A 56,654-nucleotide genomic window follows, 5' to 3' on the forward strand; every position below is an offset into this window, starting at 1 on the left:
TGCCGGCGCCGCGGGAGGTTGCGGCGGAGGCCGCGACGGCTGCGCCTGAGCGCGAGAAGGTTGCCGCGTAACCTTCACGGCACGCACTCGAGGGCCCCCTCCGGGGGCCCTCTTCGCGTTTCCGGGTGCCCCGGTGGGTGGGTCGGGGTCGGGGTGGGGCGGACGGGCCCTTCCGGGGCTGAGCTCTTCGCGGCCCCTGGTATCACGGTGCTGGTTGCCCCGTACTTGGCTCCAGCGGCGAAGAGCTCCTTACGCCCCTACCAGGGCCCGTCCACCCCACCCCGCCCCCTCACGCCGTTTGTGGGCAGGCGTTCCGCAGGGCGGAACGGGTGGGCACAAACCCACCCACCGCCCCGCACCCACCCCACCCCGCCCGCCCCTACCCGGGGCAACCCGCGCCGGGTGATCGGGCGGGTGGGTGGGGTAGAACCCGCGCCGCAGGCGCGGAAAGCCGCCACGGCGGGCAGCCGCAAAGCGAAAGGGTGCGGCCCCAGCCTTGTCGGCTGGGGCCGCACCCTTTCGAGGAGAGGGGCGGCGGGGGGGGTTAGCCCATCTCCTCCAGCGCCTTGCCCTTGGTCTCCTTCACGAACTTCATCACGAAGGGGATCGAGAGCACGGCGAAGACCGCGTAGATCACGTACGCACCCGAGAGGTTCCAGTCCGCCAGGCTCGGGAAGCTGGCCGTGATGGCCCAGTTCGCGACCCACTGGGCCGACGCGGCGACACCGAGCGCCGCGGCGCGGATGCGGTTGGGGAACATCTCGCCCAGGAAGACCCAGACCACGACGCCCCACGAGAGCGCGAAGAAGAGGACGAACGCGTGGGCCGCGACGAGCGCCACCGTGCCCTGCGTGGTGGGCAGGGTGCCGTCGGCCGTCTTGGAGGCGAAGGCCCAGGCCTCCAGGGCCAGGGAGAGCGCCATGCCGACGGAGCCGACGAGCGCGAGCGGCTTACGGCCGATCCGGTCGACGAGGATCATCGCGATCACGGTGCCGACGATGTTGATGATCGACGTGGTGAAGCTGTAGAAGAACGAGCTCTCCGGGTTGACGCCCACGGACTGCCACAGCGTCGAGGAGTAGTAGAACGCGACGTTGATGCCGACGAACTGCTGGAAGACGGAGAGGCCGATGCCGACCCAGACGATGGGCAGCAGGCCGAAGCGACCACCGATGAGGTCCTTGAAGGTGGACTTCTCCTCGCTGTGCATCGCGTGCTCGATCTCGGCGACGCGCTTGTCGACGTCGATGGCGTGGCCCTCGACCTCGGCCAGGATCTCCTTGGCCTTGTCGGTCTTGCCGACGGAGATCAGGAAGCGGGGGGACTCGGGGATGGCGAAGGAGAGCAGGCCGTAGAGGACGGCCGGGACGACCATGACGCCGAGCATGAGCTGCCAGGCCTCGATGCCCAGGACCTTGCCGCGCTGCTCACCGTTGGCGGCGTTGAGGATGCCCCAGTTGACCAGCTGCGAGACGGCGATGCCGACGACGATCGCGGCCTGCTGGAAGGCGCCGAGACGGCCTCGGTAGGCCGGCGGGGAGACCTCGGCGATGTAGGCCGGGCCGATGACGGAGGCCATGCCGATGGCCATGCCGCCCAGGACGCGCCAGAAGGCGAGGTCGTAGAGCGAGAAGGGCACGGCCGAGCCGACGGCGCTGATGGTGAACAGCGTCGCGGAGATCTGCATGACCCGGATGCGGCCGATGCGGTCGGCGAGCTTGCCGGCGACGGCCGCGCCGACGGCGCAGCCGATCAGCGCGATGGCGATGACCTGGGCCAGGGCGGCGGAACCGATGTCGTACTTCCCGCGGATGCCCTCGACCGCGCCGTTGATCACGGAGCTGTCGTAGCCGAAGAGGAAGCCACCCATGGCCGCGGCCGCGGTGATGAAGATGACGTGGCCGAGGTGGTCCGGCTGGGCCTTGCGGCCCTCGGACCCCTGCGCCATCGCAGTGCTGGTCAAGGTTTTCTCCTGGGCCCGGCCACGTTGCCGGGAGTGGGGGGCGGCCTTTCCCGTGGGACAGATCCAGTGGGACACAAGATCAAGGGGGTCACCACGTGAAGGCGCGAGCGTCGTGGGAGACCCTATGTCTTCAATTTTCTAAGTCAATAGGTTGTGATGAAGAAGTTTCCCGGGCGTTTCCCCACCGTTGGCTTCAATACTTGAATCGATCTTGCCTAGTTGAGCCGTTGGCTGATCACCTTCGACACTCCGTCGCCCTGCATCGACACTCCGTAGAGGGCGTCGGCGACTTCCATGGTCCGTTTCTGGTGAGTGATCACAATCAGCTGGGAGCTCTCCTGGAGTTCCCTCATGATCCCGATCAGCCGCTGGAGATTGGTGTCGTCCAGCGCCGCCTCGACCTCGTCCATGACGTAGAACGGGCTCGGCCGGGCCTTGAAGATGGCGACGAGGAGGGCGACCGCGGTCAGGGAGCGCTCGCCGCCCGACAGCAGGGACAGCCGCTTCACCTTCTTGCCGGGCGGCCGGGCCTCCACGTCCACGCCCGTCGCCAGCATGTCGTCCGGGTCGGTGAGCACCAGCCGGCCCTCGCCGCCGGGGAAGAGCCGGGAGAAGACGCCCTCGAACTGCCGGGCCGTGTCGTGGTACGCCGCTGTGAAGACCTCCTCCACGCGCTTGTCGACGTCCTTGACGACCTGGAGGAGGTCGGCCCGGGTCTTTTTGAGGTCTTCGAGTTGTTCCGAGAGGAACTGGTGGCGCTCCTCCAGCGCCGCGAACTCCTCCAGGGCCAGCGGGTTGACCTTGCCGAGCTGCTGGTAGGCGCGTTCGGCGGCCTTGAGACGCTTCTCCTGGGCGGCCCGGTCGTAGGGCACGGGCCGGTTGCGCGGGTGCTCCGGGTCGTCCGGGAGCTGCTCGCCCTCGGCCGGGGGCGAGGGCGGTACGGGCTGGTCGGGCCCGTACTCGGCGATCAGGACGGCCGGCTCCACGCCCAGCTCCTCGAGCGCCTTCGCCTCCAGCTGCTCGATGCGCAGCCGCTTCTCCGCGCCGAGGACCTCGCCCCGGTGGACGGAGTCGGTGAGCTTGTCCAGCTCCGTCTTGAGGGCCCGGGAGCGGTCGCGCCCGGCGGTCAGCTCCGCCTCGCGTTCAGCCTTCGCGCGCTCGGCCCGGCCGCGTTCCTCGTCCGCGCGCAGCAGCGAGACCTCCACGTGGGCCAGGAGCTGGCGGGCGCCGGACGCGACGGCCCCGGCGACCCGCGCCTCGTGCGCCAGCCGGGCCTGCCGCCGCTCGGCGCGGGCGCGCGCCTCGCGTTCGGCGCGGGCCGCGCGGTCGAGCCCGTCGGCCCGGCCGGCGAGCGCCTTGACCCGCTCCTCGTGGGTACGGACCGCGAGGCGCGCCTCCATCTCGGTCTGCCGCGCGTTGGCCCCGTCGGCGGCGAGGCGGTCGCGGACGGAGGTGTCGGGTTCGTCCGCGCCGTGCTCGTCGTCGAGCTCCTCGGCCGCCGCGAGCCGGGCGGCGAGCTCCTCGGCCTCCTCGGTGGCCCGCAGGAGCGCCTCCTCGGCGCGCGCGACCGCCGCAGCGGTGCGCTCGGCCTCACCGGCCGCCGCCCTGGCCTGCCCGGCGAGGCGGCCGAGGCCCTGGGCGGTCCGCGACTTCTCCCGGTCGGCGTCGCCGCGGCGGGCCGCCAGCTCCTCGACGAGGGCGGCCGCCGCCGCGCGGCGCTCCTCGGCGGTGTGCCGGGCCTCGGCGAGCGCGGCGCAGCGGGCGGTCAGCCCGGTCAGTTCGGCGGTCGCCTCGTCCACGGCCGCCTGGGTCTCCAGGAGGCTGGGGGCGCCGCCGGAGCCGCCCTGGGCGAGGTGGGCGCCGAGCAGATCGCCGTCGGCGGTGACGGCGGTGCGCTCGGGGTGGCTGCGGACGAGGGCCTCGGCGTCCTCGAGCGTGTCGACGACGACGTAGCCGCGCAGCAGCCGGCGGACGGCGGGCATCAGGTCGTCGGGGCCGCGTACCAGGCCGGCGGCCGGAAGGGCGCCGGCGGGGGCGGCCGCCGCGTCCTCGGGGTGAGGTGACGTTCCTTCTGCGGGCCCCGCGAGCAGGAGGGTGGCCCGGCCGGCGTCCTCCTTCTTCAGCAGGCGCAGCGCCTCGGCCGCGGCGGCGGGGCCGGTGACGGCGATCGCGTCGGCCGCCGTGCCCAGCGCGGCGGCGACGGGGAGCTCGTACCCGGGGGTGACGGTCAGGAGTGCGGCGGCCGGGCCGAGGAGTCCGGTCAGTCGTTCCCGCGCGCTCAGCAGCGCTCCGGTGCCGTCCTTGCGACGGAGGCCGAGGGCGAGCGCGTCACGGCGGGCGGTGACGGCGGCGCGGCGGCGGTCGGCCTCGGCGGCCTCCTCGCGGGCGGCGTCGAGGGCGGCCTCGGCGGCGGCCAGAGCGGCCCTCGCCGCGTCGTGGCGGGCGGCGAGTTCGGCGTCGTCGGCCGCGGTGCCGTCGGCCTCGGCCTGGTGGCGCTCGTACTCCTCCTGTGCGGCGGCCGCGCGCTCGGCGGCCTCGTCGCGGGCGGCCGCGAGGCGGCCGATCTCGGCCTCGGCGGAGGCGGCGCGGCCGTGGGCGGCGGTGACCCGGCCCTGGAGCCGGGCGAGGTGTTCGCGGCGGTCGGCGATGGCGCGGGCGGCGTCCTTGAGGCGGCGTTCCTCCTCGGCGAGGCGGCGTTCGAGCTCGGCGCGGTGTCCGGCGGTGGCCTCCAGGGCGTGGCCGGCGGCCTCCAGGGCGGCTTCGAGCTCGGCTTCCTGTTCGCGGACGCGGGCGGCCTCGCGTTCCAGGTCCTCGGGGTCGCGGCCGCGGCGCTCCTCGGCGGGGGCGGTGGTGGCGCTGGTGACGCGGGCGTCGGCGAGGCTGACGGTGCCGCGGACGCGTTCGGCGAGCCGGGAGAGTTCGTGCCAGTTCTGCTGGGCGCGGGTGAGGCGCGGGGCGAGCTCGCGGACGTGCTCCTCGAGGGCGGCCTCGCGGAGGGCGGCGGCCCGCAGTTCGGCCTCGGCGGCGTCCTTGCGGGCCTTGAGGGCGGCCTCGTCGGCGATCTCGGCGCGCAGGGCCTCGCGGAGGGCGACCAGGTCGTCGGCAAGCAGCCGGAGCCGGGCGTCGCGCAGGTCGGCCTGGATGACGGCGGCGCGGCGGGCGACGGCGGCCTGCCGGCCGAGGGGTTTGAGCTGGCGGCGCAGTTCGTCGGTGAGGTCCTGGACGCGGGCGAGGTTGGCCTTCATCGCGTCGAGCTTCCGCAGCGCCTTCTCCTTGCGCTTGCGGTGCTTGAGGACGCCGGCGGCCTCCTCGATGAAGGCGCGGCGGCCCTGGGGGTCGGCGTGGAGGACGGAGTCGAGCTGGCCCTGGCCGACGATGACGTGCATCTCGCGGCCGATGCCGGAGTCGGAGAGGAGTTCCTGGATGTCGAGCAGCCGGCAGGTGTCGCCGTTGATCTGGTACTCGCTGCCGCCGTTGCGGAACATGATCCGCGTGATGGTGACTTCCGCGTAGTCGATCGGCAGGGCACCGTCGGAGTTGTCGATGGTGAGGGAGACCTCGGCGCGGCCCAGCGGAGGGCGGCCGGTCGTCCCGGCGAAGATGACGTCCTCCATCTTGCCGCCGCGCAGCGACTTGGCGCCCTGCTCGCCCATGACCCAGGAGAGCGCGTCCACGACATTGGACTTCCCCGAGCCGTTGGGGCCGACGACACAGGTGATCCCGGGCTCGAAGCGCAGCGTGGTGGCGGAGGCGAAGGATTTGAAGCCGCGCAGGGTAAGGCTCTTGAGGTGCACGCGGTAGGACTCTACCGGCCGTGCGCCGCCCGGCGCGGCCGCGCGCCGGGCGCTGGCGCGCCGCTCTGAACAATGGGTTTCGCCCGGGAATCTTCAGGGCACACCATGCGTGAGACGACCGCGGAGAGGATCAGGGGGACGGGAGGACGGCGAGCAAGATCGCCGCACACGACGAAGGGACGCCGAAGCGTCCCTTGTGAGTGCGAACTCTCCAGCGGCTGACGGTGCGGTCCGACCGAGCGCCCCCGGGGCAGGGCACGGGTCAGGCGAGCGCGGGCTCCGCCTTCGATACGTCGATGCTGTCGAGCAGCGAGTCACCACGGTGAGCGGCGGCAGTCAGCGCGTCGTTCTCGGCCTGCATCCGAATGAGCTCGGATTCAAGGTCCTGGACACGCTGCTGGAGCCGTCGCATCTCGGAGAGGACTCGGGGGTCGGAGCCGCCGACGTAACCGAGAAGCGCCTTTGCCATGATGGATGGTCCTCCACACTGAGTGACCGACCGAAGCGGTGTGGGTCGTGAGGGAATCGCACCCGCGGTGTCTGCCATCACTACTGCGGTGTTCCAATGCCAAACAGCTAAGGTGCGCGGGGCTTCCAGAGTCTCACCAAAAGGTTTGACGGTCAACACGATCACACCCCGTATCCGCAGGCGTCCCAGGGGTGCGCGGGGGTTTATCCACACCGCATTCCGCGCCCGGGGCCCGAGGGGGCGTAGAGATCATCCGTTGACAGGCAGCCTTGCACGATGCGGCCCGGTTGGCAACCATCAGGCGATTTCCTGCCCCCACATATGCCATTGGCATATGTGGGGGACACTCCTGCGACGCGATTTCCGGGAAATCGAGCCGATATCCGATTTTCCGGCAGTCGGATCAGCGGATCTCGAAACCGTCGTATCCGCCCTTGGGCGGGCCCCAGATCTCGGTGACACCGTCCACCCGCCCGGGCGTGTCGCCGTCCCGCAGCCAGTCGAGCAGCTGTTCGCAGCCCTGGCGGGGGCCCTCGGCGACGACCTGCACCCGGCCGTCGGAGAGATTGGAGGCGAAGCCCTCCAGGTCACCGATCTGCAAGGCGTTGGCCCGAGTGAACCAACGAAAGCCCACACCCTGCACATGTCCACGGACCCATGCCGTGAGACGAACATTCTCGTTCATGTCTGCACGTTAACCGGCCAATTAGATAAGCAGCACTTCGGCCCGCCATCCCGTGCCGTACAGTCGCGGCCGAATAAGGCTACCCCGTACGAGTGATGCACCTTGGCGCCGAACACGTAAGGAAGGCAGTGGATGGGTCGCCATCGACGCTCTGCCCGTGCGACCGCTGACGAGGCGGTGGCGAATGCCCGGCCAGGCCGGGCTCCCCTGACGAGCGAGACGCCTGGAGTGTTCGGGACCGAGGATCCGGCCGAGGCGGTCACCCAGCCCATTCCCATCGTCCGCCCCAACCCCACCGGTGCCGGCCGGCATCGCAGCCCCCACCGCACCAAACGCAAGGCGGGCCGACCGCTCAAGACCGGCGCGGCGGCGGCCGGCCCGGGCGGCGGCAAGCCCCCCAAGCCCGCGCCACCCGCCCGGCGGGCCGGGCTGCTCGGCGCGTCGGCGGCCGTGGCGATGGGCGCGGTCGCGGTGGTCTCCGGCCTGCTGCCCAGCGGGGCCTTCCCGCCCGCCGATTCCCACTCCCCCGGCTCCGGCGGCAGCGGACACGTGCTGGCGGACGCCCCGCCGGAGGCACCGGCGCCCCCGCCCCGGCGCGACGGACCGGCCGCCGCCCCGGCGGACCGGGCGGACGGGCGCGACGGGCCGGCCCGGGCCCAGGGAGCCCGGCCGGAGCGCGACACGGCGGCACCACCACCGGCGGCGCCGACCGCACCGGCGGCGTCCGGGCCGGCCCCGGCGGAGGCCCGGAGCGCCCCGGTGGAGCCGGTGAGCGCGCCCGGGCGAGGGAACCCCCCGGCGAACCGGGGCGCCGAGCGCCCCCCGGCCGCTTTCGGCACCCCGCCCGACGCCCACCCCGCAGGCCGGGCGCGCGCCGCCGTCCCCGGCGCGCGCCCGGCACCGCCCGCCCCCGGCACACCTCGGCGCCCCTCGGTGCACGAGCCCGCCGACCACACCGACCACGACCCCGACGACGACCTGGGCGCACTGCCCGGAACGCTCGCGGACACACGGTCGTCCGCCGCGCACCTGATGCTGTCCCTGGTCAACGCCGAGCGGGCGAAGGCCGGCTGCCGCCCGCTGCGGCCCAGCGGCAACCTCAACCGGCTGGCCCAGTCCTTCAGCGACGACATGGCCCGGCGGGGCTTCTTCGACCACACCGACCCGGACGGCCGGACCCCCTGGGACCGGGCCGCCCGGCGCGGCATCAAGAACCTCGGCGGGGAGAACATCGCGCGCGGCCACCCCGACGCCCACACCGTGATGGAGGCCTGGATGCGCAGCAGCGGCCACCGGGCGAACATCCTCAACTGCGACTACCGGAGCATCGGTGTAGGGGTGCACCACGGGGGCAACGGCCCCTACTGGACACAGGACTTCGGCTACTGACGTCCCCGAGGTCACCGATGCCACCGATGTCACCGACCGGGCCGTGACGCACCGCTGCCCCGGCCGTACGGCGGTACGGCCGGGGCAGCGGCGTCCGGTGGCCGCGCGGGATCGGGCGGCGGCGCGCGATCGGGCGGCGCGATCAGACGGCGGATCAGGCGGAGGCGCGGCCCGCGACGTAGATCCGGGTCTGCTCGGCGACGCGGCGGCCCAGCAGCTCGGCGGTGGCTATGTCCGCCTTGTGGACGCCCTCGGGGCCCTGGTCGTTGTCGGTCTGGGCACCGGCGCCGAGGAAGAAGCCGAGGCGGTTGATGTCGTTCTCGGAGGCGGTCGAGCTGTTCCAGCCCGGCATCGCGCCCAGGCCGACCCAGTGCATGCCGTGCTGGGCGGCGAGGACGGTGAAGAACTGCAGGGTGTGGAGCTTGTCGCCGCTCTTGGAGGCGGAGTTGGTGAAGCCCGCCGCGATCTTGTCCTGCCAGGCGCGGGTGAACCAGCGCTTGGACGACGCCTCGGCGAAGACGTGGAAGGCGCCCGAGGCGGTGCCCATGTAGGTGGGCGAGCCGAAGACGATGGCGTCGGAGGCGTCGAGGAGCTCCCACTGCGCGTCGGTGATCTCGGCGACGTTGATCAGGTGGACGGTCGCCCCGGCCCCGGTGGCACCGGCGCGGACGGCCTCGGCGAGGACGGCGGTGTGGCCGAAGCCGGAGTGGTAGGCGATGGCGACGACGGGCGTGGTCACGATGGGGCTCCCTGGAAAAGCTGGTTGCGCTGACTGGGTGACCAAAGGAAAGCACTAACTTTTGGTTAGCGCAACCCCTTGGTTAGCGCTGTGCGGGAGTATGGTGTTCTCATGACGACGATCGACGGCACGGACGAGCAACTGCCCTTCGACGTCTTCGCGCGCAACTGCCCTTCGCGCGAAACCCTGGGGCACGTCACCGGCCGCTGGGGCGCGCTGACCCTCGGCGCCCTGCGCGAGGACACGCTGCGCTTCAACGAGCTGCGGCGGCGGGTGGAGGGCGTCAGCGAGAAGATGCTGTCGCAGACGCTCCACGCGCTGGAGCGTGACGGTCTCGTGCACCGGGAGGCGCAGCCGACCAACCCACCACGGGTCGATTACCGACTGACGCCGCTGGGCCGCGACGTGACCGGGCGGTTGATGGGGCTCATCGAGCTCCTTGAGGAGCGCATGCCGGAGGTGCTGGCGGCGCGGCAGCGTTACGACGGCGAGCGCTGAGCCTTTTACTGCGGGCCGGTGGGGGCTGGTCGCGCAGTTCCCCGCGCCCCTTCGGGCGCTACCGAGGCGGGCGCTGGCAGTGGGGGCAGAAGTAGCTGGAGCGGTTCATCCAGGGGCGGCGGCGGATGGGCGTGCCGCAGCGGCGGCACGGCTCGTCCTCCCGTCCGTACGCGTCCAGCGAGCGGTCGAAGTAGCCCGACTCGCCGTTCACATTGACGTAGAGGCTGTCGAAGCTGGTGCCGCCGACCGCGAGGGCCTCGGCCATGACCTCGCGGATGTGGGTGAGCAGCTCGGTCGTGCGCGGGCGGGTGAGGCTCGCGGTCGGGCGCTCGTAGTGGAGCCGGGTGCGCCACAGCGCCTCGTCGGCGTAGATGTTGCCGACGCCGCTGATCAGCGACTGGTCGAGCAGGGCGCGCTTGATCGTGGTCCGGCGGCCGCGCAGCGCGGTGTGGAAGGCGGCGTCGTCGAAGGCCGGGTCGAGGGGGTCGCGGGCGATGTGCGCGATCACGTCGGGCAGCCCGTCGGGATCGCCCTCCACCGTGTCGTGGAGCGAGAGCCCGCCGAAGGTGCGCTGGTCGACGAAGCGCAGTTCGGTCGCGGTGGCGTCGGCGAAGCGGACGCGGACGCGCAGGTGCTTCTCGTCCGGGGAGCCCTGCGGCTGGACGAGCAACTGGCCGCTCATGCCCAGGTGGGCGAGGACGGCCTGGGTGGGCGCGCCCGTCCCGGTGAGGGGTTCCAGGGGCAGCCAGAGGTACTTTCCGCGCCGACGCGCGGCGCCCAGCTGGTGGCCGGTCAGCCGGTCGGCGAAGTCGGCCGGCCCCGCCGGGTGGCGGCGGACGGCCCGGGGGTGGAGGACCTCCACGGCGGCGACGACGCGGCCGGAGACCCAGCGCTCCAGACCCCGCCGGACGACCTCGACCTCGGGCAGCTCGGGCACGGCGCTCCTTGACGACAGCGAAAGGGAAAAGGAAACGGTCCGGGCCGCGGTGCTCTCGCACCGCGGCCCGGACCGTCGTTCTCAGCTGGAGGACTTCTCCCCCGGCAGCGCGCCGGACTCGGCGGCGGCCTTCTCGGCCGCCACACGGGCTTCCGCCGCGCTGTTGATGGCGCGCCAGGCGGACTCCGCCGCCTGCTGCTCCGCTTCCTTCTTGCTGCGGCCGGTGCCGGTGCCGTACGCGACACCACCGACGCGGGCAGCAGCCGTGAAGGTCTTCTCGTGGTCCGGACCGGTCTCGGTGACCAGGTACTCCGGAACGCCGAGACCCTCGGTGGCGGTCAGCTCCTGGAGGCTGGTCTTCCAGTCCAGGCCGGCGCCGAGGTTCGAGGACTTCTCGATCAGCGGGTCGAAGAGCCGGTGCACCAGCTCCGCGGCCGCGTCGAGGCCCTGGTCGAGGTAGACCGCACCGATGACGGCCTCCAGGGTGTCCGCGAGGATGGACGCCTTGTCCCGGCCGCCGGTGCCCTCTTCGCCCCGGCCGAGCCGGATGAAGGAGCCCAGGTCCAGGCCCCGGCCGACTTCGGCCAGCGCCCGTGAGTTGACCACCGCGGCGCGCAGCTTGGCGAGCTGGCCCTCGGGGAGGTCCGGGTGGATGCGGTACAGCGTGTCGGTGACCACCAGGCCCAGGACGGAGTCCCCGAGGAACTCCAGCCGTTCGTTGGTGGGCAGCCCGCCGTTCTCGTAGGCGTAGGACCGGTGCGTCAGCGCACGCACCAGAAGGGCGGACTCGAGTGTGTACCCGAGCCGCCCTTCCAGAAGCGTGTGGGACGAGGCCGTGTCCGCCGACGCCTTCTTCGGCGCAGTGGCGTCTGACATGAAGCCTGTCACCCGCCGATCAGACCGCGAGGACCTGGCGCTTGTTGTAGGTGCCGCAGCTGGGGCACGCGATGTGCTGCTGCTTCGGCTCGTGGCAGCGCTCGCACGCCACCAGGGGGGTGACCGCAGCCTTCCACTGCGACCGGCGGTGGCGCGTGTTGCTGCGCGACATCTTCCGCTTCGGAACAGCCACGGCTACTTCTCCTGTGTGTCATCCCCGCCGGAGCGGGGTGCGTTGTCCTTCTCGCCGGCCGTTTCGGATCCGGCGAGTCCCTTCAGTGCCGCCCAACGGATGTCGACGGACTCGTGGTGGTGGTCCGGGTCGTCCGCCAGCCGCTCTCCGCATTCGGAGCAGAGGCCGGGGCAGTCGTCCTGGCACACCGGCTGCAGCGGCAGTGAGAGCACCACCGCGTCCCGCAGCACGGGTTCGAGGTCGAACAAGTCGTCCTCGAGGTGGAGGATGTCCTCCTCATCGTCCTCGGCGTCGTCGTCCGTGGCCACGATGCGGCCCCGGGCGTCGGCGTCGGGGTAGGAGTACATCTCCTGGAAGTCCGCTTCAAACTCTCGCTCGAGCGGCTCCAGACACCTTACGCACTCCCCGGTGAGCGGCGCACGGGCGGTGCCTGTGACAAGCACCCCTTCCATGACCGACTCGAGCCGGAGGTCGAGCTCCACCGTCGCGCCCTCGGCCACACCGATGACCTCGATACCGAGATCGCGGGGGGCGGGGACGGAGCGGGAGACCCTCTTCAGCGCACCGGGACGCCGGCCCAGCTCGCGCGTATCGAACACGAGAGGGTTACGGGGGTCAAGGCGGGCGTTCAGGGCTTCCTGCTTTCTACGCTGCGGTGACGGCGGCCCCGGGTGCACGGGGCACGGCGGGCAGCCTGGATCGCGGACGTACACGCGACCGAAGAGCCAGGATACTGGACGGTCGCCGCTGGGCCCAATCCGCGTCCCGGACAGGTCCGCCCGAACCGGATCAGCGGCCCTGTTCGTACTCGCGGAGCCGGTTCAGGTCGATCATCGAGGTGTCGAAGAAGCTGGTCTCGTCGAGGGCGCCCGCGGCCCGGGGCGGGTGCCCGTCGGCCGGGTAGCCGGCCGCGGTCCCGTAGCCCTGGCCGAGGTCCGTCCCGTGGCCGACGTCCGTCCCGTGGCCGCCCGTCGCCTGGGCCGGGGGCTGCCAGGCGTAGGGGTCGGGCTGCTGGTAGCCGCCGGGGACGGCGTACGGGTCCGCCTGCGGCGGGTACTGCGCGGCCTGCTGCCCGTAGCCGTACGGGTCCTGCGCCTCGTAGCCCCCGGCGGGGACGGTGTACTCGCTCCAGACGGGCTGCTGCGGAACCTGTGGTGCCTCGGGTGGCCGGTGGGGCTCACGGGGCGCCCGGGGGGCGCCCAGGGACTCCTGCGGGCCGCCGGCGAGCTCGGCGAGGAAGTCGGCGTCGCTGGTGGGGCGCCCGGGGGCGATGCCCTCGTGGGCGGCCAGGTGGGCGCCCAGCTCGTCGACGGGGCGGGACCCGAGCAGCTTCTCCCGGCCCCGGCCCACCGCCTCCAGGGCCTTGGCCAGGACGGCCGAGACGGCACCCAGCTTGACGTCCACATAGGCGTCGGCGCCCTGCCGCTGCATCCGGGGGTCGGTGCTGCGCTCCGGGGCGTCGTGGGCCAGGCCCTCGGGGTCGTGGCCGTCGCCGGCGAGGCCGAGGAGCTTCTCGCGGCCCCGGTCGACGGAGCCGATGGTCTTGGTGAGGACGACCTCGAAGTTGGCGAGGGTGCTGTCGACGTAGTCGTCCGCGCCGGCCCGGATCTCCTCGGCCTCCCGGCGGGCCTCCGCGAGGATGCGGTCGGCCTCCTCGCGGGACTGGCGGGCGACCTCGGTGCCGGAGATCAGTGAGCCGCGCTCGGCTCGGGCCGAGGCGAGAATCGCCTCGGCCTCCTCGCGCGCCCGGGCCACGAGCTGTTCCCGGTCCCCGATGACCTCGCGCGCCTGGGCCAGCGAGCCCGGCAGGGCGGCGCGCAGCTCCTCGAGGAGGGCGAGCAGCTCGGCCCGGTTGACCACGCAGGAGGCCGACATGGGCAGGGCGCGGGCGCCGGTGACGGTCCTGACGATCTCGTCGAGTTTCTTCTGGACGTCCACCGTGACGCTCGCCGCCTTCTCGCATTCCGGGGTGGCCTGGTGGCCGATGGGAACGAACGGGGACGACTGTACGGCCGGCGGCCCCCGGCCGACAGCTACTGACGATCAGTCAGAGTCGGACCGCCGGGCGAGGCGCTCCTTGAGGGCCTCCAGCACCAGCGGCGGCACCAGGTGGGAGACGTCGCCGCCCCACGCCGCGACCTCCTTGACCAGGCTGGAGGAGAGGAAGCTGTAGGTGGGGTTGGTGGGGACGAAGAGGGTCTCGACGCCCGAGAGGCCATTGTTCATCTGGGCCATCTGGAGCTCGTAGTCGAAGTCGCTGACCGCCCGCAGGCCCTTGACGATGGCCGGGATGTCGCGCTCCTTGCAGAAGTCGACGAGCAGGCCGTGATGGGACTCCACCTGGACGTTGCCGTACTCGGCGGTGACCTGGCGGAGGAGTTCTATCCGCTCGTCGACGGTGAACAGGCCCTTCTTGGACTTGTTGACCATCACGGCGACGTGCACGACGTCGTACAGCTTCGAAGCGCGGGCGATGATGTCGAGGTGCCCATTGGTGACGGGGTCGAACGACCCCGGACAGACGGCGCGGCGCAACGGTGTTTCCTCGCTCTCCGGTCCATTCATGACGTGCCTGATCCCGTGGTGTCGGCAGTGCACGGCGAAGCGGCGTGACCGTACCAAAGCGTCCCCTCGCCGTAGCGACGGGCCCTCAGTGCGTCGAAACCCTCCGGCCAGCGGAATTCCCCGCCCCTGGTGCTGCGCTCCACAGTGACGAGCGCGTCCTCGGCCAGCCAGCCCCTGCTGCGGAGTGTGAGGAGGATCTCGCGGAGATCGTCGTCGGTGACCACGTAGGGCGGGTCGAGGAAGACCACGTCGTACGGCTCGGCGGGCGGCGCCCCGGCCACGACCTGCTCGGCCTTGCCCCCGCGCACCTCGGCGCCCGGCAGGCCGACCGCGCGGACGTTGTCCTTGATGACCCGCAGCGCGCGGGCGTCCGCCTCGACCAGGAGGGTGTGCGCGGCCCCGCGCGAGAGCGCCTCCAGGCCGACGGCGCCGGAGCCGCCGTAGAGGTCCAGCACGCGCGTGCCGTCGAGGGTGCCCAGGAAGGACACCCAGGTGGAGAAGAGGCCCTCGCGCGCCCGGTCGGAGGTGGGGCGGGTGCCGGTGCCGGGCGGTACGGCCAGGCGGCGTCCGCCGGCGCGGCCGGCGATCACGCGGGTCATGGTCTCGGAGTCCTTCGGCGGTGGGTGACACGGTGCGGCGGTGGCCGCACCGACAGCGTATGGCGTCTACGCCACGGCGTCCGCCCGGCCCTCGCCCGGCCCGGATATCAGCCCTCGTCCGGGCCCGGGGCGTCAGCCCTTGTCCAGATAGGTCTCCCGGTCCTTGTCCAGCAGGGCGTCGAGCGCGGTGCGCAGCTCGGGGAGCCGGGCGAGCTCGGGGTCGGCGGCGACGACCGCGGCGGCCTCCTCGCGGGCGGCCGCGATGATCTCCTCGTCGTCGATGACGGTGAGCACCCGCAGGGAGGAGCGGACGCCGGACTGGGCCTGGCCGAGGACGTCGCCCTCGCGGCGCTGCTCCAGGTCGATGCGGGAGAGCTCGAAGCCGTCGAGGGTGGCGGCGACCGCGCCGAGCCGGGCGCGGGCGGGGCTGGCCTCGGGCATCTCGCTGACCAGCAGGCAGAGCCCGGGGGCCGAGCCACGGCCGACGCGGCCGCGCAGCTGGTGGAGCTGGGAGACGCCGAACCGGTCGGCGTCCATGATCACCATGGCGGTGGAGTTGGGCACGTTCACGCCGACCTCGATGACGGTGGTGGCGACCAGGACGTCGACCTCGCCCGCCGCGAAGCGGCGCATCACCTCGTCCTTGGCGTCGGGCTGCATCCGCCCGTGCAGCACCTCCACGCGCAGCCCGGCCAGGGGGCCCCGGGAGAGCTCCTCGGCGACGTCGAGCACGGCCAGCGGAGGGCGGCGCTCCGCCGCGTCCTCGGCGGACTCCGCGGACTCGGCGGACCCGGCGGACTTCTTCTTGGGGGCGTCCTCCTCGTCGCCGATGCGGGGGCAGACGACGTACGCCTGGTGGCCGCCCGCCACCTCCTCGCGGACCCGCTCCCAGGCGCGGGCCAGGAAGTGCGGCTTGTCCTTGGCGGGCACCACATGGGTGGCGATGGGCGAGCGCCCGGCGGGCAGCTGGTCCAGGACGGACGTCTCCAGGTCGCCGAAGACGGTCATGGCGACGGTGCGCGGGATGGGGGTGGCGGTCATCACCAGCAGGTGCGGCGGTTGCTTGCCCTTGGAGCGCAGGGCGTCGCGCTGTTCGACGCCGAAGCGGTGCTGCTCGTCGACGACGACCAGGCCCAGGTCGTGGAACTGGACCTTGTCCTCGATCAGGGCGTGGGTGCCGACGACGACGCCCGCCTCGCCGATGATCAGGTCGAGCAGCGCCTGGCGGCGCGCGGCCGTGCCCATGGAGCCGGTCAGCAGCACGACCTTGGTGCCCTTCTCGGCGCCGCCGAGCATCCCGCCCTCGGCGAGCTCGCCCATCATCTCGGTGATCGACCGGTGGTGCTGCTGGGCGAGGACCTCGGTGGGGGCGAGCATGGCGGCCTGGCCGCCCGCGTCCACGACGGCGAGCATCGCGCGCAGGGCGACCATCGTCTTGCCCGAACCCACCTCGCCCTGGAGGAGCCGGTGCATGGGGTGCTCGGTGGCCAGGTCGTCGAAGATCTCGGCGGAGACCTTCCGCTGGCCGTCGGTGAGGGTGAAGGGCAGCTTGGCGTCGAAGGCGTCCAGGAGGCCGCCGGGCGCGGGCTTGCGGGCCACGGCGGGCAGCTGGGAGTCGGCGTGCCGGCGGCGGGCGAGGGCGACCTGGAGGACGAACGCCTCGTCCCACTTCAGCCGGGAGCGGGCGTCCTCGACATCCGCCTTGGCCCGGGGCCGGTGGATCTTGCGGAGGGCCTCCGGCAGCGGGACCAGGCCCCGGCCCTCGCGCAGCGCGGGCGGCAGCGGGTCGACGACGGCCTCCCAGCCGGTGGCCTCCATCGAGGCGAGCACGACGTCGACCGCGTTGGAGATCTTCCAGGACTCCATCTTGGAGCAGGCCGGGTAGAGCGGGATCAGCTGGTCGGCCCAGGCCTTGGCGGCGGAGGCGTCGCTGTCGCCGCCGAGCATCTCGTACGCGGGGTGGGAGAGCTGGCGGATGTTGCGGAACGTGCCGACCTTGCCGGCGAACATGCCGCGCCGGCCGGGGACCAGCTCCTTCTGGTGGTGGTAGATCGACCGGCCGAAGAAGACCAGCTGGAGCCGGCCGCCGCCGTCGGTGACGGTCACCTCCAGCCGCTGGCCCCGGCCCTGGTTGAACTTGTGCACCCGGGCGTCCAGGACCTGCGCGACCACCGTGACGTGCTCGTCGAGCGGCAGGTCGGCGAGCCGGGTGAGCTCGCCGCGCTCGGCGTAGCGGCGCGGGTAGTGGTGCAGCAGGTCGCCGACCGTGTGCAGATCGAGGTGCTCGGCCATCACCTTCGCGGTGGTGCCGCCGAGCGTCTTCTTCAGGGGTTCGTCCAAGGCGGGCACGGGTCCATTGCACACCACGCCGCTGACAACGCGGCCCGGGCGGCGCCGTCGGCACGGTTCATTCGACGCCGATGATCAGCCGGGCGGCGTGCTGGCCGCCCCGGTAGACCACGGTGTCCACGGCCAGGTGGCCGCCGCGCACATGCCGCTGGAGGCGGTCGGCGACGGCCTCGGGCACGTCCGCGCCGAGCACGAGCGTGACCATCTCGCCGCCCGCCGCGAGCATCCGGTCCAGCACGGTCTCGGCGGTGGCGGCGAGCTCCGCGCCGATGACGGCCACGTCGCCGTCGATGAGGCCGAGGACGTCCCCGGCCTGGCAGACGCCCGCCATGGTCCACGACTGCCGCTCGGCGACGACGAGCTCCGCGTGCCGGGTGGCCCCGGCGGCGGAGGTCATGGCCACGACGTCCTCGTCGAAGCGGCGGCCGGGCTCGTGGACGGCGAGGGCGGCGATGCCCTGGACCGGGGAGCGGGTGGGGATCAGGGCGACCCGGACGCCCTCGGCGCGGGCCTGCTCGGCGGCCGCGGCGGCGGTGTGCCGCAGGTCCGCGTCGTTGGGCAGCAGCACCACCTCGCGCGCGTTGGCCCGCCGGACCGCCTGCACCAGCTCGCCGCTCGCGGGCGGCTCCCCCGGCCGCACGGTCACGACGGTCGCGCCGGCCTCGGCGCACAGCGCCGCCAGGCCCTCGCCCGGCACGACCGCGACGACGGCCCGCTGGACGGGCTCGTGGACGCGGGTGCGCTCGGTGGCGGCGGCGCCGAAGTGGGTGATGCGGACGCGGTACGGGCGTCCGGCGTCGATGCCCGCCTCGACGGCGGCACCGGCGTCGTCCACGTGCACGTGGACGTTCCACAGGCCGTCCCCGCCGACGACGACGAGGGACTCGCCCAGCGCGTCGAGGCGGGCCCGCAGCCGGGCGACGGCCGCGTCGTCCGCCTCCAGCAGGTAGATCACCTCGAAGGCGGGCCCGTCGCCCGCCGGGACGTCCGGGCCGCCGGCCTCGGCCGGGCAGCCCCCGGCGAGCCAGTCGTGGGCGGCATGGGCGGGCGCGGCGGTGGACCGCGCCGCGCCGGGGCCGCCCGTCAGGGCGGCCACGAGCGCGCCCAGCACCTCCACGAGGCCCTTGCCGCCCGCGTCGACGACGCCCGCCCGCCCGAGGACCTCCAGCTGGCAGGGGGTGGCCGCCAGGGCCGTCAGGGCGCCCTCGTACGCGGCGCGGGCGACGGCCGGGCCGTCGCCCGGGGTGACCTCGGCGGCCTCGGCGGCGGCCGTGGCCACGGACAGCACGGTGCCCTCGACGGGGCGGGCGACGCCCTCGTACGCCGACTCGACGGCGCGGCGGAGGGCGCGGCGCAGGAGGGTCGCGTCGTCGCCGGCCTCCTGGCCGCCACCGGTCGCGGCCAGGACCTCGGCCATGCCGCGCAGGAGCTGCGCCAGGATCGTCCCGGAGTTGCCGCGCGCGCCTATGAGAGCGCCGTGCGCCATGGCGCGGACGGCCTCGGCCAGGCCGGGCCGGGAGCCGGGGCCGGTGGTGGCGTGGGCGTCGAAGACGGCGTCGACGGCGCGGGCGGCGGACTCGACGGTCAGGTAGAGGTTGGTGCCGGTGTCACCGTCCGCGACGGGATAGACGTTGATCGCGTCGATCTCCTCGCGGGCTCCGCCGAGCGCGTCGAGCGCCAGGGCGCACCAGGCGCGTACCGCGTCGGCGTCGAGCGGGTGCGGCACGTGTGTCCTCCTCGGACGGCGGGGGCGGGGGGCGGGTGAAGTGCTTGGGCAGACTAGTCCCGGGCACGGGCCCGGGGGGCGAGCCGGGCGGGTTCGGGGCCGGTCATGGTAGTTTCGTTGTCCAGGAGCGGTCGTTGTATGCTGCTCCGGTTGCCTGATGAGAATCAGGCCATCCCCCTGGCAAGCCAGTCACCTACGACCCGGCACGCCGGGATTTCCCGTAAGTGCATCTGAAGTCTTTGGAGTGACCCGTGGCTGCCAACTGCGACGTCTGCGGCAAGGGGCCGGGCTTCGGCAACAACATTTCGCACTCGCACCGCCGTACGTCCCGTCGCTGGAACCCGAACATCCAGCGTGTGCGTGCCGTGGTCGGTCGGACGCCGAAGCGCCTCAACGTCTGCACCTCGTGCATCAAGGCCGGCAAGGTCTCGCGCTAACTAGCTAGTAGCGCGGCAGCCTCGCCGTCCTTGAAAGCCGGTCCTCCCCGTTTCGGGGTGGGCCGGCTTTTCGTTGTGCCCCGGCCCCGCCCTTTCTCCGTTTCCGAAGGGGCTGCCGCCCCTTCGAGACCCCGCTCCTGGGGGCTGCGCCCCCCTTGACCCCCGGCCGCGCATCAGCGCGGTCCCGGGGGTGCGAGGGGGCGCGGCCCCGCTCGGAAACGGTGAAGGGGCGGGTCAGGGGCTCGTCCACCCGTGGTCCACGGGGCCGATGCCCGCGCCCAGTGGAAAGCCCGCCGCGATCGCCCCCGTGACGTAGTCCTTGGCCGCCCGCACGGCCTCCGGAACGGAGAGCCCCTTGCCGAGACCGGCGGCGATCGCACTCGCCAGCGTGCACCCCGTTCCGTGGGTGTGGCGGTTGTCGTGGCGCGGGGCGCGCAGCCAGTGTTCTTCCGACCCGTCCGTCAGGAGATCCACCGCGTCGCCCTCCAGGTGGCCGCCCTTGATGAGGGCCCAGCGCGGGCCGTGGGAGAGGATCGCGTCCGCCGCCCGCCGCATACCCGTCTCGGAGGCGACCTGGACGCCCGTCAGCCAGGCGACCTCGTCCAGGTTGGGGGTGGCGACCGTCGCGACCGGCAGGAGCTTCGTGCGGACCGCGTCGCGCGCGGAGGCGGCCAGCAGGGCGTCGCCGTGCTTGGAGATGCCGACGGGGTCGACGACGACGGGGGCACTCACCTCGGCGAGGAGGGCGGCCACGGTCTCCACGAGCTCCGCGGAGGCCAGCATGCCGGTCTTCACGGCCTCCACCCCGATGTCGTCCACGACGCTGCGGAACTGGGCCCGTACCGCCTCGGCGGGCAGCGGCCAGGCGCCCTGGACGCCGAGGGAGTTCTGCGCGGTCACCGCTGTGACCACGCTCATACCGTGGGTCCCCAGGGCGAGCATCGTCTTCAGGTCGGCCTGGATGCCCGCACCGCCGCCGGAGTCGGATCCGGCGACGGTCAGCACGCGGGGCGGGGGTGTGCGCATGCGCGCAATCTACTCCCCGGCGGTCACTCGCCCGACTCCAGGCCGTCGTCGCCGAAGTGGTCCCAGCCGCCCGCCTTGTCCCAGGGCGCGCCGTCGACGGTGACCTGCGGGAGGGCGGAGGGGTTGACGACCTCGCCGATGATCTTCCAGCGGGCGGGGAGCTTCACGTCCGGCGGGAAGGTCGCCACGATGGCGTGGTCTTCTCCGCCGGTCAGCACCCACTGGAGCGGGTCGACGCCGACGGCCTGGCCGATGTCCAGCATCTGCGTGGGCACGTCGATGGCGGCGGTGCGCAGGTCGATGCGGACCTTGCTGGCCTCGGCGATGTGGCCGAGGTCGGCGATGAGGCCGTCGCTGACGTCCGTCATGGCGGTGGCGCCGAGCGCGGCCGCGGCGGGCCCCGCGTGGTACGGGGGCTCGGGGCGGCGGTGGGCCTCGACGAAGGCGCGCGGGGAGCGGAAGCCGCGGGAGAGCACGGCGAGCCCGGCGGCGGACCAGCCCAGCCAGCCGGTGACGGCCACGACGTCGCCCGCGCGGGCTCCGGAGCGGGTGACCGGCTCGTGGTTGCGCAGGTCGCCCAGGGCCGTGATGGCGACGGTGATGGTGTCGCCGCGCACCACGTCCCCGCCGACCACGGCCGCGCCGGCGACCTGGCACTCGTCGCGGATGCCGTCCATCAGCTCGGTCGGCCAGGTGGCGGGGAGCTCGGCGGGCACGACGAGGCCCAGCAGCACGGCGGTGGGCACCGCGCCCATGGCGGCGATGTCGGCGAGGTTCTGCGCGGTGGCCTTGCGCCCGACGTCATAGGCGGTGGACCAGTCGCGGCGGAAGTGCCGTCCCTCCAGGAGTACGTCCGTACTCGCGACGACCCGGCGGTCGGGCGCCGCGACCACCGCGGCGTCGTCACCCGGTCCGAGCCGGACCGCCGGGGTGGTGGTGAGCCGGGAGGTCAGCTCTCTGATGAGGCCGAACTCCCCCAGCTCGCCCACGGTGCCTTTCACTGAGCTCCTCCTCGGAGTGTCGGTTGCCCTGATCGTGACGTGTTCCGCGCCGCGCAGGCCGCGCGGGTCTCCCCGCACCGTGCGGCGACGCGGTACCGTGGCGTCTCTTCTCCCCACATGATCCTCGAAGCCGCCCTGGAGGTTCCGTGGTACAGGCGTACATCCTGATCCAGACCGAGGTCGGCAAGGCGTCGACCGTGGCCGAAGTCATCGGAAAGATCTCGGGAGTGATCCAGGCCGAAGACGTGACCGGGCCGTACGACGTGATCGTGCGCGCCCAGGCGGACACCGTGGACGAGCTCGGTCGCATGGTGGTCGCGAAAGTACAGAAGGTGGAGGGCATCACCCGCACCCTGACCTGCCCGGTGGTCCATATCTAGCTCCCCCGTATGCTCGGCCGGTGAAGTCTTCGCTCCGCCGGCCCCTCGGCCTGCCCGCCGCCGCCCTGCTCCTCGCGGCCGCGGGCTGTTCCGCGCCGGACCCGTCAGCGAGTCCGGCGGTTCCCACGCCGGACGCGCGGCAGGCCGGGCACTGCCGGGCGTTGCACGGTGCCTTGCCGGACGTCCTGGACGGGCGGAAGCGGCGTACCGCGGAGCCCGGTGACGACTTCACGGCCCTGTGGGGCGATCCCGCGATCTCGCTGCGCTGCGGGGTGACCCGTCCCAAGATCCTTACGCCTGGTTCCGAACACTACAACCCCAACGCCGACTCGGCGGAGCTCGACGGGGTGGAGTGGCTGCCGGAGCGGCAGCCGGACGGCAGCGTCCGCTGCACCACCGTGCACCGTGAGGCGTGGATCGAGGTGACGCTGCCCGCCCGGGTGGTGGGCGGCGCCGGCGACATCAGCGCGCTGACCGATCTCGCCGGCGCCATCACGAAGACGGTCCCCGTGGGGATCCTTCCCTGACGGGCGGCCCCCCTGGGAGCCGCTAGCGCAGGCCCGTGGAGCGGCGCAGGGCGGCCTGGACGAGCCGGTCGACCAGCTCCGGGTACTCGACGCCGGTCTCCTGCCACATCCGCGGGTACATGGAGATGGGCGTGAAGCCGGGCATGGTGTTGATCTCGTTGATCACGAACTCGCCGTCCTCGGTGAGGAAGAAGTCCGCGCGGACCAGGCCCTCGCAGGACGCCGCGTCGAAGGCCTCGACGGCCAGCTCCTGGACCCGGCGGGTCTCCTCCTCGCTCAGCGGGGCGGGGACGATGCCGGAGGCGGAGTCGATGTACTTGGCCTCGAAGTCGTAGAAGTCGTGCGCGGAGACCGGGGGGATCTCGGCGGGCACGCTGGCGCGCGGGCCGTCCTCGAACTCGAGGACGCCGCACTCGATCTCCCGGCCGCGCAGCAACGATTCGACCAGGATCTTCGGGTCGTGGCGGCGGGCCTCGGCGATGGCCTCGTCGAGACCGGAGAGGTCGTCGACCTTGGTGATGCCCATCGAGGAGCCGGCGCGCGCGGGCTTCACGAAGAGCGGCCAGCCGTGTTCGCCGGCGAAGTCCACGATCTTCTTCCGGGCGCCCGCCTGGTCGTTCTCCCACTCGCGCGGGCGGATGACCACGTAGGGGCCGACGGGCAGGCCGAAGGAGGTGAAGACGCGCTTCATGTACTCCTTGTCCTGGCCGACGGCGGAGGCGAGGACGCCCGCGCCCACGTAGGGGATCCCGGCGAGCTCCAGCATGCCCTGGAGGGTGCCGTCCTCGCCGTAGGGGCCGTGGAGCACGGGGAAGACGACGTCGACCTCGCCCAGCGCCTTGGGGACGGCACCGGACTCGGTGTAGACGACCTCGCGGCTGGCCGGGGTGACGGGCAGCAGGACGCCGCCGTCGGCGGAGTCGGTGAGCTGCTCGACGCTCGGCAGCGACCGGTCGGCGATGGTCATCCGCTCGGGGTCGTCGGCGGTCAGCACCCAACGGCCGTCGGTGGTAATGCCGATCGGCAGCACGTCGTACTTGGCGCGGTCGATGGCGCGCAGCACCGCGCCTGCGGTCACCACGGAAATGGCGTGTTCGGAACTGCGGCCGCCGAAGACGACCGCGACACGCGGCTTCCGCTCAGGGCTCTGGGGGGAGGTCTCGCTGCTCATATCGCGTCGAGAGTACCTGGTGACCACGGGTGCTTCAGTGCCGCTCGGCCTTGGCGCTGCGCGACATCAGCTCCTTGAGCGCCACCATGGGCGGCTTGCCCTCGTGGACGATGCCGACGACCGTCTCCGTGATCGGCATGTCGACATGGTGACGCCGGGCCAGATCGAGCACGGACTCGCAGGACTTGACGCCCTCCGCCGTCTGCTTGGTGACCGCGACGGTCTCCTCCAGGGTCATGCCCCGGCCGAGGCAGGCGCCGAAGGTGCGGTTGCGGGAGAGCGGCGAGGCGCAGGTGGCGACGAGGTCGCCCATGCCGGCCAGGCCCGCGAAGGTGTGGGCGTCGGCGCCCATGGCCAGGCCCAGCCGGGTGGTCTCGGCGAGGCCCCGGGTGATCAGGGACGCCTTGGCGTTGTCGCCCAGCCCCATGCCGTCGGCGATGCCCACGGCCAGCGCGATGACGTTCTTCACCGCGCCGCCCAGCTCGCAGCCGACCACGTCGGTGTTGGTGTAGGGGCGGAAGTACGCGGTGTGGCAGGCGGCCTGGAGCCGCCGGGCGACGGACTCGTCGGGGCAGGCGACGACGGCGGCGGCGGGCTGCCGGGCGGCGATCTCCTTGGCGAGGTTGGGGCCGGTGAGCACGGCGACCCGGTCCGGGGAGACCTTGGCGACCTCCTCGACGACCTCGCTCATCCGCTTCGCGGTGCCGAGCTCGATGCCCTTCATCAGGGAGACCAGCACGGTGCCGTCGGCCAGCAGGGGCGTCCACTCGGCGAGGTTGCCGCGCAGGGTCTGGGAGGGCACGGCGAGCACGGTGAACGCGGCGTCGCGGGCGGCCTCGGCGGGGTCGGTGGTGGCCCGGACGGCGGCGGGGAGCTCGATGCCGGGGAGGTAGTCGGGGTTGGTGCGGCCGGTGTTGATGGCGTCCACGAGGGCGGCGCGGCGGCCCCACATGGTGACCTCGCAGCCCGCGTCGGCGAGGATCATCGCGAAGGCGGTCCCCCAGGAACCGGTGCCGTAGACGGCGACGCGCGTCACTTGTCGTTCTCCTCCTCGGAGGGGGCCTTCCCGGCGGCGCGGCGGGCCGCGGCACGGGCCTTCTTGAGGTTGTACGGCTCGGCCGGGGCGGGCTCGCCGCGCAGTTCGGCGAGGAGTTCGGTGATGGCCTTCATGATGACCTCGGTGACCTCGCGCAGCACCTCGGCGGTGGGCTCCTTGCCGTAGTACGCCGACAGGTCGACGGGCGGGCCGGCCAGCACCCGGAGGGTCTTGCGGGGGAAGAGCCGCAGCTTCTTGTCCTTGGCGTACGGCGGCATCGCCTCGTTGGCGCCCCACTGGGCGACCGGGATCACGGGCGCACGGGTCAGCAGGGCGACGCGGGCGGCGCCGGTCTTGCCCTCCATGGGCCACATGTCGGGATCGCGGGTGAGGGTGCCCTCGGGGTAGAAGGCCACGCACTCGCCCCTGTTGATGGCGTCCACGGCGGACCGGAACGCGGTGGCCGCGTCGGCGGACTCCCGGTAGACGGGAATCTGCCCGGTGCCGCGCAGGATCGCGCCGACGAAGCTGCCCTTGAACAGCCCGGCCTTGGCCAGGAAGCGCGGGACGCGCCCGGTGTTGTACTGGTAATGGGCGTAGGACAGCGGGTCGAGATACGAGTTGTGGTTGACGACGGTGATGAAGCCGCCGTCGGCGGGAATGTGCTCCATTCCGCGCCAGTCCCGCTTGAACAGAACCACGAGCGGCGGTTTCGCCAACACCGCCGCAAAGCGGTACCAGAAGCCGATTCTGTGGCGGGACACTCGGACACCCTTCTGTTGGAACCTGGACGTGCTTCGGGCGTGCTGCTCACCCGGGGGCCGGACAAGTGTCGCCCCGGGTACCCGGTCTGTCGAGAACGCCCCGGGGCCCCGGACTTCTCGGAACACCGTAACCCCGCGCCCGCCGCCGGGCTCCGGCAGCGGGTGACAATGGGGGCCGACGCGAGGAGAGGGGACCGGGGTCGTGCTCTGGACGCTGGTGGTGCCGGTGAAACCGCTGGCGGGGGCCAAGAGCCGCCTGGTGGCCGGTGCGGCACGGCTGCCGGGGCCCGCGCTGGCCCTGGCCTTCGCCCTGGACACCGTGGGCGCCGCCCTGGCCTGCGGCGCCGTGCGGGATGTGGCGGTCGTCACGGCGGATCCGCTGGCCGGGGCCCGGCTCGCGGCCCTGGGCGCCCGGGTGCTGCCCGAGCCGCCGGGCGGCGGGCTGAACGCGGCCCTGGCCCACGGCGCGCGCGAGGCGCGCCGGGCCCGCCCGGAGGCGGCCGTGGCCACGCTCAACGCGGATCTGCCGGCATTGCGCCCCGCCGAACTCGGGCGGGTGCTCGAATTCGCCGCCGGATTTCCCCGCGCATTTCTCGCGGATGCCGCCGGAATCGGTACGACCCTGCTGGCGGCGGCCCCCGGAAGGGAATTGTCCCCCGCGTTCGAGGGCGCCTCGCGCGCCCGGCACCGGGCCTCGGGGGCCGAGGAGATAACGCTCACGGGCGTGGACTCCGTACGCCGGGACGTGGACACCGAGCAGGACCTGCTGGCCGCCCTGGCGCTGGGCGTGGGGCCGCGCACGGCGGCGGTCGCCGGCCGGGCGCGGGCCGCCGGGGCGCCCTCGCCCGCGCGGGCGGACTAGGCTGCCGGTCATGCAGGCCACCGCGTACACCTTCGATCCCCAGACCCACGCCGGGAGCGTTCTCCTGGACGACGGCACGCCCGTGCCCTTCGACGGGGCGGCGTTCGATGCCGGCGGTCTGCTGATGCTGCGGCCCGGCCAGCGGGTGCGGATCGAGTTCGCGGCGCCGGCCGAGGGCGCCCCGGAGGTCCCGCCGGCACAGCGCCGGGTGACCCTGGTGACGCTCCAGACATTCTGAGGACGAACGCACCGCGGGCCGGGCTCCCCCTCGGGGAGCCCGGCCCGGCGCGTTACGACGTGCGTCCGCTGCCTTACTTCTTCTTGGCAGTGGTCTTCTTGGCCGTGGTCTTGCGCGCGGTGGTGGTGGTACGGGTCGCGGCCTTCTTGGCGGGCGCGGTCTTCTTCGCGGTCGCCTTCTTGGCCGGAGCCGCCTTCTTCGCCGTGGTCGCCGCCTTCTTGGCGGGAGCCGCCTTCTTCGCGGTGGTGGCCTTGGTGGCGGTGGCCTTCTTGGCCGTCGTGGCCTTCTTGGCCGGAGCAGCCTTCTTGGCGGCCGTCGTCGTCTTCTTCGCCGGCGTGGCCTTCACGGCGGTCGTCTTCTTGGCGGTGGCCTTCTTGGCGGTCGCCTTCTTGGCGGTGGCCTTCTTCGCCGCGGCCTTGGTGGTGGCCTTGCCGGCCGTGAGGCTGCCCTTGGGCGCCTTCTTGACCGAGACCTCGCCGGCCTTCGGGAGCTTCTTCGTGCCGCTCACCAGGTCCTTGAAGCCCTGACCCGCACGGAAGCGCGGCACCGAGGTCTTCTTGACCCGGACGCGCTCGCCCGTCTGCGGGTTACGGGCGTAACGAGCCGGGCGGTCGACCTTCTCGAACGAACCGAAGCCGGTCACCGAGACACGGTCACCACCGACGACCGAGCGGACAATCGCGTCGAGTACCGCGTCGACGGCGTCCGCGGCCTGCTGACGGCCGCCGAGCTTGTCGGCAATCGCTTCAACGAGCTGCGCCTTGTTCACGTCTTCCCCTTCGGAGACATTGGCTGGAAAGTGCTCCAGCTTTTTCGCACGTTAGGCAGATATATACCGCAAATCAAACACGAAACGGTCTAATCACCCTTGTGCCGCAACGAACCCGACGCATCACGGAGTTCCGTGCGTGCCGGGATCTTCGGGGAAACGGCCCTCGTCGAGGTCGTTCATCAGCCGGTCCAGACGCCTTGCCGCGCCTGAGAGATCGTGCTTCGCCGAGGCCGTAATGGCCAGCAGCTGCCGGGACAGCGCCATCCTTACGCCCTCCGGGACTTGCAGTGCGCGCACCCTTGTGTGCGCTTCCTTCAGTTGGTCCGCGACGAGCCGGTAAAGCTCGAGTTGGCTGTCGCGTTCCATGCACCGATTGTGCCATCTGAGGCGAGTTGTCGCTTCACAGGGCCTCAACAAAACGATGCGCCCCCTGTCCGAAGACAGGGGGCGCATCATGCCAAACCCTGGGTGAGCAGCGGAAATCCGGGGTCCGTGCAGGCCGTCCGACACTGGGCCAAACGAGCCGGAATCGGTCTCAGATTCTTGCCGTGGAGGGCTTGAACGAGGGCCTGCGGGCCTCGTAAGCGGTGATGTCCGCCGCGTTCCGGAGGGTCAGATCGATGTCGTCCAGTCCCTCCAGGAGCCGCCACCGGGCGTTCTCGTCAAGGTCGAAACCGGCCGTCAGCCCACCGGCCCGCACCTCGCGCGCCACCAGATCGACGGTCACCTCCACGGCCGGGTCGTTCTCGGTCAGCTCCCACAGCGCCTCCACGGTCTCCTGCGGCAGAACGACGGTGAGCAGTCCGTTCTTGAGCGAGTTGCCGCGGAAGATGTCGGCGAAGCGGGACGACACGACGGTTTTGAAACCGTAGTTCTGCAGCGCCCAGACGGCGTGTTCACGGGAGGAGCCGGTGCCGAAGTCGGGGCCGGCGATCAGCACGCTGGCACCCGCCCGCTCGGGGCGGTTCAGGACGAACTCCGGGTCCTTGCGCCACGCCTCGAAGAGCCCGTCCTCGAAACCGTCGCGGGTGACCTTCTTCAGCCAGTGCGCGGGGATGATCTGGTCGGTGTCGACGTTGCTCCGCCGCAGCGGGACGGCCCGGCCGGTGTGAGTGGTGAACGCTTCCATCGGTCAGACCTCCACGGGAGTGCGTACGTCGGTGGCGAGGCCGGGCAGGTCGCCCGGGGCGGCGAGGTGACCCAGCACGGCGGTGGCGGCGGCCACCTGCGGCGAGACGAGGTGGGTGCGCCCGCCCTTGCCCTGCCTGCCCTCGAAGTTGCGGTTGGACGTGGACGCGGAGCGCTCGCCCGGCGCGAGTTGGTCGGGGTTCATGCCGAGGCACATGGAGCAGCCCGCGTGCCGCCATTCGGCGCCGGCCGCGGTGAACACCTTGTCCAGCCCTTCCTCGACCGCCTGGAGGGCCACCCGGACGGACCCGGGGACCACCAGCATGCGGACGCCGTCGGCGACGTCCCGGCCCTCGATGACGGAGGCGGCGGCGCGCAGGTCCTCGATGCGGCCGTTGGTGCAGGAGCCCACGAAGACGGTGTCGACGCGGATGTCGCGCAGCGCCTGACCCGGCGTCAAGTCCATGTACTCCAGCGCCTTTTCGGCGGCGAGCCGCTCGGACGGGTCGGAGTACGAGGCGGGGTCGGGGACCGCCGAGGAGAGCGCCGCGCCCTGGCCCGGGTTGGTGCCCCAGGTGACGAACGGGGCGAGCTCGGCGGCGTCGACGACCACCTCGCGGTCGAAGACCGCGTCGTCGTCGGTGCGCAGGGTGCGCCAGTAGGCGACGGCCGCGTCCCAGTCCTCGCCGCGCGGCGCGTGGGGGCGGTCCTTGAGGTAGGCGAAGGTGGTCTCGTCGGGGGCGATCATGCCCGCCCGGGCGCCCGCCTCGATGGACATGTTGCACACGGTCATCCGGGCCTCCATCGAGAGCTTCTCGATGGCGGAACCGCGGTACTCGATGACATAGCCCTGGCCGCCGCCCGTGCCGATCCTGGCGATGACGGCGAGGATCAGGTCCTTGGCGGTGACGCCCTCGGGCAGTTCGCCCTCGACCGTGACGGCCATCGTCTTGAACGGCGCCAGCGGCAGCGTCTGGGTGGCCAGGACGTGCTCGACCTGACTGGTGCCGATGCCGAACGCGAGCGCGCCGAAGGCGCCGTGGGTGGAGGTGTGGCTGTCGCCGCAGACCACGGTCATGCCGGGCTGGGTCAGCCCCAGCTGCGGTCCCACCACGTGGACGACGCCCTGCTCGATGTCGCCCAGCGGATGGAGGCGCACCCCGAACTCGGCGCAGTTGCGGCGCAGGGTCTCCAGCTGGGTGCGGGAGACCGGGTCGGCGATGGGTTTGTCGATGTCGAGGGTGGGGGTGTTGTGGTCCTCGGTGGCGATGGTGAGGTCGAGCCTACGGACCGGTCGTCCCGCCTTCCGCAGGCCGTCGAAGGCCTGCGGGCTGGTCACCTCGTGGAGCAGGTGCAGATCGATGAAGAGGAGGTCGGGCTCGCCTTCGGCGCGCGTCACGACATGGTCGTCCCAGACCTTCTCCGCGAGTGTCCGTCCCATCGCTCTCTCCTGTGGGGTGGGGTGCTGTCCGTCCAGGGTGGCGCGTCCCGCGAAAATATGAACTTGCGTTTCATAGTGTGAGACGCGAGTATCGTTGCATGGACAACAGTAGTGGCGGCTCTAGCGGTGTGGGCGTTCTCGACAAGGCGGCTCTGGTTCTGAGCGCTCTGGAGTCCGGTCCGGCGACCCTCGCCGGGCTGGTCACGGCGACCGGTCTCGCGCGTCCGACGGCGCACCGGCTCGCGGTGGCTCTGGAGCACCACCGGATGGTGGCGCGCGACATGCAGGGCCGGTTCATCCTCGGCCCCCGGCTGAGCGAGCTCGCGGCCGCGGCGGGCGAGGACCGCCTCCTGGCCACGGCGGGCCCGGTCCTCACCCACCTGCGCGATGTCACGGGCGAGAGCGCGCAGCTCTACCGGCGCCAGGGCGACATGCGGATCTGCGTGGCCGCGGCGGAGAGACTGTCCGGATTGCGGGACACGGTGCCCGTGGGCTCCACGCTGCCGATGAAGGCCGGCTCGGCGGCCCAGGTCCTCATGGCCTGGGAGGAGCCGGAGCGGCTGCACCGCGGCCTCCAGGGCGCCCGCTTCACGGCGACGGCCCTCTCGGGCGTCCGGCGGCGGGGCTGGGCCCAGTCGATCGGCGAGCGCGAGCCGGGGGTGGCGTCGGTCTCGGCGCCGGTGCGGGGGCCTTCCAACCGGGTCGTGGCCGCCGTCTCGGTCTCCGGACCGATCGAGCGGCTCACCCGCCACCCGGGCCGGATGCACGCCCAGGCCGTCCTGGACGCGGCCATCCGCCTCACGGAGGCCTTGCGGCGCAACGGCTGAGCCTCCCGGGGGCTCCGCCCCCGGACCCCCGGTCCTCAAACGCCGGACGGGCTGACTTTGTCAGCCCGTCCGGCGTTTGAGGACACCGCGCGGAGCGCGGTCCGGGGGTGCGAGGGGGCGCAGCCCCGCTCGGAAACGGTGAAAGGGCGGGGCCGGGGCATCACCAGCGCTCCGCGTCCCGGGGGCCCGGCAGCCGCAGGGTGAGCCGCGCCAGTCCGCACAGAACGTGGACGTCCAGCGATTCGCTCAGCGTCCGCGCCAGCCACAGCCCGTCCTCCGGATGCGGCTCCGCCCCCGGCGGCCGGAAGCCCGCGAAGGCGGGCAGCGGCCGCACCGGCGCGCCCAGCAGCTCGTACACGAGCACCCCCGACTCCTCCCACGCCCGCACCGCCACCCGGGGCGCGGGCCCGGAGGCCAGCAGATAGCCCGCCGCCTCGCACACGCCCAGCACCGCCAGCCCCAGCCGCTCCCCCCGCAGCCCGCCCGCCCCCGCCCGCTCCCGCGCGAAGGAGCGGATCTCGGCGATCCGCGCCGTGGGCCCCGCCCGGGCCGCCCCCGGCGGCGCGGGAAGGCGCGGCGGCGGCACGGCCGCCGCGTACGCCGCCGGGTCCGTGAACTCGGCGCAGGGCGTCACCAGGCGCCCGTCCACCCGCGCCGGGTGGGTGGCCCGGGCCGCGTGGGCCACGTCGCCGGGCACGGTCCGGGTGTCGTAGGGGCAGATCATCCGGACGGGCAGCCCGGCCAGCAGCACGTTGAGCCCGGATTCCATCCGCTTCCACTCGGCGATCTGGCGCGCGGACTTCCCGCCCCACACCGGTTCGGCCAGGATCCGCAGGCGCCGCCCGGGGCGGGAGCGGCGGTCGTGGTAGCGCAGGAACGCGGCCACCCGCTCCACGGGCCGGCGCCCGAAATACGCCGTCTCGGCCGTGTCCAGCTCCCCCGCCCGCTCCCCCAGCGCCCGCCGCAGCAGCTCGATGTTGGCGGGCGTCGTGGCGGCGAGGACGGGCTCCCCCGCCGCCAGCCCGTCGAGGGCGAAGGGCAGCGCCGTCGCCAGGAACTCCTCGTCCGTGCCGTACAGGCACGCCTGGTGGACGAAGCCCGGACCGGTGCCCGGGTCAGTCCCGGCCATGCCCGGCCCCCAGCCGGAGGCCGGGGGTGCGGTCCCAGCCGACGAGCGTGATGACCTGCCGGAGGTGCGGCCGCAGCCCGGTGAGCTCCACGGCGCGGTGGCGGGCGGCCCGGGCCCGGGCGAAGGTCATCAGCAGCCGCAGCCCGCCCAGGTCGAGGAACTCCACCCCGGACATCTCCAGGCTGACATCGCCCCGCACCGCCGCCACGGACCGCAGGGCGTCCCGCAGACAGCGGTGCGCCCCCTCGTCGACCAGGCCCTCCAGCCGCAGCCCCTGCGGGCGGTAGGTCCGGGCGACGACCAGTTCGGGGGTGCGCACCAGCGGATCGGCCTCGACGCTCCCGGCGTGGGCGGAGGCGAGCGCGGCGAGGGCGGCGGGTTCGCAGCGGCGGATGTCGTACTGGCAGACGGCCAGGGCCTGGCCCGCGCTGAACTCCTCGGCCAGCAGCGCCTCGTACCGCAGCAGCCGGCGGACGTCCCGTTCGTCGTGGACGGCGGCGCACAGGTCCCCGGCGATCCGCAGGGCGCGATAGCCCTCCCGACGGGAGCGCTCGGCGGCGCCGCGCAGCCTCCACAGCAGGGCGGCGGGCTCCAACCGGCCCCGGCCGGAGAGGATTTCCCCGAGCCGGACGACCTCGACCCGGCCCGCCGGCACACCGGGCAGGCCCAGGGGTTCCGCTTCGGCACCGCTCAGGTAGAGGATCTTGTCCTCGGCGTCCAGGCCCCCTCGGACGAAGTCCCGCAGAATGGAGGCCCGCTCCTCGTCCGATCCGAAGAGCAGGCACGCGTGGTCACCGGGCCGCAGATCACCGACGTGGACCATGCGGGGATTATCCCGCCGCCCCGCGAGGGGCGGAAGGACGCGCAAAAAACGCCCCCCGCCGAAGCGGAGGGCGTTTCTTGTGTCTCGCTGTACCCCCGACCGGATTCGAACCGGCGCTACCGCCTTGAGAGGGCGGCGTGCTAGGCCGCTACACAACGGGGGCTTGCTTTGTTACTGCGCTGGGGTACCAGGACTCGAACCTAGACTAAATGAACCAGAATCACTCGTGCTGCCAATTACACCATACCCCATGGTGGTTTTACCCAGTACCCCCGACCGGATTCGAACCGGCGCTACCGCCTTGAGAGGGCGGCGTGCTAGGCCGCTACACAACGGGGGCCCTAGCGACTCCTGTCCGGGTTTCCCCTTCAGGAATCAGTACCCCCGACCGGATTCGAACCGGCGCTACCGCCTTGAGAGGGCGGCGTGCTAGGCCGCTACACAACGGGGGCCCTAGCGACTCCTGTCCGGGATTGCCCTTTCAGGAATCAGTACCCCCGACCGGATTCGAACCGGCGCTACCGCCTTGAGAGGGCGGCGTGCTAGGCCGCTACACAACGGGGGCAAGCACTGCGCTTCTACTTTTTTCCACTCGCGCCCCACTTTATCAGTGGTTTTCCGAGAGAATTTCGAAGAAGAATTCTCAGAATTCTTGGCTGGGGTACCAGGACTCGAACCTAGACTAAGTGAACCAGAATCACTCGTGCTGCCAATTACACCATACCCCACCGTAACTCCACCCCCCGGAAGGGGTCTTGTTCGGCTCGCGCCCTCCGCTCCGGCCTCTCGGCCCTCTCGGGCGGCGCAGGAAGAACATTACCCGAAGGTGGACTGGGGTCCAAAATCGATAACCCGCCTGGTGGCCGGGCGGCCGTGCGCACGTGGTGCGCGAGGGGCCCGGCGGCCTTCACCGAAGGCTGCCGGGCCCCTCGTGGCGGGACGTACGGGCGTCAGCCGGCCAGCTTGGCCAGGGCGGCGTCCACCCGGGCCAGGGTGCGCTCGCGGCCCAGCACCTCGAGGGACTCGAAGAGCGGGAGGCCGACCGTGCGGCCCGTGACGGCCACGCGGACGGGCGCCTGGGCCTTGCCGAGCTTCAGGCCGTGCTCCTCGCCCGCCGCGACGACGGCGGCCTTGAGGGCGTCCGCGTTCCACTCGGCCTCGGCGAGCTTCTCGCGGGCCGTGCGCAGCAGGGCGTCCGAGCCCTCCTTCATGGCCTTGGCCCAGGACGCCTCGTCCTCGACGGGCTCGTCCAGGAAGAGGAAGTCGACGTTGGCCGTGATGTCGGAGAGGACGGTCAGCCGGGTCTGGGCGTGGGGGGCGATGGCCTCCCAGGCGGCCCGGTCGAAGTTCTCGGGGGCCCAGTTGGCGTGCGGGGCATTCAGCCAGGGCTCGCAGGCCTCGGCGAACGCCTTCACGTCCAGGCGGCGGATGTGGTCGGCGTTGATCGCCTCGGCCTTCTTGAGGTCGAAGCGGGCCGGGTTGGCGTTGACGTCCTGGATGTCGAACGCCGCCACCATCTCGTCCATCGAGAAGAGGTCCTGGTCGGCGGAGAGGGACCAGCCGAGCAGCGACAGGTAGTTGAGCAGGCCCTCGCGGAGGAAGCCGCGCTCCCGGTAGAGGTTGAGGGAGGCCTGCGGGTCGCGCTTGGAGAGCTTCTTGTTGCCCTCGCCCATGACGTAGGGCAGGTGGCCGAAGGACGGGGTGGTGCCGTTGCCGACGCCGATCTCGGCGAGCGCCTTGTAGAGGGCGATCTGCCGCGGGGTGGAGGACAGCAGGTCCTCGCCGCGCAGCACGTGGGTGATCTCCATCAGCGCGTCGTCGACGGGGTTGACGAGCGTGTAGAGGGGGGCGCCGTTGGCGCGGACGATGCCGTAGTCCGGAACGTTCTCCGGGGTGAAGGTCAGCTCGCCGCGCACCAGGTCGGTGAAGGTGATCGGCTCGTCGGGCATCCGGAAGCGGACGATGGGCTCGCGGCCCTCGCGCTCGTACGCCTCCTTCTGCTCCGCGGTGAGCTCGCGGCAGGTGCCGTCGTAGCCGGAGGGCTTGCCGGCGGCGCGGGCGGCCTCGCGGCGGGCGTCCAGCTCCTCGGTGGTGCAGTAGCAGCGGTAGGCGTGGCCGGCGTCGAGCAGCTTGGCGGCGACGTCCTTGTAGAGGTCCATGCGCTGCGACTGGCGGTACGGCGCGTGGGGGCCGCCCACCTCGGGGCCCTCGTCCCAGTCGAGGCCCAGCCAGCGCATGGCGTCCAGCAGCTGCTGGTACGACTCCTCGGAGTCGCGCGCCGCGTCGGTGTCCTCGATGCGGAAGACGAGGGTGCCACCGTGGTGGCGGGCGAACGCCCAGTTGAAGAGGGCGGTGCGGACCAGGCCCACGTGGGGGTTGCCGGTCGGCGAGGGACAGAAACGTACGCGGACGTTCGCGTTAGCCACGCTTGATCACCTTGTTGGTGAGAGTGCCGATGCCTTCGATGGTGACGGCGACCTCGTCGCCGACGTTGAGCGGTCCGACTCCGGCCGGGGTGCCCGTGAGGACGACGTCGCCGGGGAGCAGCGTCATCGCCTCGGTGATGTGGACGATCAGGTCCTCGATGGAGCGGACCATGTCGCTCGTCCGGCCCAGCTGGCGCTGCTGTCCGTTGACCGTGCACATGATCCCGAGGTCGCTCGGGTCCAGCTCGGTCTCGACCCAGGGGCCGAGCGGGCAGGAGGTGTCGAAGCCCTTGGCCCGGGCCCACTGCTTCTCGCGCTCCTGGACGTCGCGCGCGGTGACGTCGTTGGCGCAGGTGTAGCCGAGGATGACGTCCTTGACGCGCTCGCGCGGGACCTCGCGGCACATGCGGCCGATGACGACGGCGAGCTCGGCCTCGTGGTGGACCTCGCTGGAGAAGGAGGGGTAGGCGATGGCGTCGCCGGGGCCGATGACGGCGGTCGAGGGCTTGAAGAAGGTGATCGGCGCCTCGGGACGGCCTTGATCGTCAACGATGGCATTCCCCAGCTCCGCGGCGTGCTCGGCGTAGTTGCGGCCGACGGCGACGACCTTGTTGGGCAGCACGGGCGGCAGCAGCCGCACCTTGCTCAGCGGGATCTTCTGCCCGGAGCGCTCGAATTCCGCGAAGGGGTGCCCCTTGATGATGTCGAGAACGGGGCCGCCTTCGGTGGAGGCGTCCCCCTCTACGACGCCGAACGCGACGTTTCCGTCGATGGAGAACCTGGCGATGCGCACGGGAGGCTTCTTCCCCTTGTCTTGCTTTGGCCGGAGTCTGACGCCCCAGGCTATCGCGGGGGGCGTGCGCGACCCGTGCGCCGCCGTGGTCCGGCGGGGTCAGCCGCCGGACGGGGTCACTCGGCGGGGACGGCCGCCACGGGCGCGGTCATCAGGACCGTGCGGCGCGGGTTGGCGGTGACCGCGGGGAGCTCCAGGGCGTGCTCGCGGCGGTCGGCGTCGGCCACGCGCAGCGACTCGGCGTCCTTCAGGTGCGCGAGCGTCGTGCGACGGGGGTTGGCGGTCTTCAGGGACGGACGAGCCGACGGTGCGGTCTTCACTTGGGGGCCTCGCGTTATCGATCTCTGGGGCGTTGACTGGACGTTTTCGCCGCCTGTGCAAAGGACCAGGCTACGGCGCGCCTATCCCCAGCCGTTGGCGGGACAAGTCATGAGTTCCTTGTGAGTTTGCTCACGAACAGCCCGAAAAATACGGCATACCGGACAGCGATAATGCCTCCACGAAACGGACATTGCCGGGCTGAACCTGACGTTCCGCTCTTGATCATGGCGACTGGGACAGTCGGGGCCCTCCGAGGTCGGCTGCGCGACTCATGGCAATAAGTCCGGCATAAAGGACACAATCTTCTACGGTCCGTCACCACTCCCCTCACCCTGGGTCACGGCCTATGCCGGCACCCCCACCGGCCTTGTTGGGAGATCCGGCACTGTGCTGGAATTCCGGGGACCGCCAGGGGGGCACCGCGGTCCCCCCACGACTCGACACCGTCCCTCCGCTTCAAACCGGTGGGACGCCTGGTCCAGAGGTTGCGACGCTAGTGCAGGGACGTTTCAAGAGGGATGGCAGCGCTGCGGCGGAGCAGGAGCCGCGCGGTGCGACCGACCGCGGCACGCCCGCCGGCCCGCCGGTCGACACGGCGAACGGCGGCGAAGCCGCCGAACAGCCGAAGAAGAGTGGTCCCACGGGGCCGGGCTCGCGAATAGCCCTGCGCAACTGGCGAATCAGCACCCGTCTGATCTCGCTGCTGGCCCTCCCCGTCGTCGCGGCCACCACACTGGGTGCCCTCCGCATCGACGACGCTCTCATCAACGTCGACCAGCTCGACCACATGAAGCTCCTCACTGAGATGACGGGCAAGGCGACCCAGCTCGCCGACGCCCTCCAGGAGGAGCGCGACCGGTCGGCGGGCCCGATCATCACCAACAACGCCAAGGACGACCAGATCGTCGCGACGCGGGTGAAGGCCGACCGGGCCATCGAGGCGTTCAAGAGCACGACCCAGAAGGTCAAGCCGAACGACCCGACGATGGCCGGTGTGCGGACCACCCTTGTCGACATCAGCAAGCAGCTCGACAAGATCAAGGCCATTCGCGGCACCGCGTACCAGGACTCGTCCATCTCGCAGACGGTCAACAGCTACAACGCGCTGATCGCCTCGCTGCTGTCGCTGTCCCAGGACATGGCCCAGGCCACCAGCAACAGCGACATGATCACCTCGACCCGTGCGCTGGCGTCGTTCTCCTCCGCCAAGGAGTACGCCTCCATGCAGCGGGCGGTCCTCAGCGCCGCGCTCGCCAACCCCAAGGGCGCGGGCCTGTCGGCCAACGACCACCTCTACGGCAAGCAGGCCCTGGACAACGAGGAAGAGTCCCTGCGCCGCTTCACCGCCATCCGCGCCGGTGACTCCGCCAGCCTGCTGAAGGCCCTCAACGGTGGCGACACCAACGTCACCTCGGCCAACACGTTCGCCGAGCGCGCCTTCGGTAACAACGCCGACGCGCTGAAGAACGAGAAGACCAGTTACCGCGACTGGTACGACCAGGACAGCGTCAAGCTCGAAGAGATGGCGAAGATCGAGCAGACGCTGCTGTCCGAGATGGACCAGAAGGCCCTGGAGCTTCGTGACGAGGCCAACCAGGAAGCCATCCTCAACGGTGCCCTCATCGTCCTCGTTCTGGGCATCTCGCTCGTCGGCGCCTTCGTCGTGGCCCGGTCCATGGTGCGGTCGCTGCGGCGACTGCAGGACACCGCCCAGAAGGTCGCCCAGGAGCGACTGCCCGAGCTCGTCAAGCAGCTGTCCGAGACCGACCCGCAGGACGTCGACACGTCCGTCGAGTCCGTCGGTGTGCACAGCCGGGACGAGATCGGTCAGGTGGCCAAGGCCTTCGACCACGTGCACCAGGAGGCCGTCCGCCTCGCCGCCGAGCAGGCCCTGCTCCGTGGCAACGTCAACGCGATGTTCACCAACCTCTCGCGTCGCAGCCAGGGCCTCATCCAGCGTCAGCTGTCCCTGATCTCCGAGCTCGAGAGCCGCGAGGCCGACCCGGACCAGCTGTCCTCGCTGTTCCGCCTGGACCACCTCGCGACCCGTATGCGCCGTAACGGTGAGAACCTCCTCGTCCTCGCGGGTGAGGAGCCCGGCCGACGGTGGACCCGGCCCGTGCCGCTCGTCGACGTCCTCCGCGCCGCCGCGTCCGAGGTGGAGCAGTACGAGCGCATCGAGCTCAGCGGCGTCCCGCCGACCGAGGTCGCCGGCCGCGTCGTCAACGACCTCGTCCACCTCCTCGCCGAGCTGCTGGAGAACGCGACGTCGTTCTCCTCCCCGCAGACCAAGGTCAAGGTCACCGGTCACGCCCTGCCCGACGGCCGGGTGCTGGTCGAGATCCACGACACCGGCATCGGCCTCTCGCCCGAGGACCTCGCGGCGATCAACGAGCGGCTGGCCTCCCCGCCCACCGTGGACGTCTCCGTCTCCCGGCGCATGGGTCTGTTCGTGGTCGGCCGCCTGTCCCTGCGACACGGCATCCGCATCCAGCTCCGCCCGTCCGACTCCGGCGGCACGACCGCGCTCGTCATGCTCCCGGTCGACGTGGCCCAGGGCCACAAGCAGCCGGCCCCCGGCGCTCAGGGCGCCCCGGGTGGCGCCCCGGCCGCCGGCGCGGGCCAGCAGCGCCGTCCGGTGCCGCCGCCCGGCGGCGGTCCGCGCCCGGCGATCGTGCCGCGCGGCAACAACGGCCCCGGTGGCCCCGGCGGCGGTGCCGCCGCGGGCAGCCTCTTCGACACCTCTCCGCGCGCCGGCGTCCCCGGCTCCGACGGCCGCCCCGCGCTGCCGCCGCGCGGCAACGGCGGTCCCGCCGCCGTGCCGCCGCCGGCCGCCGGCGGGCGTCCGCAGCTGCCGGCCCGTGGCGCCGCGGCCCCCGGTGACGCCGGGCGGCAGGCGCCGGGCTGGAGCACCGAGCAGTCCCCGGCCGCCGGCCAGGGCGCTCCGGCGGGCCCGAAGAACGGTCTGTCGGGCCTGACCCGCAAGGGCAAGCCGAAGAAGGGCCCGGTCGACGACTGGCCGATGTCCTCCGACGGCGCGCCGCGCGCCGGTCAGGAGACCCCGCGCGGTCACGAGGACGTCGAGGCCACGGGCGGGTTCCCCGTGCCGGCCCCGAACGCCCCGCGTCCCGGCGGCGGCCCCGGCGACACCGCGCAGTTCCCGCCGGTCCCCGCGACGGACACCCCCCGGGGCGGCCGTCAGGACGGGCACACCGGCCGGTTCGCCGCGCCCGCCGACGCCGAGCGGGCGCCGGCCGCGGGTCCCGGTGACACCTCGCAGTTCGCCGCGCTCGACCCCTCGGGCCGGCCGCAGTCGGGCACGGGCCAGTTCGCGCTCCCGGGCGCCGGCGTCCCCGGCGAGGCTCCGGGCAGCACGAGCGGCGAGTACGACCGTCCCGCCCCGGACGCCCTGGCGACCGGCGGCACCGGCCAGTTCCCGCAGGCCGTCGCCCCCCGCGACGAGCTGTCGGGCACCACGGGCCGGTTCGCCCAGCCGGTCGACGAGGACCCGCTGACCAGCACGACCGGTCAGTTCGAGCTGCCGGCCGCCGGTCCGTCCCCGCTCTTCGAGGAGCTGGAGTCGAACTGGTTCCGCGGCGAGACCCCGGCGGCGGGCGTGCCCGTCCAGCCGGCCGACTCCGGACGGCCGTCGGCCGACCGGGGCGACGGAGCCTCCCAGGGCGCCTGGGACTCCCCCAACGACGAACGCTGGCGCCGGGCCGAGGCGGTCCGGGAGCCGGCGGCGGGCGGGATCACCACCTCGGGGCTGCCGCGGCGGGTGCCGCGCGCCAACCTCGTCGAGGGCACCGCCGAGCAGCAGTCCCCTTCGACGACCGGTCCGCAGGTCTCGCGCGCCCCCGACGACGTGCGCGGCCGGCTGACCAATCTCCGCCGGGGCATCCAGCAGGGACGTCAGGCCGGCAACGGCCCGGCAACCGGCAGTACCAATGTTGGCCCCACTCACCAGCAGGAGCGTTAGTTGAGTCCGATGAGCCAGGCGGCGCAGAATCTGAACTGGTTGATCACCAACTTCGTGGGCAACACCCCGGGGGTGTCCCACACGGTGGTGGTCTCCGCCGATGGACTCCTTCTGGCGATGTCCGAAGGCTTCCCGCGCGACCGCGCCGACCAGTTGGCGGCGGTGGCCTCCGGCCTGACCTCGCTGACGGCCGGTGCCTCCCGCATCTTCGAGGGCGGCCCGGTCAACCAGACCGTGGTGGAGATGGAGCGCGGCTTCCTCTTCATCATGTCCGTCTCCGACGGCTCCGCACTGGCGGTGCTGGCACACCCGGAGTGCGACATCGGCCTCGTGGGCTACGAGATGGCCCTCCTGGTGGACCGGGCGGGCAATGTGCTCACCCCCGAGCTCCGGTCCGAACTCCAGGGAAGCCTGCTGAACTGACCACCGCACACCGCGATTTCCGTCCGACCGTACGGCCGAAAACCCCCCACCGGCCGCCACACGACGGCATCATTGCCATCCTGCTGTCCCGTCCGGAGGATTCATGACCCCGCCCGTCTCGCCCGGCCCGTACGGTGCTTCACACCACGCGCCGTACGGGGAAGAAGAAGAAGACGACCAGCCGCTGATCCGCCCGTACGCCATGACGGGAGGCCGGACCCGGCCGCGCTACCAGCTCGCCATCGAGGCGCTGGTCAGCTCCACGGCCGACCCGGCGCACCTCGGTGGGCTGCTCCCCGAGCACCAGCGGATCTGCCACCTGTGCCGCGAGGTGAAGTCGGTCGCGGAGGTCTCCGCGCTGCTGAACATGCCGCTCGGTGTGGCCCGCATCCTGGTGGCGGACCTGGCGGAGGCCGGCATGGTGGCGATCCACCAGCCGGGCGGCGGGGAGTCCGGCGGTACGCCGGATGTGACACTGCTCGAAAGGGTTCTCAGTGGACTTCGGAAGCTCTAGCGGAGGCGTCGGCCGCTCCACCACGTCCGCGAAGATCGTGGTGGCGGGCGGCTTCGGCGTCGGCAAGACCACGTTCGTCGGGGCGGTCTCGGAGATCAGTCCGCTGCGCACCGAAGCCGTGATGACCTCCGCCTCGGCGGGGATCGACGATCTGAGCCACGTCCAGGACAAGACCACGACCACCGTGGCGATGGATTTCGGTCGAATCACCCTCGATGACGACCTGATCCTGTATCTGTTCGGTACGCCGGGTCAGGACCGTTTCTGGTTCATGTGGGACGACCTGGTGCGCGGCGCCATCGGCGCCGTCGTCCTGGTCGACACCCGCCGGCTCGCCGACTGCTTCCCCGCGGTCGACTACTTCGAGAACAGCGGCCTGCCCTTCGTCATCGCCCTCAACGGCTTCGACGGACAGCAGCCCTACGGTCCCGAGGACGTTCGCGAGGCCCTGCAGATCGGCCCGGACACGCCGATCATCACGACCGACGCGCGCCACCGGCACGAGGCGAAGAGCACTCTGATCACGCTCGTGGAACACGCGCTGATGGCCCGGCTGAAATAGCGCCGCCTTCGGCGGGGGTTGTGACGGTGCGTAAGTTGTGGCATTGACCACGCGCGCACTTCGGAGTTCATAACGTTTCGACAGAGAATCGGCCGGACGCGACCACTCGTCGCGTCCGGCCGATCGCGCTCCGCGCACGGCCCGCCCGCCATTTGGCGCGGCTCGGCCTTAATGCCCGTTTTATGTCGGGCAAATCGCGGCCTTCACGGGCTCTGTCCGTTGTTTGGATTGCACCTGTCCAACGTGCTGGAATTCCCGGACTGAGCAGTCACGGCTCAGCAGATGAACGGCACAGCATCAGGTGCCGACGCCGAGAGGTTGTTGGTCGAGTGAGGCGAAGAAAGACGGGCGCCGCGCAGCAGACGCGGGACGCGCGGGGCAACTTCACCCCGCCGTCGCGCACAGCGGTGCCGCCTTCCGACATGCCCGATTCCCCCGCCGCGCCCACGGGCGGCGGCAGCAGATTCTCGCCCCGCAACTGGCGTGTGCCGGTCCGCCTGAACGCGATCCTCCTGATCCCGGTCCTCGTGGCCCTGGTGTTCGGCGGGCTCGATGTGAAGAGCCGGGTCGACACCTGGAGCGAGGCGGCGGACGCGGCGAACACCGCCCGTCTGGTGCGGGCCGCGGCCACCTACGCGCACGCCGTCATCGACGAGCGCGACATCAGCGCCAAGCCGCTGCTCGCGGGTGAGACCGACGACGCGGGCGTCAAGAAGGCCCGGGCCGCGACGGACGCGGCGCGCGCCGAATTCGACGCGGCCGTCAAGAAGATGCCGGACACCCCGAGCCTCAAGCGCCGTCTGAAGGCCGTGCGGGACGCCGAGCCGACGCTGCCCAAGCTGCGTTCGGCCGCGTACACGCCCGCCCTGGAGGGCGCGAAGACCGAGGACGGCTACGGCGCCATCCAGCGTCCCCTCATGGCGTTCACCAATGAGCTGGGCCTGGGCACCGGCAACGTCACCTCGTACGGCCGCATGGTCTACGCGGTCTCCCTGGCGAAGGCCGCCGAGTCGCTCCAGCGCTCCATCGGCGCCCACCTGCTGATCAAGCCCGGTGACGCCGCCAACCAGAAGACCCTCCAGACGGCCTTCTCCTCCTACAACTTCCTCGAGTACATCGCCCGCGGCGAGTACGAGCAGGGCGGTACGGAGGACGACATCAAGCGCCTCCAGGCCGCGCTGGCCACCGAGGCCCAGGTGGAGGAGCAGGACAAGATGGCCGCCGCCATCATGTCCGGCGCCACCCCGGCCCAGCTGAAGGCCAAGGGCATCACGCCCGAGGCGTGGCTCCAGGCCTCCACCGCGAAGTTCGGCGCGTACCGCACGGTCGAGGAACACCAGATCGACAAGGCCGTGGACGAGGCCGAGAGCGTCGCCTCCGAGGCCACGCAGGACGCGATCGTCAACTCCTCGATCATGGTCCTCGCGCTGCTGATCGCGTTCTTCGTCGCCGGCCGGATGGCCCGCTCGATGAGCCGCAGCATGCGCAGGCTCCGCACCGCCGCCTTCGACGTGGCCGAGCAGCGCCTGCCGGCGCTGGTCGACCAGCTCTCGCGGACCGAGCCCGGTCAGGTCGACACCCGGGTCGAGCCGATCCCGATCACCACCCGTGACGAGATCGGCGAGGTCGCCCGCGCCTTCGACCAGGTCCACCGCGAGGCCGTGCGGCTCGCCGCCGAGCAGGCGGGTCTGCGGGGCAACGTCAACGCGATCTTCACCAACCTCTCGCGCCGCAACCAGAAGCTGATCGAGGGCCAGCTGGACCTCATCACCGACCTGGAGAACAACGAGGCCGACCCGGACCAGCTGGAGAACCTCTTCCGCCTGGACCACCTGGCCACCCGTATGCGGCGCAACGGCGAGAACCTCCTCATCCTCGCGGGCGAGGAGCCGGGCCGCCGTTGGGACCAGCCGATCCCGCTGGTGGACGTCCTCCGGGCCGCCACCTCCGAGGTGGAGGCGTACGAGCGCATCGAGCTCAGCGGCCTGCCCGAGGCCGAGATCCACGGCCGGGCCGTCACCGACCTCGTGCACCTGCTCGCGGAGCTGCTGGAGAACGCCACCTCGTTCTCCTCCCCGCACACCAAGGTGCGCGTCACCGCCACCCGTCTCCCCGACGGCCGGGTGATGGTCGAGATCCACGACAAGGGCATCGGCCTCACCGCCGAGGACTTCGCGGACATCAACCACCGGCTGGCCAATCCGCCGACCGTGGACGTCGCGATCGCCCAGCGCATGGGCCTGTTCGTGGTCGGCCGTCTGGCGACGCGCCACGACATCCGGGTCCAGCTGCGCCCCTCGGGCGAGCAGGCGGGCACCACCTCGCTGGTCATGCTGCCGGACGCCATCACCCACGGTGGCGGTGGCGAGGACCAGGTCCAGGACGACTTCACGGTCTCCGAGATGGTCCCCCAGCAGCAGGCGCCGATCATGCAGCAGGCACCGGTGGGCCACGCCCCGACCGCGGCCGAGCTCGGCTTCGACGACTCCCGCTACGAGACGCGCCCCGACGCCCCCGGTTCCGGTGCGGCGATGGACCCGGTGGGCCGCTCGCTGATGCGCGACCAGCGCCGCGCGGCGCTGGGGCAGAACGGCGAGAACCGTCCGCTCTTCCGCGACGAGGTCCCGCAGCAGCAGGGCTTCGAGCAGCCGGACCCGTTCGGGCAGCCCGACGCGTTCCAGCAGCAGCCGCACGCGCAGCCGCAGGAGCCGATATCCATGGAGCCCCAGGCTCCGCGGCAGTTCGACGGTACGGGCTACCCGGAATCCGGCTACGCGGACCCGGCGGTACCGGACCAGCGGACCTACGGCGACGCGTACGCCCCCGGTCACCAAGGACAGTGGACCGAACCAGGTCCGTACCAGCATGAGTACGGACAGGGTTACGCAGCGGAACCGGAATCCCAGCCGTCCGCTGACACGGCCCAGCCGGAGCGCGTAGAGTTCGACCGTCCGGGCCCCGCCTCGAGCGGCTCCCCCTCGCTGACCGGGTCCGGTCTGCCGCGCCGCGACAAGCGGTGGCAGCAGGACGGGACGGGCGAGGAGGCCACGAGGGACGGCGGAGAACCGGAGCAGTACCGGCAGGAGGTCCCACCGCGACCCGCGGAGGGTGACAGCCCCGACTGGAAGTCGGCGAACGACGAGCGCTGGCAGCGTGCCGGGCAGCTCCGGGAGCCGAAGGCCGGCGGCGTGACCCCCTCCGGTCTCCCCCGCCGGGTGCCCAAGGCCAATCTGGTCGAGGGCAAGGCGGAACAGACCGCGCAGACGGGCCCGCAGGTGTCCCGCGCCCCGGAGGACGTCCGCGGCAGGTTGGCCAACCTTCGCCGGGGCATCCAGCAGGGACGCGAGCACGGAGCGGACTCCTCGGAGCATCCGGCGGGTCCCTCGCATCAGCAGCATCAGCAACACGACCAGGGCTTCGGCCCCGGCGGCACCTACGATCAGGAGCGTTAGTGTGAGCCCGATGAGCCAGGCGGCGCAGAACCTGAACTGGTTGATCACCAGTTTCGTGGACAACACCCCAGGGGTGTCCCACACCGTCGTGGTCTCCGCCGACGGACTCCTTCTGGCGATGTCCGAAGGGTTTCCGCGGGACCGCGCCGACCAGCTGGCGGCGGTCGCCTCCGGCCTGACCTCACTGACCGCCGGTGCCTCCCGCATCTTCGAGGGCGGCCCGGTCAACCAGACCGTGGTGGAGATGGAGCGCGGCTTCCTCTTCATCATGTCCGTCTCCGACGGCTCCGCCCTCGCGGTGCTGGCACACCCGGAGTGCGACATCGGCCTCGTCGGCTACGAGATGGCCCTCCTGGTGGACCGGGCGGGCAATGTGCTCACCCCCGAGCTCCGGTCCGAACTCCAGGGAAGCCTTCTCAACTAATCAAGAGGCAGTGCGTTTCGCGCCACCGCGCCGTAGGGTGCGGTGGCGCGACCGGCAGCAGACAGGCAAGTTGGAGGAGGAAACGTGGCAACGCCCCCCGGCGGTTACCCGTATGGCGGTGACCAGCAGGCCCAACCCCCGTTGAACCGCTTCGACTTCCCCTCCGCGCCAAGCCACCACGCCATGCCGGAGCAGCAGCGCGCCCCGCACGTACCGCCTCCGTCCCAAGCACACCGGCGCGCGTCGTCGTCCTCCTCGGGCGGCAAGCACAACCCGCTGGTCCGGCCCTACGCCATGACCGGCGGCCGGACCCGGCCGCGGTACCAGCTCGCCATCGAGGCGCTGGTGCACACCACGGCCCAGCCGTCCCAGCTCCAGGGGCAGTTGCCGGAACACCAGCGCATCTGCCATCTGTGCCGTGAGATCAAGTCGGTCGCCGAGATCTCGGCACTTCTTTCCATTCCGCTCGGCGTCGCCCGAATCCTCGTCGCCGATCTGGCCGAGGCCGGACTCGTCGCCATTCATCAGCCCGGCGGCGATGCGTCCGCCGGCGGTCAGCCTGACGTGACACTGCTCGAAAGGGTGCTCAGTGGACTTCGGAACCTCTAGCGGCGAGGCAGCCCGCTCCACCACCTCCGCGAAGATCGTCGTCGCGGGTGGCTTCGGCGTGGGCAAGACCACGTTCGTCGGCGCGGTCTCGGAGATCAACCCGCTGCGCACCGAAGCCGTGATGACCTCCGCCTCGGCGGGCATCGACGATCTGACCCACGCGCCGGACAAGACCACGACCACCGTGGCCATGGACTTCGGCCGTATCACCCTGGACCAGGACCTGATCCTCTACCTCTTCGGTACGCCGGGTCAGGACCGCTTCTGGTTCATGTGGGACGACCTGGTGCGCGGCGCCATCGGCGCCGTCGTCCTGGTCGACACCCGCCGGCTCGCCGACTGCTTCCCCGCGGTCGACTACTTCGAGAACAGCGGCCTGCCCTTCGTCATCGCCCTCAACGGCTTCGACGGACACCAGCCGTACACGCCGGAGGAGGTCCGTGAGGCCCTCCAGATCGGCCCGGACGCGCCGATCATCACCACGGACGCCCGGCACCGCAACGAGGCGAAGAGCGCCCTCATCACGCTCGTCGAGCACGCGCTGATGGCGCGGCTCCGCTAGTTCGGATGCGAAGAGGTCCCCGCACTCCCTCAGGGAGTGCGGGGACCTCTTCGCGTTCCCGGCGGTCCCCGCGACGCGACGAGGGCCCCTCACCGGTCGGTGAGGGGCCCTCGTCGCGTTGTGGCGCGTGCTTCGTCAGCCCTGCCAGCTGTGCGGCGCCCGGAAGCCGGAGCTGCGCTCCAGGCGGCGCCAGGGGGCCGTGGTGCGGCGGGGACGGACGGGGGCGGCGGTGTTGCCGGCGGCGGCGCGGGCGAGGAGGACGGCGGTGACGGCCGCCAGTTCCTCGGCGTCGGCCGTGCCCTTCTCGACGCGTACGAGCGTGTCGTTCATGTGAATGTCTCCGATGCTTCAGTACGGGACGTCTTACTGGGGCGGGTTGCCGTGCTTGCGCGCCGGCAGGTCCGCGTGCTTGTTCGCGAGCATCGCCAGCGACCGGATCAGCACCGACCGGGTCTCGACGGGGTCGATCACGTCGTCGACCAGGCCGCGCTCGGCCGCGTAGTACGGGTGCATGAGCTCGGCCTTGTACTCCTTGACCATGCGCGAGCGCATGGCCTCGGGGTCGTCCGCCTCCGCGATCTGCTTGCGGAAGATGACGTTGGCCGCGCCCTCGGCGCCCATGACCGCGATCTCGTTGGTGGGCCAGGCGTAGGTGAGGTCCGCGCCGATCGACTGGGAATCCATCACGATGTACGCACCGCCGTAGGCCTTGCGCAGGATCACCGAGATCCTGGGCACGGTGGCGTTGCAGTAGGCGTACAGCAGCTTCGCACCGTGCCGGATGATCCCACCGTGCTCCTGGTCCACACCCGGAAGGAAACCGGGTACGTCCAAAAGAGTGATGATCGGGATGTTGAAGGCATCGCACATCTGGATGAACCGTGCGGCCTTCTCCGACGCCTCGATGTCGAGGACGCCCGCGAGGGACTGCGGCTGGTTGGCGACGATGCCGACGACCCGGCCGTCCAGCCGGGACAGGGCGCAGATGATGTTGGTGGCCCAGCGCTCGTGGATCTCCAGGTACTCGCCGTCGTCGACGATCTCCTCGATGACCTTGCGCATGTCGTACGGCCGGTTGCCGTCGGCGGGGACCAGGTCCAGCAGGGCCTCGCCGAGCCGGTCGGCGGGGTCCTCGCTCTCCACGCGGGGCGGGTTCTCCCGGTTGTTCTGCGGGAGGAGCGAGAGGAGGTAGCGGACCTCCTCCAGGCAGGTCTCCTCGTCGTCGTAGGCGAAGTGGGCCACGCCGGAGGTCTCGGCGTGGACGTCCGCGCCGCCGAGGCCGTTCTGGGTGATCTCCTCACCGGTGACCGCGCGCACGACGTCGGGGCCGGTGATGAACATCTGGGAGGTGTCGCGGACCATGAAGACGAAGTCCGTGAGCGCCGGGGAGTAGGCGGCGCCGCCCGCGCAGGGGCCGAGCATCACGCTTATCTGCGGGATGACGCCGGAGGCCTTGGTGTTGCGCTGGAAGATGCCGCCGTAGCCGGCCAGCGCCGAGACGCCCTCCTGGATGCGGGCGCCGGCGCCGTCGTTCAGGGAGACCAGCGGGGCACCGGCCGCGATGGCCTTGTCCATGATCTTGTGGATCTTGGTGGCGTGGGCCTCGCCCAGCGCGCCGCCGAAGATCCGGAAGTCGTGCGCGTAGACGAACACCGTCCGCCCGTGCACGGTTCCCCACCCGGTGATCACACCATCGGTGTACGGGCGCTTGGCCTCCAGCCCGAACCCGCTGGCGCGGTGCCGCCGCAGCGGCTCCACCTCGGTGAAGGAGCCCTCGTCGAGGAGAAGTTCAATGCGCTCGCGAGCGGTCAGCTTTCCCTTGGCCTTCTGCGCCTGGGTCGCCCGCTCGCTCGGACCTCGCCGGACCTGCTCGCGGATGGCGTGCAGCTCGGCGACGCGCCCACGGACGTCACTCGCCTCTACGGGCGCACCTTCGAGATTGCTCATGGAAAGACGGTACGTGGCGGGCCGCCCGGAACATCATGTCGGTTCCACACAACGTCGCGCGTGTTTTCGTGGGCAGGCGGCACAGAACCGCGCAGGGGTCTTATCAGCCCCTTGGGCGCGGGGGCGGGTCCCACGCTGTGAACACTCCACAAATGTGGCCCGGCACAGCGGTCATCCGTGTGTCTTGACCAGCGATCTCCGCGTGGGCCGGGGTGCGGCGCGGAGGGCCAGCCGGCAGCCGTGCGGGGCGCAGGCGGTGCCCGGCCGGATCCTCAGCCGCACCAGGGATCCCGTTTCCAGCACCTCCACGGCGGGGTCGCGAGATGTGACGTTCCTCACAGGGTAATGCCATATGAGATCGATGGGATCACCGGTGCGCAGGGGGCCCGCGATGTGGAGGGTCGCGGTGGAGCCGTCGTGGCGCAGGAGTACGGAGGCGGGGGTGTCGGTGGTGAGGGGGCCGGCGGTGCCGGGGGCCCAGAAGTTGGCGGCGGTCAGGCCGAGGGAGGGGACGTGGACGGCCTGGACGTCCCCGGTGTTGGCGAGGACGGAGAGCCAGCCGGGATCGGCGGCGCGGTCCGCGAGGGCGCGGGGGCCGGCGCCGGGCATCAGCAGGTGGACGTGGCAGGCGCCCTCGGGGTCGATGCCGTGGGGGCGCAGGAGGGTGAGGTAGCGCCGGGTGAGGGGGGTGGGCGAGCCGTCGGCGTTGATGTCGCGCCAGGCTCCGGTGCGGGCCTCGCGCAGGGCGGTGAGCGGGGCGCCGCCGGGGAAGACGTAGCCGCCGTGCCCGGCGAGGTGGACCCAGCGGACGCGGTCGAAGGACTCGCTCCAGCCGTCGTGGCCGGGCTGGGGCTCGCCGTCCACGGTGAGGGCGGGGGTGCCGGTGGCGCCGAGGTTGCGGTTGTCGACGACGGTCTCGACGCCGGTGCCGTCCCGGGCGGTGATCCCGGCGTCCAGGCAGATGACGGCGTCGCCCGCGCAGAACCAGGACTTGCGGGCCTCCAGGGTGGAGCCGAGCCCTTTGAGGTGCTGCCCGACGGCCGCGTACTCCCCGTCGGTGACGCCGCCGACCCAGCGAGCCGCCGGTTTGGGGGCGCCCCAGCCGCCGCCCTGGTTGTCGGCGAGGGGGACGGCGGAGACGGTGGTGCCGGGCAGCCGGTAGGGGTCTACGGTGGGCCAGAAGGCGTCGGTGTACTGGCCGCCGGTGCCCTGGCCGCCGGTGTGGCCGGCGCCCCACCAGGTGAGCATTCCGGCGCCGGTGTGCCAGCCGCGCGGGTTCTCGCCGTTGCCGTTCTCGTAGTGGGTGACGCGGTCGGAGGCCATGGCGATGGCGGCGGTCCAGCCGGGGCGGCGGTGGACGGCCCGGTCCATGGCGGCGAAGAGCCGGTGACCCACGGGCTCCGGGGCGGCGGGCGCGGGCCCGGCGGCGATCGCGGCGAGGCGGGCGAGGTCGGCGACGTCGAACTGGGGGTCGGTGAGCACGGGGCTGGTGGTGTCCCGGGCGATCCAGCCCTTCACCATGCCGTGCCAGCGCTCCCGCTCGGCCGGGCTCGCGCCCGCCGCGAGCAGGGCGATGGCCGCGATGAGGGCGTGGCCGCGCTGGTGATCGCTCTGGACGGGCCCGTCCGGCTCGGCCGCCCGGACGCCCCTGCTGATGGCGCGGCCGGAGACACAGTCCATCACCAGGCCGTCGTGGATCAGTGGCGCGAAGGCGTGCTCCACGCTGTCGTGAATGATCCGCCGGTTGGGGTCCGTGACCTCCCAGCGCGAGCCGCGCAGCAGCGCGAAGAGCCGGCCGAGCCCGTCGAGCAGCACACAGCCGTAGGTGCCGGTGTAGGCCACCCAGGTGTGCTGGATGAACGATCCGTCGACGTAGAGCCCGTCGCCCTTGAGGACGTGGGGGAAGACCGGGGAGAGGGCGTCGCGGGCGAGGGCGACCTTGGCGGCGTCCTCGCCCAGGACGCCGCGCAGGGCCACGACCCGGCACAGGTCGACGCGGTTGGCGCCGGTGCTGGTGCCCGTGTAGGGGCCGATCGCCGAGTCGGGGACGAAGTGGTCGACGGCGGCCAGCAGCCGGGCGCGCCGGTCCGGGCCCACCGCGTCGTGGAGGAGGGCGGCGGTGTCCAGCAGCAGCCGGGGGCTGCCGATCTGCCACTCCCACCAGTTCCCGTAGCGGACGGTCCCGGGGTGGTAGACGCGCTCGTGGAGGTGGTCGAGCCCGGCGAGGACGTCGGCGGCGAGACCGGCGTCCCCGGTGAGGCCCGTGCCGGGCTGGGCGTGGGCCTGGGCCATGGTGAACAGCCGGGCGTAGCTGCGGGTGATCCCGGCGGGCGGGTCGAAGGGCGCGTCCGGCCAGAGCGAGCCGGCGGCGGGGCGCATGCTCGCACGATGGGCGCGGGCCTGCTCCCCGGTGCGCCGCAGGACGCCGGCGTAGGGCTCGGCGGCGGGGTCGAAGCCGGCGCCGAGCGTGAGCTCGCGCCAGCGGCGGCGCGGCCCGGCGAAGTCGCCCTCCGGGCCGGCGAGGGCGGCTCCGGGCAGCGCGGCGCCCAGCCCGAGGGCGCCGAGGGCGGAGGCGGCGAGGAAGCCACGGCGGGTCCATGCGGGGGTGGACGACGGCACGGCGCACACGGTGGCACGGGGGCGCACGGGGCGCAATGACGCCTGCCGCGGGCGTCCGGCCGACTCCCCTCCCGGAGTAGTTGAAGCTTGAACCAGATTGCGCTATCGTCAATCTCATTGAAGGTTAAACAACCTTTCTCTGTCTTTCCCTACCCCCAGGAGCAGTCATGGGCCTCTTCACCCGCAAGCGGGACACCGCCACCGCCCCCACCGCCACCGCCGTCCTCGACACGGACCCGGCCCTCGCCGCGCTGACCGGCGACTACACCATCGACCCGGCCCACAGCAGCATCGGCTTCACCGTGCGCCACGCGATGGTCACCAACGTCAAGGGCTCCTTCACCCAGCACGAGGGAACCCTCCGCCTCGACGGCTCCGACCCCGCCCGCTCCACCGCCGCCATCGACGTCAGGATCGACAGCGTCGACACCGGCATCAAGGACCGCGACGCCCACCTGCTGAGCGGCGACTTCTTCGACGCCGAGGCGTTCCCCCTGATGACCTTCCGCTCCACCGCCGCCGAGCGCGTGGGCGGCGACCGCTACCGCCTCACCGGCGACCTCACCATCAAGGACGTCACCCGCCCCCTCTCCATCGACCTGGAGTTCAACGGCTCGGCCACGGACGTCTACGGCAACGAGCGCGTCGGCTTCGAGGGAAGCGCCGAGATCCTGCGCTCCGACTGGGGCCTGACCTGGAACGCGGCCCTGGAGGCCGGCGGTGTCATGGTCAGCGACAAGGTGAAGCTCACCTTCGACATCTCCGCCGTCAAGTCCGCCGCCCAGGCCTGATCCCCGTGCGGATCAGCGACCGAGGCGCGCCAGCCGGTCCATGACCTCCGCGCCTCGGTCCGCCGCCACGCTCAGGGCTATGTGGTTGTCGGGCCGTACGAGCACGAGCCCGTCGCCCTCGATCCCGTACGCCCGTCGGACGTGCCCCTCGTGGTCGTCGACACCCAGCACGGTCAGCATCCCGTCGTACTTCTCCCCCGCTTCCGCGAGGACCTCCGCCAGAGCCTTCGCGCTCGTCGGCCCTACGCCGAGGAGGGTGAAGCGCGGCCCGGCGAAGACCTCGAAGAGCCGTATCCCCTTGCCGGTCGCCGCGTCCCGGCAGGGCGCGTCGGGTGCCCGCTCCCCCGCCTTGGGGCCGCCCCACGCCAGCGAGCTCCAGCCGTAGCCGACGCCCAGCGTGGTGATGTCGTCGGTGACCACCGCCTCGGTGCCGACGCCCGCCTCCCGGACGCCCTCCAGGACCGCGCGCAGCCGCTCGTTGGTGAGGTCGAGCGTCCACGCCGCGACCGGCAGCCGCTCCTCCTCATAGGTGTCCAGCAGCCCCGGACCGGCCAGCCCGCGCACCACGAAGGCCAGCTTCCAGCCCAGGTTGAAGGCGTCCTGGATGCCGGTGTTCATCCCCAGGCCGCCGGCGATCGAGTGGACGTGGGCCGCGTCCCCGGCGAGGAGGACCCGGCCGACGCGGAAGCGGTCGGCCATCCGGACGTTGACGCGGTATATGGAGAACCAGGTGGGGTCGGTCAGCCGCACGTCCGGTATCCGGGCGCACCGCTCGAAGAGCCGCTGGAAGGACTCGAGCGACGGCGGCAGCGGCCGCCCGTCGGCGTCGCGCTCGGGCGAGCCCTGCAACTGCCAGTGCGCGCTGCCCGGGAAGGGGCAGAGCATGAGGGCCGCGTCCTCGTCGAACCACTGGTGCCAGTAGGCCGGGTCGAGGCCGTCGGCGCGGACGTCGCCGACCACCATGCTCTCCTCGGCTTCGGTCTCCCCCTCGAAGGCCACGCCCAGCGCCTTGCGCACGGGGCTGTGGCCGCCGTCGCAGCCCACGAGATAGGACGCCGTGATCCGCCGGCCGTCGGCGAGCGTCGCCACGACGCCGTCCGCGTCCTGGGTGAACCCGGCCAGCTCACAGCCGAGTTCGACCTGGACGCCGTGGTCGGCGAGCCGCTCGCGCAGGATCTCCTCCGTGCGCCACTGGGGGATGAGCAGGCCGCTGGCATAGGGGGTGTCGGGGGTCGAGGACCGGTCGGCGAAGGCGACGTGGTCCGCCACGGCGACGCCGTCGCGGTATTTGCGCAAGGTGATGTGCTCGATGCCGGACGCCGCCGCCCGCTCCCCCACCCCGAGGTCGTCGAAGAGCTCGCGGCTGCGCTGGTTGAGGCCCTTGCCGCGTGAGCTCCGGTGGAACTCGGGCGACTTGTCGATGATGCGGACGGCCGCGCCGGCGCGGGCGAGCGAGCAGGCGAGGGTCAGGCCAGTGGGGCCCGCGCCCACGATCAGTACGTCGGTCGGTACGTCTGTCGAAGTCATGTGTCCATGAAAGACCTGCCCCGCCAAAAACGCAACCGAGTAACAAAAGATTCTGGGTAACGTCACCTGGTAGAGTGACACCGTGACCGATGAGACGGGACTGCGGGAACGGAAGAAGCAGCGCACGCGCCAGGCGCTGTCCGACACGGCCATCGAGCTGTTCCTGAAGCACGGCTTCGACCAGGTGTCCGTCGCGGACGTCGCGGCGGCGGTCGAGGTGTCCAAGCCGACGCTCTTCCGCTACTTCCCGGCCAAGGAGGACCTGGCGCTGCATCGCATCGCCGACCACCAGGGCGAGGCGGCGCGCGTCGTCGCCGGCAGGGCGGCCGGTCAGTCCCCGCTGGGCGCGCTCCGCGCGCACTACCACGCGCGCCTGGACGCCCACGATCCCATCACGGGCCTCAACGACCACCCGGTCGTGCGGGCGTTCAACGACATGCTCTACGGGACGCCGAGCCTGCTCGCCCGTCTCGTTCGCTACGCCGAGCGGGATGAGGAGTTGCTGGCGGGGGCGTTGCTGGAGACAGGTCGCGGTGATGCGCTGACCGCCGGGCTCGCGGCGGCGCAGATCATCACCGTGCATCACCGGCTGGCGCAGGAGAATTGGCAGAAGCTCGCGTCGGGGCGGGCGATCGGGGATGCGCTGGTCGAAGCGCATGCGGATGCGGATCGGGCGTTCGACTTGCTGGGGGCGGGGCTGGGGGTCTCCTTCCCCTGACCCGCCCCTTCCCGAACCGGGGCTCCGCCCCGGACCCCGCTCCTCAAACGCCGAAGGGGCTAAGTACAGGTGCTCACTCCTGCGGATCCACTCCCGCCCTGCGCAACCCGTACGCGTACGCGTCGTCCAGCGCCTGCCAGGACGCCGCGATGACGTTCTCCGCCACGCCCACCGTGGACCACTCGCCGCTCTCGTCGCTCGTGGAGACCAGGACGCGGGTCGTCGAGCCCGTGCCCAGGTTGCCCTCCAGGATGCGGACCTTGTAGTCGGTCAGCCGGATGCCCGCGAGCTGGGGGTAGATGCGCTCCAGCGCCACCCGCAGCGCCCGGTCGAGGGCGTCGACCGGGCCGTTGCCCTCGGCCGTGGCGACGATGCGCTCGCCCTTCGCCCACAGCTTCACCGTCGCCTCGTTGGCGTGGGTGCCGTCCGGGCGGTCCTCGGCGATGGCGCGCCAGGACTCCACGCGGTAGTAGCGTCGCGCCCGGCCCTCGATCTCCTCGCGGAGCAGCAGCTCGAACGAGGCGTCGGCGGCCTCGTACGTATAGCCCGCCAGCTCCCGCTCCTTGACCCGCTGGACGACGCGGCCGATCAGCTCGCGGTCGCCGCCGAGGTCGACGCCGAGCTCCTTGCCCTTGAGCTCGATGGAGGCACGGCCGGCCATGTCGGAGACGAGCATCCGCATGGTGTTGCCGACCCGCTCGGGGTCGATGTGCTGGTAGAGGTCCGGGTCCACCTTGATCGCCGAGGCGTGGAGCCCGGCCTTGTGGGCGAACGCGGAGACCCCCACGTACGGCTGATGCGTGGACGGCGTGAGGTTGACGACCTCGGCGATCGCGTGCGAGATCCGCGTCGTCTCGGCCAGCCTGCCCGGCGGCAGCACCCGCCGGTCGTACTTGATCTCCAGGGCGGCGACGACCGGGAAGAGGTTGGCGTTGCCGACGCGCTCCCCGTAGCCGTTGGCCGTGCACTGGACGTGGGTGGCGCCGGCGTCCACCGCGGCGAGGGTGTTGGCGACGGCGCAGCCGGTGTCGTCCTGGGCGTGGATGCCGAGGCGCGCGCCGGTGTCGGTGAGCACGGTGCGGACGACGGCGTCGATCTGGGCGGGCAGCATGCCGCCGTTGGTGTCGCACAGGACGACGACGTCGGCGCCGGCCTCGTGGGCGGCGCGCACGACCTGGGTGGCGTAGCCGGGGTTGGCGCGGTAGCCGTCGAAGAAGTGCTCGCAGTCGACGAAGACACGTCGGCCGTGCGAGCGCAGGTACGCGACCGTCTCGCGCACCATCGCGAGGTTCTCCTCCAGCGTGGTGCGCAGGGCGAGTTCCACGTGCCGGTCGTGCGACTTGGCGACGAGGGTGATGACGGGGGCCCCGGACTCCAGGAGGGCGGCGACCTGCCGGTCGTCCTCGGCGCGCACGCCCGCCTTGCGGGTGGCGCCGAAGGCGACGAGCCGTGCGTGCCGGAAGGTGATCTCCGCACGGGCGCGCTGGAAGAACTCGGTGTCACGGGGGTTGGCGCCCGGCCAGCCGCCCTCGATGAAGCCGACGCCGTAGTCGTCCAGGTGGCGGGCGATCGTGAGCTTGTCCGCGACGGTGAGGTTGATGCCCTCGCGCTGCGCGCCGTCGCGCAGCGTGGTGTCGAAGACGTGGAAGGCGTCGTCGACGGGGGCTTCGGGCTCGAGGGGCTCGCGGCCGTCGGTTGCGTCCGTCATTGCTGGTCTGACTCCTGTGAGGATGTCGGTCTGCCGGGATGACCGGTACCGCCGCCCCCGGTGGGCCCGCGCCCTGCGCCGTCCGGCGAGGTGGGCCGGAAACGCAAAAACCTCTCGCGGGTGCGAGAGGTCTGCGCGCGGGTCTGGGACGACGGTGTCCGCTTCGTACGGGTGGTACGGGAGCGGTCACTGCGGACCGGCGCGCCTGTTGCCCATAATCATGGCGAACGGGAGCATGGCGGCATACTGCCACAGGTCCGGTCCCCGATGCGGGTGGGTCTCAGGATGCGGGCACCGTGTCCGTCCCCGTCTCGGCGGAAGCCCGGGGCGCCGTGCCGACGTGCTTCAGGTCGGTGTCCCGGGTCTCGCGCATGGTGAGGTAGACGACGAGCGAGACCGCCGCGCAGCCCGCGACGTACCAGGAGAAGCCGGACTCCAGGCCGGCGTCCTTGAACCAGAGGGCCACGTACTCGGCCGTGCCGCCGAAGAGGGCGTTGGCGATGGCGTAGGGCAGGGCAACGCCCAGCGACCGGACGCCCGTGGGGAACAGCTCCGCCTTCACACAGGCGTTGATCGAGGTGTAGCCGGTGACGATCACCAGCGCCAGCAGCGACAGCCCGAGGGCCGGCCAGAAGGATCCCGCGTGCTTGAGCATCGCCATGATCGGCACGGTGAGGAAGGTCGAGCCCACGGCGAAGGTGATCAGCAGCGGCCGGCGGCCGATCCGGTCCGAGAGCGCGCCCGCCAGCGGCTGGAGGGCGGCGAAGACGATCAGCGCGCAGAAGCTGACGAGCGTCGCCGTCTGCTTGGGCAGGCCCGCCGTGTTGGAGAGGTACTTCGTCAGATACGTGGTGTACGTGTAGTAGGCGACGGTGCCGCCCATGGTCAGGGCGATGACGAGGAGCGCCTCGCGCTTGTGCCGCAGCAGCGCGCGG

Annotated in this window: 53 protein-coding genes and 6 tRNA genes (2 of these 59 cut by a window edge); 19 read left to right on the top strand and 40 right to left on the bottom strand. The window is 72.0% G+C overall.

What is annotated here, in order from left to right; all coding sequences use genetic code 11:
• On the top strand, nt 1–71 hold the end of the coding sequence (locus IE096_RS10820) for a purine-cytosine permease family protein (RefSeq protein WP_189451126.1). Its footprint begins 1,414 nt before the window's first position; only the last 71 of its 1,485 coding nucleotides appear in the window; its start codon lies off the left edge, out of view; its stop codon occupies nt 69–71.
• Between the two features lie 473 nt (nt 72–544).
• Here IE096_RS10820 and IE096_RS10825 read toward each other — a convergent pair whose 3' ends face one another.
• The 4 genes from IE096_RS10825 to IE096_RS10840 all read right to left on the bottom strand — a co-directional run bounded on the left by IE096_RS10825 (nt 545) and on the right by IE096_RS10840 (nt 6,911).
• Entirely contained in the window at nt 545–2,038 is a 1,494-nt protein-coding gene (locus IE096_RS10825) for a sugar porter family MFS transporter (RefSeq protein ID WP_268248295.1), read from the bottom strand.
• A 140-nt stretch (nt 2,039–2,178) separates the two neighbouring features.
• A complete protein-coding gene (gene smc / locus IE096_RS10830; RefSeq protein WP_189451128.1) occupies nt 2,179–5,757 on the bottom strand; it encodes a chromosome segregation protein SMC in 3,579 nt (1,192 codons plus the stop codon).
• 262 nt (nt 5,758–6,019) lie between these two features.
• A complete protein-coding gene (locus IE096_RS10835) occupies nt 6,020–6,226 on the bottom strand; it encodes a hypothetical protein (protein WP_126918241.1) in 207 nt (68 codons plus the stop codon).
• A gap of 403 nt (nt 6,227–6,629) precedes the next feature.
• Nucleotides 6,630–6,911 (bottom strand): acylphosphatase, encoded by a 282-nt coding sequence (locus IE096_RS10840; protein WP_189451129.1) that lies wholly within the window; start codon nt 6,909–6,911, stop codon nt 6,630–6,632.
• A gap of 228 nt (nt 6,912–7,139) precedes the next feature.
• Between IE096_RS10840 and IE096_RS10845 the strand changes: the two genes are divergently transcribed.
• Complete coding sequence (locus IE096_RS10845; protein ID WP_189451131.1) at nt 7,140–8,300, top strand: CAP domain-containing protein; 1,161 nt, start codon at nt 7,140–7,142, stop codon at nt 8,298–8,300.
• Between the two features lie 154 nt (nt 8,301–8,454).
• On the opposite strand, the gene IE096_RS10850 is transcribed toward IE096_RS10845, so the two are convergent.
• Nucleotides 8,455–9,039, bottom strand: a complete 585-nt coding sequence (locus IE096_RS10850) for a flavodoxin family protein (RefSeq protein WP_189451134.1) — start codon at nt 9,037–9,039, stop codon at nt 8,455–8,457.
• A gap of 111 nt (nt 9,040–9,150) precedes the next feature.
• Between IE096_RS10850 and IE096_RS10855 the strand changes: the two genes are divergently transcribed.
• On the top strand, nt 9,151–9,537 hold the full coding sequence (locus IE096_RS10855; RefSeq protein WP_189451136.1) for a winged helix-turn-helix transcriptional regulator: 387 nt from the start codon (nt 9,151–9,153) through the stop codon (nt 9,535–9,537).
• A gap of 58 nt (nt 9,538–9,595) precedes the next feature.
• On the opposite strand, the gene mutM is transcribed toward IE096_RS10855, so the two are convergent.
• The 9 genes from mutM to fakA all read right to left on the bottom strand — a co-directional run bounded on the left by mutM (nt 9,596) and on the right by fakA (nt 18,782).
• Nucleotides 9,596–10,474 carry a bifunctional DNA-formamidopyrimidine glycosylase/DNA-(apurinic or apyrimidinic site) lyase gene (gene mutM, locus IE096_RS10860; RefSeq protein ID WP_189451138.1) on the bottom strand — a complete coding sequence of 293 codons (879 nt, stop codon included), beginning with the start codon at nt 10,472–10,474 and terminating at the stop codon, nt 9,596–9,598.
• Nucleotides 10,475–10,555: 81 nt separating this feature from the next.
• Nucleotides 10,556–11,350, bottom strand: coding sequence for a ribonuclease III (gene rnc / locus IE096_RS10865; protein ID WP_189451140.1), 795 nt, complete (start codon nt 11,348–11,350; stop codon nt 10,556–10,558).
• Nucleotides 11,351–11,369: 19 nt separating this feature from the next.
• Complete coding sequence (rpmF, locus tag IE096_RS10870; protein ID WP_086575354.1) at nt 11,370–11,543, bottom strand: 50S ribosomal protein L32; 174 nt, start codon at nt 11,541–11,543, stop codon at nt 11,370–11,372.
• A gap of 2 nt (nt 11,544–11,545) precedes the next feature.
• Nucleotides 11,546–12,142, bottom strand: a complete 597-nt coding sequence (locus IE096_RS10875; protein ID WP_189451142.1) for a YceD family protein — start codon at nt 12,140–12,142, stop codon at nt 11,546–11,548.
• 190 nt (nt 12,143–12,332) lie between these two features.
• The gene (locus tag IE096_RS10880) at nt 12,333–13,481 is read right to left on the bottom strand and encodes an ATP synthase F0 subunit B (protein WP_189451144.1); all 1,149 of its coding nucleotides are present in this window, start codon (nt 13,479–13,481) and stop codon (nt 12,333–12,335) included.
• A 105-nt stretch (nt 13,482–13,586) separates the two neighbouring features.
• Nucleotides 13,587–14,108 carry a pantetheine-phosphate adenylyltransferase gene (gene coaD / locus IE096_RS10885; protein WP_189451146.1) on the bottom strand — a complete coding sequence of 174 codons (522 nt, stop codon included), beginning with the start codon at nt 14,106–14,108 and terminating at the stop codon, nt 13,587–13,589.
• Nucleotides 14,105–14,707, bottom strand: a complete 603-nt coding sequence (gene rsmD, locus IE096_RS10890) for a 16S rRNA (guanine(966)-N(2))-methyltransferase RsmD (RefSeq protein ID WP_189451148.1) — start codon at nt 14,705–14,707, stop codon at nt 14,105–14,107. Before rsmD ends, coaD begins: the two co-directional genes overlap by 4 nt.
• A 132-nt stretch (nt 14,708–14,839) precedes the next feature.
• Nucleotides 14,840–16,999: an ATP-dependent DNA helicase RecG gene (gene recG / locus IE096_RS10895; protein WP_229820152.1), complete on the bottom strand. Its 2,160-nt coding sequence runs from the start codon at nt 16,997–16,999 to the stop codon at nt 14,840–14,842.
• A 115-nt stretch (nt 17,000–17,114) separates the two neighbouring features.
• Nucleotides 17,115–18,782, bottom strand: coding sequence for a DAK2 domain-containing protein (fakA, locus tag IE096_RS10900; protein ID WP_189451152.1), 1,668 nt, complete (start codon nt 18,780–18,782; stop codon nt 17,115–17,117).
• 251 nt (nt 18,783–19,033) lie between these two features.
• On the opposite strand from fakA, the gene rpmB reads away from it, so the two are divergent.
• Complete coding sequence (gene rpmB / locus IE096_RS10905) at nt 19,034–19,219, top strand: 50S ribosomal protein L28 (protein WP_003957616.1); 186 nt, start codon at nt 19,034–19,036, stop codon at nt 19,217–19,219.
• 234 nt (nt 19,220–19,453) lie between these two features.
• On the opposite strand, the gene thiD is transcribed toward rpmB, so the two are convergent.
• Nucleotides 19,454–20,245, bottom strand: a complete 792-nt coding sequence (gene thiD, locus IE096_RS10910) for a bifunctional hydroxymethylpyrimidine kinase/phosphomethylpyrimidine kinase (RefSeq protein ID WP_189451154.1) — start codon at nt 20,243–20,245, stop codon at nt 19,454–19,456.
• Between the two features lie 23 nt (nt 20,246–20,268).
• Nucleotides 20,269–21,246 (bottom strand): thiamine-phosphate kinase, encoded by a 978-nt coding sequence (locus IE096_RS10915; RefSeq protein WP_189451156.1) that lies wholly within the window; start codon nt 21,244–21,246, stop codon nt 20,269–20,271.
• Nucleotides 21,247–21,392: 146 nt separating this feature from the next.
• Between IE096_RS10915 and IE096_RS10920 the strand changes: the two genes are divergently transcribed.
• Nucleotides 21,393–21,626, top strand: a complete 234-nt coding sequence (locus IE096_RS10920) for an Lrp/AsnC ligand binding domain-containing protein (RefSeq protein WP_126916274.1) — start codon at nt 21,393–21,395, stop codon at nt 21,624–21,626.
• A gap of 20 nt (nt 21,627–21,646) precedes the next feature.
• Entirely contained in the window at nt 21,647–22,153 is a 507-nt protein-coding gene (locus IE096_RS10925) for a DUF3515 domain-containing protein (protein WP_189451158.1), read from the top strand.
• Nucleotides 22,154–22,175: 22 nt separating this feature from the next.
• Here IE096_RS10925 and IE096_RS10930 read toward each other — a convergent pair whose 3' ends face one another.
• The 3 genes from IE096_RS10930 to IE096_RS10940 are packed head-to-tail and all read right to left on the bottom strand — an operon-like array spanning nt 22,176 to nt 25,124.
• Nucleotides 22,176–23,324 (bottom strand): D-alanine--D-alanine ligase family protein, encoded by a 1,149-nt coding sequence (locus IE096_RS10930; RefSeq protein ID WP_189451160.1) that lies wholly within the window; start codon nt 23,322–23,324, stop codon nt 22,176–22,178.
• 34 nt (nt 23,325–23,358) lie between these two features.
• Nucleotides 23,359–24,360, bottom strand: a complete 1,002-nt coding sequence (locus tag IE096_RS10935; protein ID WP_189451162.1) for an NAD(P)H-dependent glycerol-3-phosphate dehydrogenase — start codon at nt 24,358–24,360, stop codon at nt 23,359–23,361.
• On the bottom strand, nt 24,357–25,124 hold the full coding sequence (locus tag IE096_RS10940; protein ID WP_189451164.1) for a lysophospholipid acyltransferase family protein: 768 nt from the start codon (nt 25,122–25,124) through the stop codon (nt 24,357–24,359). Before IE096_RS10940 ends, IE096_RS10935 begins: the two co-directional genes overlap by 4 nt.
• 202 nt (nt 25,125–25,326) lie before the next feature.
• Between IE096_RS10940 and cofC the strand changes: the two genes are divergently transcribed.
• Nucleotides 25,327–25,986: a 2-phospho-L-lactate guanylyltransferase gene (cofC, locus tag IE096_RS10945; protein ID WP_189451165.1), complete on the top strand. Its 660-nt coding sequence runs from the start codon at nt 25,327–25,329 to the stop codon at nt 25,984–25,986.
• Between the two features lie 10 nt (nt 25,987–25,996).
• Nucleotides 25,997–26,224, top strand: a complete 228-nt coding sequence (locus tag IE096_RS10950) for a hypothetical protein (protein WP_189451167.1) — start codon at nt 25,997–25,999, stop codon at nt 26,222–26,224.
• Between the two features lie 73 nt (nt 26,225–26,297).
• On the opposite strand, the gene IE096_RS10955 is transcribed toward IE096_RS10950, so the two are convergent.
• The 4 genes from IE096_RS10955 to leuC all read right to left on the bottom strand — a co-directional run bounded on the left by IE096_RS10955 (nt 26,298) and on the right by leuC (nt 29,565).
• Entirely contained in the window at nt 26,298–26,993 is a 696-nt protein-coding gene (locus tag IE096_RS10955; protein WP_189451169.1) for an HU family DNA-binding protein, read from the bottom strand.
• A gap of 123 nt (nt 26,994–27,116) precedes the next feature.
• On the bottom strand, nt 27,117–27,362 hold the full coding sequence (locus tag IE096_RS10960; RefSeq protein ID WP_126916268.1) for an SCO5555 family protein: 246 nt from the start codon (nt 27,360–27,362) through the stop codon (nt 27,117–27,119).
• A 169-nt stretch (nt 27,363–27,531) separates the two neighbouring features.
• Complete coding sequence (leuD, locus tag IE096_RS10965) at nt 27,532–28,125, bottom strand: 3-isopropylmalate dehydratase small subunit (protein ID WP_189451171.1); 594 nt, start codon at nt 28,123–28,125, stop codon at nt 27,532–27,534.
• Nucleotides 28,126–28,128: 3 nt separating this feature from the next.
• Nucleotides 28,129–29,565, bottom strand: coding sequence for a 3-isopropylmalate dehydratase large subunit (gene leuC / locus IE096_RS10970; protein ID WP_189451174.1), 1,437 nt, complete (start codon nt 29,563–29,565; stop codon nt 28,129–28,131).
• A 98-nt stretch (nt 29,566–29,663) separates the two neighbouring features.
• Here leuC and ndgR point away from each other — a divergent pair, with 98 nt between their 5' ends.
• Nucleotides 29,664–30,392: an IclR family transcriptional regulator NdgR gene (gene ndgR, locus IE096_RS10975; protein ID WP_126916265.1), complete on the top strand. Its 729-nt coding sequence runs from the start codon at nt 29,664–29,666 to the stop codon at nt 30,390–30,392.
• A 160-nt stretch (nt 30,393–30,552) separates the two neighbouring features.
• Here the strand turns inward: ndgR and IE096_RS10980 are convergent, their stop codons facing one another.
• The 11 genes from IE096_RS10980 to IE096_RS11030 form a co-directional block, all read right to left on the bottom strand.
• A complete protein-coding gene (locus tag IE096_RS10980; protein ID WP_189451176.1) occupies nt 30,553–31,521 on the bottom strand; it encodes an anti-sigma factor RsbA family regulatory protein in 969 nt (322 codons plus the stop codon).
• The gene (locus tag IE096_RS10985; RefSeq protein ID WP_189451178.1) at nt 31,508–32,344 is read right to left on the bottom strand and encodes an MEDS domain-containing protein; all 837 of its coding nucleotides are present in this window, start codon (nt 32,342–32,344) and stop codon (nt 31,508–31,510) included. The genes IE096_RS10980 and IE096_RS10985 overlap by 14 nt, the downstream gene beginning before the upstream one ends.
• Before the next feature lie 90 nt (nt 32,345–32,434).
• Nucleotides 32,435–32,507, bottom strand: a tRNA-Glu gene (locus IE096_RS10990).
• Between the two features lie 16 nt (nt 32,508–32,523).
• Nucleotides 32,524–32,595 (bottom strand) — tRNA-Gln (locus IE096_RS10995).
• A 16-nt stretch (nt 32,596–32,611) separates the two neighbouring features.
• Nucleotides 32,612–32,684, bottom strand: a tRNA-Glu gene (locus IE096_RS11000).
• A 39-nt stretch (nt 32,685–32,723) separates the two neighbouring features.
• Nucleotides 32,724–32,796 (bottom strand) — tRNA-Glu (locus IE096_RS11005).
• 40 nt (nt 32,797–32,836) lie between these two features.
• Nucleotides 32,837–32,909 (bottom strand) — tRNA-Glu (locus tag IE096_RS11010).
• Nucleotides 32,910–32,997: 88 nt separating this feature from the next.
• Nucleotides 32,998–33,072 (bottom strand) — tRNA-Gln (locus IE096_RS11015).
• Nucleotides 33,073–33,294: 222 nt separating this feature from the next.
• On the bottom strand, nt 33,295–34,770 hold the full coding sequence (gene gltX, locus IE096_RS11020; RefSeq protein WP_189451180.1) for a glutamate--tRNA ligase: 1,476 nt from the start codon (nt 34,768–34,770) through the stop codon (nt 33,295–33,297).
• Nucleotides 34,763–35,563, bottom strand: a complete 801-nt coding sequence (locus IE096_RS11025) for a fumarylacetoacetate hydrolase family protein (protein ID WP_189451182.1) — start codon at nt 35,561–35,563, stop codon at nt 34,763–34,765. Before IE096_RS11025 ends, gltX begins: the two co-directional genes overlap by 8 nt.
• Nucleotides 35,564–35,679: 116 nt before the next feature.
• On the bottom strand, nt 35,680–35,883 hold the full coding sequence (locus IE096_RS11030) for a hypothetical protein (RefSeq protein ID WP_189451797.1): 204 nt from the start codon (nt 35,881–35,883) through the stop codon (nt 35,680–35,682).
• A 497-nt stretch (nt 35,884–36,380) separates the two neighbouring features.
• On the opposite strand from IE096_RS11030, the gene IE096_RS11035 reads away from it, so the two are divergent.
• The 8 genes from IE096_RS11035 (at nt 36,381) to IE096_RS11070 (ending at nt 46,409) form a co-directional block, all read left to right on the top strand.
• Entirely contained in the window at nt 36,381–39,863 is a 3,483-nt protein-coding gene (locus tag IE096_RS11035; RefSeq protein ID WP_189451184.1) for a sensor histidine kinase, read from the top strand.
• Nucleotides 39,864–39,872: 9 nt separating this feature from the next.
• Nucleotides 39,873–40,286 carry a roadblock/LC7 domain-containing protein gene (locus IE096_RS11040; protein ID WP_126918237.1) on the top strand — a complete coding sequence of 138 codons (414 nt, stop codon included), beginning with the start codon at nt 39,873–39,875 and terminating at the stop codon, nt 40,284–40,286.
• Nucleotides 40,287–40,389: 103 nt separating this feature from the next.
• On the top strand, nt 40,390–40,800 hold the full coding sequence (locus tag IE096_RS11045) for a DUF742 domain-containing protein (protein WP_189451186.1): 411 nt from the start codon (nt 40,390–40,392) through the stop codon (nt 40,798–40,800).
• Entirely contained in the window at nt 40,781–41,362 is a 582-nt protein-coding gene (locus tag IE096_RS11050) for a GTP-binding protein (RefSeq protein WP_189451189.1), read from the top strand. Before IE096_RS11045 ends, IE096_RS11050 begins: the two co-directional genes overlap by 20 nt.
• 329 nt (nt 41,363–41,691) lie before the next feature.
• Entirely contained in the window at nt 41,692–44,814 is a 3,123-nt protein-coding gene (locus IE096_RS11055) for a sensor histidine kinase (RefSeq protein ID WP_373298080.1), read from the top strand.
• Between the two features lie 10 nt (nt 44,815–44,824).
• A complete protein-coding gene (locus tag IE096_RS11060; protein ID WP_126918236.1) occupies nt 44,825–45,238 on the top strand; it encodes a roadblock/LC7 domain-containing protein in 414 nt (137 codons plus the stop codon).
• An 84-nt stretch (nt 45,239–45,322) separates the two neighbouring features.
• Nucleotides 45,323–45,847, top strand: a complete 525-nt coding sequence (locus tag IE096_RS11065) for a DUF742 domain-containing protein (RefSeq protein WP_189451193.1) — start codon at nt 45,323–45,325, stop codon at nt 45,845–45,847.
• The gene (locus tag IE096_RS11070) at nt 45,828–46,409 is read left to right on the top strand and encodes a GTP-binding protein (protein ID WP_099201035.1); all 582 of its coding nucleotides are present in this window, start codon (nt 45,828–45,830) and stop codon (nt 46,407–46,409) included. The genes IE096_RS11065 and IE096_RS11070 overlap by 20 nt, the downstream gene beginning before the upstream one ends.
• A gap of 135 nt (nt 46,410–46,544) precedes the next feature.
• Here IE096_RS11070 and IE096_RS11075 read toward each other — a convergent pair whose 3' ends face one another.
• The 3 genes from IE096_RS11075 to IE096_RS11085 form a co-directional block, all read right to left on the bottom strand.
• Nucleotides 46,545–46,739 carry an acyl-CoA carboxylase subunit epsilon gene (locus IE096_RS11075; RefSeq protein WP_189451195.1) on the bottom strand — a complete coding sequence of 65 codons (195 nt, stop codon included), beginning with the start codon at nt 46,737–46,739 and terminating at the stop codon, nt 46,545–46,547.
• 33 nt (nt 46,740–46,772) lie between these two features.
• Nucleotides 46,773–48,356: an acyl-CoA carboxylase subunit beta gene (locus IE096_RS11080; protein ID WP_189451197.1), complete on the bottom strand. Its 1,584-nt coding sequence runs from the start codon at nt 48,354–48,356 to the stop codon at nt 46,773–46,775.
• 171 nt (nt 48,357–48,527) lie between these two features.
• Nucleotides 48,528–50,984: a polysaccharide lyase 8 family protein gene (locus tag IE096_RS11085; protein WP_373298111.1), complete on the bottom strand. Its 2,457-nt coding sequence runs from the start codon at nt 50,982–50,984 to the stop codon at nt 48,528–48,530.
• Between the two features lie 158 nt (nt 50,985–51,142).
• On the opposite strand from IE096_RS11085, the gene IE096_RS11090 reads away from it, so the two are divergent.
• Nucleotides 51,143–51,766: a YceI family protein gene (locus IE096_RS11090; RefSeq protein ID WP_189451201.1), complete on the top strand. Its 624-nt coding sequence runs from the start codon at nt 51,143–51,145 to the stop codon at nt 51,764–51,766.
• Between the two features lie 12 nt (nt 51,767–51,778).
• Here the strand turns inward: IE096_RS11090 and IE096_RS11095 are convergent, their stop codons facing one another.
• On the bottom strand, nt 51,779–53,293 hold the full coding sequence (locus tag IE096_RS11095; RefSeq protein WP_189451202.1) for an FAD-dependent monooxygenase: 1,515 nt from the start codon (nt 53,291–53,293) through the stop codon (nt 51,779–51,781).
• Nucleotides 53,294–53,375: 82 nt separating this feature from the next.
• On the opposite strand from IE096_RS11095, the gene IE096_RS11100 reads away from it, so the two are divergent.
• On the top strand, nt 53,376–54,011 hold the full coding sequence (locus IE096_RS11100; protein ID WP_189451204.1) for a TetR/AcrR family transcriptional regulator: 636 nt from the start codon (nt 53,376–53,378) through the stop codon (nt 54,009–54,011).
• A 73-nt stretch (nt 54,012–54,084) separates the two neighbouring features.
• Here the strand turns inward: IE096_RS11100 and cimA are convergent, their stop codons facing one another.
• Nucleotides 54,085–55,719 carry a citramalate synthase gene (cimA, locus tag IE096_RS11105; protein ID WP_189451206.1) on the bottom strand — a complete coding sequence of 545 codons (1,635 nt, stop codon included), beginning with the start codon at nt 55,717–55,719 and terminating at the stop codon, nt 54,085–54,087.
• A gap of 280 nt (nt 55,720–55,999) precedes the next feature.
• Nucleotides 56,000–56,654, bottom strand: partial view of an MFS transporter gene (locus IE096_RS11110; protein ID WP_189451208.1) — the 3' portion only. The gene runs 677 nt beyond the window's last position; 655 of the gene's 1,332 nt are visible here — the last part of the coding sequence; its start codon lies off the right edge, out of view; it ends in the stop codon at nt 56,000–56,002.

This window comes from Streptomyces abikoensis, from assembly GCF_014648775.1.
Classification (GTDB): domain Bacteria; phylum Actinomycetota; class Actinomycetes; order Streptomycetales; family Streptomycetaceae; genus Streptomyces; species Streptomyces abikoensis.

Excerpts from the sequence above, each read along its gene's own strand:
- IE096_RS10835 (WP_126918241.1), bottom strand. The coding sequence starts at position 6,226 with ATGGCAAAGGCGCTTCTCGGTTACGTCGGCGGCTCCGACCCCCGAGTC.
- IE096_RS10840 (WP_189451129.1), bottom strand. The coding sequence starts at position 6,911 with ATGAACGAGAATGTTCGTCTCACGGCATGGGTCCGTGGACATGTGCAG.
- IE096_RS10855 (WP_189451136.1), top strand. The coding sequence starts at position 9,151 with ATGACGACGATCGACGGCACGGACGAGCAACTGCCCTTCGACGTCTTC.
- rnc (WP_189451140.1), bottom strand. The coding sequence starts at position 11,350 with ATGTCAGACGCCACTGCGCCGAAGAAGGCGTCGGCGGACACGGCCTCG.
- coaD (WP_189451146.1), bottom strand. The coding sequence starts at position 14,108 with ATGAATGGACCGGAGAGCGAGGAAACACCGTTGCGCCGCGCCGTCTGT.
- rsmD (WP_189451148.1), bottom strand. The coding sequence starts at position 14,707 with ATGACCCGCGTGATCGCCGGCCGCGCCGGCGGACGCCGCCTGGCCGTA.
- recG (WP_229820152.1), bottom strand. The coding sequence starts at position 16,999 with ATGGCCGAGCACCTCGATCTGCACACGGTCGGCGACCTGCTGCACCAC.
- thiD (WP_189451154.1), bottom strand. The coding sequence starts at position 20,245 with ATGCGCACACCCCCGCCCCGCGTGCTGACCGTCGCCGGATCCGACTCC.
- IE096_RS10930 (WP_189451160.1), bottom strand. The coding sequence starts at position 23,324 with ATGAGCAGCGAGACCTCCCCCCAGAGCCCTGAGCGGAAGCCGCGTGTC.
- IE096_RS10950 (WP_189451167.1), top strand. The coding sequence starts at position 25,997 with ATGCAGGCCACCGCGTACACCTTCGATCCCCAGACCCACGCCGGGAGC.
- IE096_RS10960 (WP_126916268.1), bottom strand. The coding sequence starts at position 27,362 with ATGGAACGCGACAGCCAACTCGAGCTTTACCGGCTCGTCGCGGACCAA.
- leuD (WP_189451171.1), bottom strand. The coding sequence starts at position 28,125 with ATGGAAGCGTTCACCACTCACACCGGCCGGGCCGTCCCGCTGCGGCGG.
- leuC (WP_189451174.1), bottom strand. The coding sequence starts at position 29,565 with ATGGGACGGACACTCGCGGAGAAGGTCTGGGACGACCATGTCGTGACG.
- ndgR (WP_126916265.1), top strand. The coding sequence starts at position 29,664 with ATGGACAACAGTAGTGGCGGCTCTAGCGGTGTGGGCGTTCTCGACAAG.
- IE096_RS10980 (WP_189451176.1), bottom strand. The coding sequence starts at position 31,521 with ATGGCCGGGACTGACCCGGGCACCGGTCCGGGCTTCGTCCACCAGGCG.
- IE096_RS10985 (WP_189451178.1), bottom strand. The coding sequence starts at position 32,344 with ATGGTCCACGTCGGTGATCTGCGGCCCGGTGACCACGCGTGCCTGCTC.
- IE096_RS11040 (WP_126918237.1), top strand. The coding sequence starts at position 39,873 with ATGAGCCAGGCGGCGCAGAATCTGAACTGGTTGATCACCAACTTCGTG.
- IE096_RS11045 (WP_189451186.1), top strand. The coding sequence starts at position 40,390 with ATGACCCCGCCCGTCTCGCCCGGCCCGTACGGTGCTTCACACCACGCG.
- IE096_RS11060 (WP_126918236.1), top strand. The coding sequence starts at position 44,825 with ATGAGCCAGGCGGCGCAGAACCTGAACTGGTTGATCACCAGTTTCGTG.
- IE096_RS11075 (WP_189451195.1), bottom strand. The coding sequence starts at position 46,739 with ATGAACGACACGCTCGTACGCGTCGAGAAGGGCACGGCCGACGCCGAG.
- IE096_RS11080 (WP_189451197.1), bottom strand. The coding sequence starts at position 48,356 with ATGAGCAATCTCGAAGGTGCGCCCGTAGAGGCGAGTGACGTCCGTGGG.
- IE096_RS11090 (WP_189451201.1), top strand. The coding sequence starts at position 51,143 with ATGGGCCTCTTCACCCGCAAGCGGGACACCGCCACCGCCCCCACCGCC.
- IE096_RS11095 (WP_189451202.1), bottom strand. The coding sequence starts at position 53,293 with ATGACTTCGACAGACGTACCGACCGACGTACTGATCGTGGGCGCGGGC.
- cimA (WP_189451206.1), bottom strand. The coding sequence starts at position 55,719 with ATGACGGACGCAACCGACGGCCGCGAGCCCCTCGAGCCCGAAGCCCCC.